The organism is Vagococcus elongatus (genome assembly GCF_003987645.1).
Classification (GTDB): domain Bacteria; phylum Bacillota; class Bacilli; order Lactobacillales; family Vagococcaceae; genus Vagococcus_A; species Vagococcus_A elongatus.
Map to the genome: position 1 here is coordinate 115,344 of NZ_NGKA01000003.1, position 57,671 is coordinate 173,014.

The 57,671-nt window shown below is 39.1% G+C and carries 48 protein-coding genes, 1 tRNA gene and 2 pseudogenes (2 of these 51 cut by a window edge); 40 read left to right on the top strand and 11 right to left on the bottom strand.

The genetic code is table 11. From position 1 onward, the window contains the following. The 10 genes and pseudogenes from nagB to rpoC all read left to right on the top strand — a co-directional run. A protein-coding gene (gene nagB, locus CBF29_RS03300) for a glucosamine-6-phosphate deaminase (RefSeq protein WP_126807299.1) crosses the window boundary here: on the top strand, positions 1-106 show its final stretch. The gene continues 605 nt to the left of window position 1, outside the view; the window shows 106 of its 711 coding nt (coding positions 606-711); the start codon falls outside the window, past its left edge; the stop codon is at positions 104-106. Between the two features lie 248 nt (positions 107-354). Then, entirely contained in the window at positions 355-1,110 is a 756-nt protein-coding gene (locus CBF29_RS03305; protein ID WP_170169975.1) for a MurR/RpiR family transcriptional regulator, read from the top strand. Positions 1,111-1,262: 152 nt separating this feature from the next. Beyond that, positions 1,263-1,514: pseudogene (locus CBF29_RS03310) on the top strand (PTS sugar transporter subunit IIC); the annotation flags it as partial. Positions 1,515-1,527: 13 nt separating this feature from the next. Next, complete coding sequence (locus CBF29_RS03315; protein WP_126807304.1) at positions 1,528-2,976, top strand: 6-phospho-beta-glucosidase; 1,449 nt, start codon at positions 1,528-1,530, stop codon at positions 2,974-2,976. 249 nt (positions 2,977-3,225) lie between these two features. Further along, positions 3,226-3,948, top strand: a complete 723-nt coding sequence (gene tsaB, locus CBF29_RS03320; RefSeq protein ID WP_126807307.1) for a tRNA (adenosine(37)-N6)-threonylcarbamoyltransferase complex dimerization subunit type 1 TsaB — start codon at positions 3,226-3,228, stop codon at positions 3,946-3,948. Then, positions 3,932-4,489, top strand: a complete 558-nt coding sequence (gene rimI, locus CBF29_RS03325; protein WP_126807309.1) for a ribosomal protein S18-alanine N-acetyltransferase — start codon at positions 3,932-3,934, stop codon at positions 4,487-4,489. The genes tsaB and rimI (CBF29_RS03325) overlap by 17 nt, the downstream gene beginning before the upstream one ends. Then, on the top strand, positions 4,479-4,934 hold the full coding sequence (gene rimI, locus CBF29_RS03330; protein WP_170169976.1) for a ribosomal protein S18-alanine N-acetyltransferase: 456 nt from the start codon (positions 4,479-4,481) through the stop codon (positions 4,932-4,934). Before rimI (CBF29_RS03325) ends, rimI (CBF29_RS03330) begins: the two co-directional genes overlap by 11 nt. 10 nt (positions 4,935-4,944) lie before the next feature. Then, positions 4,945-5,982, top strand: a complete 1,038-nt coding sequence (tsaD, locus tag CBF29_RS03335; protein WP_126807314.1) for a tRNA (adenosine(37)-N6)-threonylcarbamoyltransferase complex transferase subunit TsaD — start codon at positions 4,945-4,947, stop codon at positions 5,980-5,982. Between the two features lie 391 nt (positions 5,983-6,373). Then, positions 6,374-9,913: pseudogene (gene rpoB, locus CBF29_RS03340) on the top strand (DNA-directed RNA polymerase subunit beta); the annotation flags it as partial. Positions 9,914-9,976: 63 nt separating this feature from the next. Further along, positions 9,977-13,627: a DNA-directed RNA polymerase subunit beta' gene (gene rpoC, locus CBF29_RS03345; RefSeq protein WP_126807319.1), complete on the top strand. Its 3,651-nt coding sequence runs from the start codon at positions 9,977-9,979 to the stop codon at positions 13,625-13,627. A 128-nt stretch (positions 13,628-13,755) separates the two neighbouring features. Here the strand turns inward: rpoC and CBF29_RS03350 are convergent, their stop codons facing one another. Beyond that, entirely contained in the window at positions 13,756-15,852 is a 2,097-nt protein-coding gene (locus CBF29_RS03350; protein ID WP_126807321.1) for a heavy metal translocating P-type ATPase, read from the bottom strand. Between the two features lie 79 nt (positions 15,853-15,931). Further along, complete coding sequence (locus CBF29_RS03355) at positions 15,932-16,360, bottom strand: universal stress protein (protein WP_126807323.1); 429 nt, start codon at positions 16,358-16,360, stop codon at positions 15,932-15,934. Positions 16,361-16,566: 206 nt separating this feature from the next. On the opposite strand from CBF29_RS03355, the gene CBF29_RS03360 reads away from it, so the two are divergent. Continuing rightward, positions 16,567-16,639 (top strand) — tRNA-Thr (locus CBF29_RS03360). A gap of 128 nt (positions 16,640-16,767) precedes the next feature. Beyond that, positions 16,768-17,382, top strand: a complete 615-nt coding sequence (locus CBF29_RS03365) for a hypothetical protein (RefSeq protein ID WP_126807325.1) — start codon at positions 16,768-16,770, stop codon at positions 17,380-17,382. Positions 17,383-17,883: 501 nt separating this feature from the next. On the opposite strand, the gene CBF29_RS03370 is transcribed toward CBF29_RS03365, so the two are convergent. From CBF29_RS03370 to CBF29_RS03380, 3 genes are all read right to left on the bottom strand, one after another. Beyond that, positions 17,884-18,282: a VOC family protein gene (locus CBF29_RS03370; protein WP_126807328.1), complete on the bottom strand. Its 399-nt coding sequence runs from the start codon at positions 18,280-18,282 to the stop codon at positions 17,884-17,886. 187 nt (positions 18,283-18,469) lie between these two features. After that, positions 18,470-19,135 carry a response regulator transcription factor gene (locus CBF29_RS03375; protein ID WP_126807331.1) on the bottom strand — a complete coding sequence of 222 codons (666 nt, stop codon included), beginning with the start codon at positions 19,133-19,135 and terminating at the stop codon, positions 18,470-18,472. A 64-nt stretch (positions 19,136-19,199) separates the two neighbouring features. Further along, entirely contained in the window at positions 19,200-20,144 is a 945-nt protein-coding gene (locus CBF29_RS03380) for a DUF975 family protein (protein WP_126807334.1), read from the bottom strand. A 358-nt stretch (positions 20,145-20,502) separates the two neighbouring features. Here CBF29_RS03380 and CBF29_RS03385 point away from each other — a divergent pair, with 358 nt between their 5' ends. The 8 genes from CBF29_RS03385 (at position 20,503) to CBF29_RS03420 (ending at position 29,233) form a co-directional block, all read left to right on the top strand. Then, positions 20,503-21,444, top strand: coding sequence for a serine hydrolase (locus tag CBF29_RS03385; RefSeq protein WP_245987237.1), 942 nt, complete (start codon positions 20,503-20,505; stop codon positions 21,442-21,444). 34 nt (positions 21,445-21,478) lie between these two features. Beyond that, positions 21,479-22,441 (top strand): zinc-ribbon domain-containing protein, encoded by a 963-nt coding sequence (locus tag CBF29_RS03390; RefSeq protein ID WP_126807337.1) that lies wholly within the window; start codon positions 21,479-21,481, stop codon positions 22,439-22,441. A 196-nt stretch (positions 22,442-22,637) separates the two neighbouring features. Further along, entirely contained in the window at positions 22,638-23,102 is a 465-nt protein-coding gene (locus tag CBF29_RS03395) for a GNAT family N-acetyltransferase (protein ID WP_245987238.1), read from the top strand. Positions 23,103-23,306: 204 nt separating this feature from the next. After that, on the top strand, positions 23,307-24,320 hold the full coding sequence (locus CBF29_RS03400) for a D-alanine--D-alanine ligase family protein (RefSeq protein ID WP_126807340.1): 1,014 nt from the start codon (positions 23,307-23,309) through the stop codon (positions 24,318-24,320). Positions 24,321-24,445: 125 nt separating this feature from the next. Then, positions 24,446-25,141 carry a response regulator transcription factor gene (locus CBF29_RS03405; RefSeq protein ID WP_126807342.1) on the top strand — a complete coding sequence of 232 codons (696 nt, stop codon included), beginning with the start codon at positions 24,446-24,448 and terminating at the stop codon, positions 25,139-25,141. Continuing rightward, complete coding sequence (locus tag CBF29_RS03410) at positions 25,134-26,126, top strand: sensor histidine kinase (protein ID WP_126807344.1); 993 nt, start codon at positions 25,134-25,136, stop codon at positions 26,124-26,126. The genes CBF29_RS03405 and CBF29_RS03410 overlap by 8 nt, the downstream gene beginning before the upstream one ends. Positions 26,127-26,218: 92 nt before the next feature. Next, positions 26,219-26,995 carry an ABC transporter ATP-binding protein gene (locus CBF29_RS03415; protein ID WP_126807346.1) on the top strand — a complete coding sequence of 259 codons (777 nt, stop codon included), beginning with the start codon at positions 26,219-26,221 and terminating at the stop codon, positions 26,993-26,995. A 111-nt stretch (positions 26,996-27,106) separates the two neighbouring features. Continuing rightward, positions 27,107-29,233: an ABC transporter permease gene (locus CBF29_RS03420; RefSeq protein WP_170169978.1), complete on the top strand. Its 2,127-nt coding sequence runs from the start codon at positions 27,107-27,109 to the stop codon at positions 29,231-29,233. 62 nt (positions 29,234-29,295) lie between these two features. Here CBF29_RS03420 and CBF29_RS03425 read toward each other — a convergent pair whose 3' ends face one another. Both CBF29_RS03425 and CBF29_RS03430 read right to left on the bottom strand, forming a co-directional pair. Further along, positions 29,296-30,705: a PH domain-containing protein gene (locus CBF29_RS03425; RefSeq protein ID WP_126807351.1), complete on the bottom strand. Its 1,410-nt coding sequence runs from the start codon at positions 30,703-30,705 to the stop codon at positions 29,296-29,298. Beyond that, on the bottom strand, positions 30,705-31,094 hold the full coding sequence (locus tag CBF29_RS03430) for a GntR family transcriptional regulator (RefSeq protein WP_126807353.1): 390 nt from the start codon (positions 31,092-31,094) through the stop codon (positions 30,705-30,707). The genes CBF29_RS03425 and CBF29_RS03430 overlap by 1 nt, the downstream gene beginning before the upstream one ends. 504 nt (positions 31,095-31,598) lie before the next feature. Between CBF29_RS03430 and mltG the strand changes: the two genes are divergently transcribed. From mltG to CBF29_RS03465, 7 genes are all read left to right on the top strand, one after another. Continuing rightward, on the top strand, positions 31,599-33,206 hold the full coding sequence (gene mltG / locus CBF29_RS03435) for an endolytic transglycosylase MltG (protein ID WP_245987239.1): 1,608 nt from the start codon (positions 31,599-31,601) through the stop codon (positions 33,204-33,206). Positions 33,207-33,347: 141 nt separating this feature from the next. Then, a complete protein-coding gene (gene greA, locus CBF29_RS03440) occupies positions 33,348-33,824 on the top strand; it encodes a transcription elongation factor GreA (RefSeq protein WP_126807355.1) in 477 nt (158 codons plus the stop codon). A 143-nt stretch (positions 33,825-33,967) separates the two neighbouring features. Next, on the top strand, positions 33,968-34,711 hold the full coding sequence (liaF, locus tag CBF29_RS03445) for a cell wall-active antibiotics response protein LiaF (protein ID WP_126807357.1): 744 nt from the start codon (positions 33,968-33,970) through the stop codon (positions 34,709-34,711). After that, on the top strand, positions 34,708-35,784 hold the full coding sequence (locus CBF29_RS03450; protein ID WP_126807359.1) for a sensor histidine kinase: 1,077 nt from the start codon (positions 34,708-34,710) through the stop codon (positions 35,782-35,784). Before liaF ends, CBF29_RS03450 begins: the two co-directional genes overlap by 4 nt. After that, on the top strand, positions 35,781-36,413 hold the full coding sequence (locus CBF29_RS03455; protein WP_126807362.1) for a response regulator: 633 nt from the start codon (positions 35,781-35,783) through the stop codon (positions 36,411-36,413). The genes CBF29_RS03450 and CBF29_RS03455 overlap by 4 nt, the downstream gene beginning before the upstream one ends. Before the next feature lie 48 nt (positions 36,414-36,461). Beyond that, the gene (locus CBF29_RS03460) at positions 36,462-37,124 is read left to right on the top strand and encodes a potassium channel family protein (RefSeq protein ID WP_126807364.1); all 663 of its coding nucleotides are present in this window, start codon (positions 36,462-36,464) and stop codon (positions 37,122-37,124) included. A gap of 162 nt (positions 37,125-37,286) precedes the next feature. Continuing rightward, positions 37,287-37,583 (top strand): HesB/YadR/YfhF family protein, encoded by a 297-nt coding sequence (locus CBF29_RS03465; RefSeq protein WP_126807366.1) that lies wholly within the window; start codon positions 37,287-37,289, stop codon positions 37,581-37,583. Positions 37,584-37,634: 51 nt separating this feature from the next. On the opposite strand, the gene CBF29_RS03470 is transcribed toward CBF29_RS03465, so the two are convergent. After that, positions 37,635-38,594: an NAD(P)-dependent oxidoreductase gene (locus CBF29_RS03470; protein WP_126807368.1), complete on the bottom strand. Its 960-nt coding sequence runs from the start codon at positions 38,592-38,594 to the stop codon at positions 37,635-37,637. A 23-nt stretch (positions 38,595-38,617) separates the two neighbouring features. Then, complete coding sequence (locus CBF29_RS03475) at positions 38,618-39,418, bottom strand: DUF1189 family protein (protein ID WP_126807370.1); 801 nt, start codon at positions 39,416-39,418, stop codon at positions 38,618-38,620. 160 nt (positions 39,419-39,578) lie between these two features. Between CBF29_RS03475 and CBF29_RS03480 the strand changes: the two genes are divergently transcribed. From CBF29_RS03480 to recD2, 11 genes are all read left to right on the top strand, one after another. Further along, positions 39,579-40,187, top strand: a complete 609-nt coding sequence (locus CBF29_RS03480; protein WP_126807371.1) for a superoxide dismutase — start codon at positions 39,579-39,581, stop codon at positions 40,185-40,187. Positions 40,188-40,524: 337 nt separating this feature from the next. Further along, a complete protein-coding gene (locus tag CBF29_RS03485; protein ID WP_126807372.1) occupies positions 40,525-40,815 on the top strand; it encodes an Fpa/YlaN family protein in 291 nt (96 codons plus the stop codon). Positions 40,816-40,829: 14 nt separating this feature from the next. Further along, positions 40,830-42,044: an FtsW/RodA/SpoVE family cell cycle protein gene (locus CBF29_RS03490; protein ID WP_126807374.1), complete on the top strand. Its 1,215-nt coding sequence runs from the start codon at positions 40,830-40,832 to the stop codon at positions 42,042-42,044. Between the two features lie 17 nt (positions 42,045-42,061). Next, positions 42,062-45,487, top strand: a complete 3,426-nt coding sequence (locus CBF29_RS03495; protein WP_126807376.1) for a pyruvate carboxylase — start codon at positions 42,062-42,064, stop codon at positions 45,485-45,487. 31 nt (positions 45,488-45,518) lie between these two features. Continuing rightward, complete coding sequence (locus CBF29_RS03500; RefSeq protein ID WP_170169979.1) at positions 45,519-46,655, top strand: CAP-associated domain-containing protein; 1,137 nt, start codon at positions 45,519-45,521, stop codon at positions 46,653-46,655. Positions 46,656-46,665: 10 nt separating this feature from the next. Beyond that, positions 46,666-47,094: a YlbF/YmcA family competence regulator gene (locus CBF29_RS03505; RefSeq protein WP_126807380.1), complete on the top strand. Its 429-nt coding sequence runs from the start codon at positions 46,666-46,668 to the stop codon at positions 47,092-47,094. Continuing rightward, positions 47,084-47,419, top strand: a complete 336-nt coding sequence (locus CBF29_RS03510; RefSeq protein WP_126807382.1) for a YlbG family protein — start codon at positions 47,084-47,086, stop codon at positions 47,417-47,419. Before CBF29_RS03505 ends, CBF29_RS03510 begins: the two co-directional genes overlap by 11 nt. 74 nt (positions 47,420-47,493) lie before the next feature. Continuing rightward, positions 47,494-48,054, top strand: coding sequence for a 16S rRNA (guanine(966)-N(2))-methyltransferase RsmD (gene rsmD / locus CBF29_RS03515; RefSeq protein WP_126807384.1), 561 nt, complete (start codon positions 47,494-47,496; stop codon positions 48,052-48,054). Next, positions 48,055-48,543 carry a pantetheine-phosphate adenylyltransferase gene (gene coaD / locus CBF29_RS03520; protein ID WP_126807386.1) on the top strand — a complete coding sequence of 163 codons (489 nt, stop codon included), beginning with the start codon at positions 48,055-48,057 and terminating at the stop codon, positions 48,541-48,543. 23 nt (positions 48,544-48,566) lie between these two features. Then, the gene (locus tag CBF29_RS03525; RefSeq protein WP_245987240.1) at positions 48,567-49,646 is read left to right on the top strand and encodes a SepM family pheromone-processing serine protease; all 1,080 of its coding nucleotides are present in this window, start codon (positions 48,567-48,569) and stop codon (positions 49,644-49,646) included. Positions 49,647-49,730: 84 nt separating this feature from the next. Next, positions 49,731-52,208, top strand: coding sequence for an SF1B family DNA helicase RecD2 (recD2, locus tag CBF29_RS03530; RefSeq protein ID WP_126807388.1), 2,478 nt, complete (start codon positions 49,731-49,733; stop codon positions 52,206-52,208). 34 nt (positions 52,209-52,242) lie between these two features. Here the strand turns inward: recD2 and CBF29_RS03535 are convergent, their stop codons facing one another. Together CBF29_RS03535 and CBF29_RS13705 are read right to left on the bottom strand one after the other, a co-directional pair. Further along, positions 52,243-53,199, bottom strand: a complete 957-nt coding sequence (locus CBF29_RS03535) for a diacylglycerol/lipid kinase family protein (RefSeq protein WP_170169980.1) — start codon at positions 53,197-53,199, stop codon at positions 52,243-52,245. A gap of 120 nt (positions 53,200-53,319) precedes the next feature. Further along, positions 53,320-53,469 carry a hypothetical protein gene (locus CBF29_RS13705; RefSeq protein WP_170169981.1) on the bottom strand — a complete coding sequence of 50 codons (150 nt, stop codon included), beginning with the start codon at positions 53,467-53,469 and terminating at the stop codon, positions 53,320-53,322. A gap of 241 nt (positions 53,470-53,710) precedes the next feature. On the opposite strand from CBF29_RS13705, the gene CBF29_RS03540 reads away from it, so the two are divergent. Further along, complete coding sequence (locus CBF29_RS03540; protein ID WP_126807393.1) at positions 53,711-54,199, top strand: QueT transporter family protein; 489 nt, start codon at positions 53,711-53,713, stop codon at positions 54,197-54,199. 668 nt (positions 54,200-54,867) lie between these two features. Beyond that, a protein-coding gene (locus CBF29_RS03545) for a Cna B-type domain-containing protein (RefSeq protein ID WP_126807395.1) crosses the window boundary here: on the top strand, positions 54,868-57,671 show its 5' portion. The gene runs 19 nt beyond the window's last position; the window shows 2,804 of its 2,823 coding nt (coding positions 1-2,804); its start codon is at positions 54,868-54,870; its stop codon lies off the right edge, out of view.

Below are 57,671 nucleotides of genomic sequence, written 5' to 3' on the forward strand. Positions count from 1 at the left end.
TGTTGAAGGCAAAGTGTCAGAAGATGTCCCAGCAAGTGTTTTACAAAATCATCCTAATGTGACACTCATCTTAGATGAGGCAGCAGCAGCGAAATTGTCTAAGTAAGCTAAAAATAAAACAAAGTAAAGTCTGAAACAGCTATTGAACGCAAAGTATGAGCGTTCAGTGGCTGTTTTTTATGATAGTTTAAAATGATTTCAAGTAAGAATTTCGTGAGAATATGGTATGATTAATAGGGTAATAAGTTTATGGGGAATTTTTTTGGGGGTTGAAAAAATGTTTTTCACAGATGTATCTGCTTCTCGCAGCGGATCTAGGGAGAGTGTATTTTATTGTGAAAGTGGAGGATAATGATGAGTTTTTTTGATAATTTCAATAAAGCTGAGTTGACGGACGTGGAGCGGACTGTGTATCAATATATCGTAGAAAATGCTGAGTTGATTCCCTACCAGAGAGTTAGAGAAATAGCTGGCAATGCCCATGTCTCTACGAGTTCGGTGCTGCGTTTTTTGAAAAAGATGGGTTTTGATTCTTTTTCAGAATTCAAGTTTGACTTTAAGCAAAAACTAAATAAGCAGGCAGTTGAAGACTCTTTCAGCGACCAGCATTTTGACATTTTGAACCGCCGCAATTTTTCTCAAGATCTTGAACATCAAATTAAAAAAGTCAGTAAACAAATTTATGCCGCTGATAGTGTGATTTTTTTTGGTATGGGGGCTTCAGGCACTATGGCTGACTATGTTGCAAGAAGGTTGGCAAATGTAGGAATAAATGCCTTGAGCATCACGGACCCCACGTATCCAATCAAGAGCCATATGGCAGGTGAAGGAACAAAAAAAGTATTGATTGTTCTAAGTACGTCAGGCAATACAAGGGAAATTATCGAAACCATGCTTTTACTGCAAAATACACCTGATTTATTTAAAGTGGCAATCACTGGGAATTTGAGTGGAAAATTAGTAGGACTGTGTGATTACGTGATTGATTACCATTTAAAACAAGATAGAATGCAAATTTATTATGATTTGACCAGTCAAATACCGGCGATATTTATTTTGGAATTACTGGTACAAAAAACTAGAGAATTGCAAAAAAGAAACACAGTGTAACATGAGTGTTTCTTTTTTTATTTCTAAAGTACTTGTACCTAAAGGTAAGTAACCCCTTTCTCTTGGAGAAGAAATAATTTATGATGAAAGCACGAAAGGGGTTTTTATTATGGATAAATTTAATGCAATCATTGAGTCAAAAATAGTACCAGTTGCCATTTATCTTGACACCAATGGTCAATATTTTGATTGGTTATGTTGCCACAGTTGTGTTGAATATCATTCCGTCACCCGCAATCGGTGTGCCGTGGACGACCCCGGGGCCGCTTATTCCATTTTTGGCAACCGGCGGCAATTGGCTAGCGCTCATCGTAGGATTAGTTTGTTTGGCCGTTTCAGTATTGATTTACTTGCCGTTTGTCATTGCAAGTAACCGAGTGTTAGAGAAAGAGAACGACAAATAATAGGGGGATATACATGACTAACAGTGGTTTACCAGAAAATTTCTTATGGGGGGGAGCAGTTGCTGCCCACCAGATTGAAGGTGGCTGGCAAGAAGGTGGAAAAGGTGTAAGTATTGCCGATGTGATGACCGCAGGCCGCCATCAAGTCAGTCGAAAAATAACCCAAGGTGTTCAAAAAGATGAATACTATCCGAATCATGAAGCCATAGATTTTTATCATCGTTACAAAGAAGATATTCAATTGTTCAAAGAACTTGGCCTTAAAGCTTTCAGAACATCTATTGCTTGGTCGAGGATTTTTCCAAAGGGCGATGAAGAAGAACCAAATGAAGAAGGTTTGCGCTTCTATGATGACTTGTTTGATGAATTGTTAGAAAATGGGATCGAGCCTGTTATTACACTGTCTCATTTTGAAATACCTTATCATTTATATGAAACATATGGCGGTTTTAGGAACAAAAAGCTGATTGATTTTTTTGTCCGTTATTCAGAAGTAGTGATGAAACGCTATAAAAATAAAGTGAAATACTGGATGACATTTAACGAAATCAACAATCAAGCAGATGGACAACACGACTTGCATGCGTGGACCAATTCAGCCATCATATTTGAAGAAGGTGATAACAAAGAAGAGGTCATCTATCAGGCGGGGCTAAACGAGTTGATTGCCAGTGCCAAGGTTGTCCAGCTGGCTCGAGAAATCAATCCTGAATTTCAGGTCGGTTGTATGATGGCTTACGTGCCAGTTTACCCTTATTCCTGTAAACCAGAAGATATGATGGCATCGGTTAAAGTGATGAACCGCCGCTTCTTTTACAGTGACGTTCACGCCAGGGGAGAAATTCCTTCTTACATTTTAAATGAATGGGAGCAAAAAGGTTACGCAATCGATTTCAACTGTGAAGATTTAGCAGCGTTAAAAGCTGGAACCGTGGACTTTATCGGCTTTAGTTATTATATGTCGACTGCTGTTACCACACTTGAAGAGAAAAAGGGATTTGATATCCCTGATTTCCCTGAAGCAAAAATTGTGTCTAATCCATATGTTTCCGCAAGCGATTGGGATTGGCAAATCGATCCAGTCGGTTTGCGTTACATGATGAATGTTCTTTATCAGCGATATAATTTGCCGCTTTTCATCGTAGAAAATGGCTTTGGAGCTTATGATAAACTGGAAAGCGGAGATAAGATTCATGACCCGTACCGAGTAGATTATCTATCCAAACACATCCATGAAATGATAAATGCAGTGGCAGAAGATGGAGTGGAACTTCTTGGGTATACTCCTTGGGGCGTCATCGATATCGTCAGTTTTGGCACTGGGGAAATGGAAAAAAGATACGGCATGATTTATGTAGACAAAGATAATCAGGGAGAGGGCACGTTGAGACGTATCAAAAAGGACTCCTTTGACTGGTATCAGCAAGTGATTGCTACTAATGGCGGAAATATCACTGGCTAAACTAAAAGTTAAAAACAATCTTTGACGGAGATTCGCTGGGAATTTTGAATTTTCTTACAAATACCTTGTGTAAAATACTAACAGGAGCTGATTAGCGAATTGAGTTTGATTCGTCATAGGTTCCTGTTTTTTTTAGGTGTTCAGATGATGGGAACAAGTGATATATCGACCACTTAATCTGAAACCTTTTTTGTTTTTATGATTTTATGCTACAATAATCAAGATTACAAAATAAAGGACGAGATATTAATGAAAATACTCGCATTAGATACTTCTAACCAGACGATGAGTATCGCCCTTTTAGAAGACGAAAAAATGCTTGCCAGCTATACAACTTCCGTTCATAGAAATCACAGTGTCACACTCATGCCCGCGATTGAGTATTTGATGGTAAAAAACAATGTGAAGCCAAAAGAATTAGACCGGATAGTTGTTGCTAAGGGACCGGGCTCTTATACTGGTCTGCGCATAGGGGTCACCACAGCAAAAACCTTGGCTTGGACGTTGGGGATTGAACTGACAGCCGTTTCCAGTTTGGCACATTTAGCCAGTTCAGTGAGCGAAAAAGAGACAATGATTGTACCGGTTTTTGATGCTCGAAGAGGTAATGTCTATACAGGAGTTTACCGCTGGGAAGAAAATAAATTATGTTCAGTTGTGGAAGATCAGCATACCCACTTTGGTCGCTGGTTGGAGCAGCTCGCTCAATTATTTGATGGGGAAGCTATTGTATTTGTCGGGGAGTTGTCTGCTTCATTGAAAGAACAAATTTATTCTCAGCCAACAGAAAAGTATACAATTGATGAGAACTTCCTTTTAAACAGTGTCAACTTAGGCAGATTGGGACTGGAGGAATTACCTGTTGCACATTTGGAAAGTTTTGTTCCAACCTATTTAAAACTGGCAGAAGCGGAAGAAAAATGGTTATCGACCAATCCAAAACAGAGGAACCATTATGTTGAAAAAATTTAGTTTCATTGAGCGGATGTGGGAAATACTTGGAGCGCAGCCTCAGGATGAAGGTAACGCTGAAGTTGCTACTTTGTCTGATTTCCTTTTGCGAGACGCACGCTACACTGATATCAAACAATTGATTCATATTCAAAAAGAAGTGTATCACGGTGTGGTGTCTTGGGGGAAAACAATCTTTTTAAATGAATTTAATGGTCCCCATCCTGTGAAGTATCTAGTCGCAGAATATAAGAAAGAACTAATCGGATTTGCCGGTATCAGAATTGAGGGTTCAGTAGGGCATATTACCAATGTGGCGGTGACTAAGAAGTTTCAACGAAAAGGCTTAGGTACTTGTTTTATCCATCGCTTACTTGATTTTGCCAGATATCACCAATGCGAAACAGTGATACTGGAAGTGAAAGAAAGTAATGTTGATGCACAGAAATTGTATGAACAGCTAGGATTTCTCTCAATGAAAGTAAAAAAATCTTATTACAATAACAATGAAGATGGGATTGTAATGGAATTATCTTTAAAGGATGAAATTGATGAAAGATAAAAGGGAATACTTACCCCAAGAGTTGTCTGAATTATTGTGGCAGTTTAGCGAAAAGGCATACGAAGGGGGTTCGCCTTGGACGCAAGACCAGTTTTTAGAATCCATTTTACATCCTTATCATGAATTTCTTCTTTTTGAACAAGAAAATCACAAAAGTCTTTTAGGTTATCTCCAGTACCAAAAAATTTTTGATGAAGCCGAGTTATTAAACATAGCGGTCTCAAAAGACTATCGGCGCAAACAAATAGCTGAAAAAATGTTGAAAGCATTTATTGACATCTGCTTGGAAGAACAAGTAACTTCGATTTATCTTGAAGTAAGAAAAAGTAATCAGGCAGCGGTCAACTTATATGAAAAAATGAATTTTAAACTGATAAATGTGCGGAAAAATTACTACCGTCAGCCTCAAGAAGATGGGCTGATCATGCAAAAGTTTTTAAAGTAAGGTGGGAACCATGACTATTTTTACAAAAAAAAGGCGCCTGATTTTGGCGGTCGAGAGCAGCTGCGATGAAACCAGTGTGGCGGTTGTCGAAGATGGAAATATAATATTATCTAACGTTATAGCATCACAAATACTTTCACATCAGAGATTTGGCGGGGTTGTTCCAGAGATTGCCAGCAGACATCATGTGGAACAAGTACTGGTCTGTCTGGAAGAAGCGATGACGGAAGCGGAAATTGAAGCAGAAGATTTAAGCGCCGTAGCCGTGACTGAAGGGCCCGGGCTAGTTGGGGCACTGCTGATCGGTATCAGTGCGGCAAAAGCTTTTGCCTTTGCTAACGGTTTGCCTTTGATTCCAGTTAATCACATGGCAGGGCATATTTACGCTGCTCAGTTTGTGACTGAAATGAAGTTTCCTCTGATGGCCTTATTAGTAAGTGGAGGACATACTGAACTGGTTTATATGAGTGAGGACGGTTCTTATGAGGTGATCGGCGAAACTCGCGATGATGCAGTGGGAGAAGCATATGATAAAGTCGGAAGAGTGTTGGGATTAGCCTATCCCAGCGGAAAAGAAATTGATGAGCTGGCACATCTTGGAGAAGATACCTATCATTTTCCTCGTGCCATGTTGAAAGAGGATAGTTATGATTTCAGTTTTAGCGGTTTAAAAAGTGCTTTTATCAATAAGGTGCATAATGCTGAACAACGTGGAGAAATTCTTTCTGTTGAAAATTTGGCTAGTAGTTTTCAAGCAAGTGCTATTGAAGTGCTGGTGGAAAAAACAGTTCGTGCCTGTCAGAGTTATCCTGTTACTCAATTAATTGTGGCAGGTGGTGTTGCTGCAAATAAAGGGTTAAGAACAGCCATGGAATATCGGATCAAACAAGAGCTTCCTGAAGTAGAGGTAGTTTTCCCTCCTTTGAAGCTATGCGGAGATAATGCCGCTATGATTGCAGCAGCTGCTTTCTCAGAGGCGGCTAAAGGAAATGTGGCAGATATGAGTCTGAATGCAGACCCAAGTCTGTTGTTAGGTGAAAAAAATTAGAGATAAAAGGATTTAGAAACAAAGGAGTTTTTAAATCCTTTTTTACGTTCCAAAGTGGTCTTAAAGAATGATGGGTAATGTCAACGGATGCTATTTACAGGCTATCCGTCAGAGGAAAGGATTTGTGCTTGACAAATAGCGAGTAATAGCCTAGAATAGATGGGCATTAGTGATAGCTTTTAAATAAAGGAAATGTTGGGTGAAATATTGTCCATTCAATCTTTCTGAATAAACAAAGCAAAAATAGATACTTCAAAAGAAGAATTTGGTCTATTTTTGGTTTTTTTTTGTCTAAAAATAAGCTGTCAGTTGTTAATTAACAAGAACTTAATATTTGAAATGATTCTGTAACATTTCGAGTGTTCTGGAATAATCAGAAGGGGTGAAGAGCTTGGCTGGACACGTAGTAAAATACGGAAAACACCGCGAAAGAAGAAGTTTCGCACGTATCAGTGAAGTATTAGAATTACCAAATTTAATTGAGATTCAAACAAACTCTTACGAATGGTTTTTAAAAGAGGGTTTGCGGGAAATGTTCGAGGATATTTTACCGATTAAAGACTTCAGCGATAAGCTATCGTTGGAATTTGTCGGTTACGAACTAAAAGAGCCCAAATATACTGTTGAAGAAGCGCGCGCCCACGATGCAAACTATTCTGCACCTATTCATGTCACTTTAAGACTAGACAATAAAACAACTGGTGAAATCAAGTCCCAAGATGTGTTTTTTGGAGATTTTCCGTTAATGACGGAAATGGGGACATTTATTATCAACGGAGCAGAGCGTGTCATCGTATCCCAGCTTGTCCGTTCCCCCGGTGTTTATTACAATAGTAAAATAGATAAAAATGGTCGTGAAAGTTTTGGAACGACGGTCATTCCAAACCGTGGCGCATGGTTGGAATTAGAAACAGATGCTAAGGATATTTCTTACGTACGGATCGACCGTACCCGTAAAATTCCTTTGACTGTTTTGATTCGTGCCTTAGGTTTTGGGTCTGACGATACGATTTTGGAGATGATGGGAGAAAATGAAAGTCTGCGTCTAACGATTGAAAAAGATATTCATAAAAATGCATCTGACTCTAGAACAGAAGAAGGACTAAAAGATATTTACGAGCGTCTGCGTCCAGGAGAGCCTAAAACTGCAGACAGCTCCCGAAGTTTACTATACACTCGCTTCTTTGATCCGAAACGCTATGATTTAGCAGCAGTAGGACGTTATAAAGTAAATAAAAAATTAAGTCTGAAGACACGTCTATTGAATCAAGTGTTGGCAGAAACGTTGATAGATCCTGAGACTGGAGAAATTTTAGTCGAAAAAGGAACAGAAATCACTCATGATGTTATGAAGACGTTAGAGCCTCACTTGGATAATGGCTTGAACAATGTGACTTATCAGCCAACTGAAGACGGTGCTATGACGGATCCAGTTCCTTTACAAATCATCAAGGTCGTTTCACCGAAAGACCCAGATCGCGTAATCAATGTTATCGGCAATGGACAAATTGACAGCAGCGTTAAAGTCATCACACCTGCAGATATCATAGCCTCTCTCAACTATTTCCTTAATTTGCAGGATGGCGTGGGACACACAGATGATATTGACCATCTAGGAAACAGACGGATTCGTTCAGTTGGAGAGTTGTTGCAAAATCAATTCCGAATCGGCTTAGCCCGTATGGAGCGTGTGGTTCGTGAGAGAATGTCTATCCAAGATACTGAAACATTGACACCGCAGCAATTAATCAATATCCGTCCAGTGGTTGCTTCTATTAAAGAATTTTTTGGTTCCTCGCAATTATCGCAATTTATGGATCAGACCAACCCGTTAGGTGAATTGACACACAAACGTCGTCTGTCTGCATTAGGACCTGGTGGATTGACTCGTGACCGTGCTGGCTATGAAGTTCGTGACGTGCATTATTCACACTATGGTCGTATGTGTCCGATTGAAACGCCTGAAGGACCAAACATTGGTTTAATTAACAGTTTGTCTAGTTATGCTAAGATTAATAGATATGGTTTTATTGAGACTCCTTACCGTCGTGTAGATCGAAAAACAGGAAAGGTAACAAATCAAATCGATTATCTAACAGCAGATGAAGAAGACCATTACATGGTTGCTCAAGCCAACTCGTTGTTAAATGACGACGGCTCGTTTGTTGATGAGTATGTTATGGCGCGTATTCAAAGTGATAACTTAGAAGTTTCTATTGATAAAGTCGACTATATGGACGTATCTCCGAAACAGGTAGTAGCAGTAGCAACAGCTTGTATACCGTTTCTGGAAAATGACGACTCAAACCGTGCATTGATGGGGGCAAACATGCAGCGTCAAGCAGTGCCTCTAGTTCAACCGTCTTCTCCTTTTGTAGGAACAGGTATGGAGTACAAAGCAGCTCACGACTCAGGTTCAGCACTGATTGCAAAGCATGATGGGGTTGTGGAGTATGTTGACGCTGACGGTATACGTGTACGCCGGAGTAACGGAACTTTAGATAAATATACAGTCAGTAAATTCCAACGCTCAAATGCGGGAATGTGCTATAACCAGCGCCCACTGGTTGAATTGGGTGAAAAAATCGAATCAGGAGATGTCTTGGCAGATGGCCCTTCCATGGAAAATGGGGAGCTGGCTTTAGGTCAAAATGTCTTGGTTGCCTTTATGACTTGGGAAGGTTATAACTACGAGGATGCGATTATCATGAGCCGACGTCTAGTGAAAGATGATGTCTATACGTCCATTCATATTGAAGAATACGAATCAGAAGCTCGTGATACTAAGTTAGGACCGGAAGAAATCACTCGGGAAATTCCAAACGTCGGGGAAGATGCATTGAAAAATCTTGACGAAATGGGAATCATCCGTATCGGGGCAGAAGTAATCGATGGAGATATCTTAGTCGGAAAGGTCACCCCTAAAGGAGTTACTGAGTTATCGGCTGAAGAGCGCTTATTACATGCGATTTTTGGTGAGAAAGCTCGTGAAGTCCGAGATACATCTCTGCGTGTGCCTCATGGCGGCGGCGGAATCGTTCATGATGTGAAAATATTTACTCGTGAAGCAGGCGATGAACTGTCACCAGGAGTCAACATGCTGGTACGAGTGTATATCGTTCAAAAACGTAAAATTAACGAGGGTGATAAGATGGCCGGCCGACATGGTAACAAAGGGGTCGTGTCTCGAATCATGCCGGAAGAAGATATGCCATTCTTACCAGATGGCACACCAGTGGATATTATGTTAAATCCGCTAGGGGTACCTTCACGGATGAACATCGGTCAGGTGCTTGAACTTCATTTGGGAATGGCGGCTCGAAAGCTGGGCATTCATGTGGCTACGCCGGTATTTGACGGTGCCACTGAGGAAGATGTTTGGGAAACAGTCAAAGAGTCAGGTATGGCTTCAGATGCTAAAACCATCCTTTATGATGGAAGAACTGGTGAAGCTTTTGACAATCGTGTGTCTGTCGGTGTGATGTACATGCTGAAACTGGCTCACATGGTAGATGACAAACTACATGCTCGTTCAACTGGTCCTTATTCATTGGTAACGCAACAACCTCTTGGAGGAAAAGCTCAATTTGGCGGTCAGCGTTTTGGTGAAATGGAAGTTTGGGCACTGGAAGCCTATGGTGCAGCTTATACTCTTCAAGAAATCCTAACTTATAAGTCTGATGATGTGGTTGGACGTGTTAGAACCTATGAAGCGATCGTTAAGGGAGAGCCTATTCCAAAACCAGGTGTTCCTGAATCATTCCGAGTATTAGTAAAAGAATTACAGTCATTAGGATTAGACATGCGTGTACTTGATGAGAAGAGTGAAGAAATCGAGCTGCGTGACATGGATGATGATGAGGACGATATGATTACAGTGGATGCGTTGACTAAATATGCTCAAGAGCAAGCTGAGAAAAGTGCGGCAAAAAATGACTAGTTCAGATGAATTGTTGTTGTGCTGTTTTAAAGAAGGAAATGGAGGGAACACCTTTTGATCGATGTAAATAAATTCGAAAGTATGCAAATCGGTTTGGCTTCTCCAGAAAAAATTAGAAGCTGGTCTTACGGTGAGGTAAAGAAACCAGAAACAATCAACTACCGTACATTAAAACCTGAGCGTGACGGCTTGTTCTGTGAACGGATTTTTGGCCCCAGTAAAGACTGGGAGTGTGCTTGCGGCAAGTATAAACGTATTCGCTATAAGGGGATTGTCTGCGACCGCTGCGGCGTAGAAGTCACACGCTCAAAAGTACGTCGTGAGAGAATGGCTCATATTGAATTGGCGGCACCTGTGTCTCATATTTGGTATTTCAAAGGCATTCCAAGCCGAATGGGTCTGATTTTAGATATGAGTCCTCGAGCACTTGAGGAAATCATTTATTTTGCTTCTTATGTCGTTACTGAGCCTGGCGATACTGCGTTAGAGAAAAAACAACTTCTAACTGAACGTGAGTATCGTGAAAAACGGGAACAATATGGACAATCTTTCCAAGCCGGCATGGGAGCAGAAGCAGTACAAAGGCTTTTAGAAGATGTTAATTTGGAAAAAGAAGTGGCAGAATTAAAAGAAGAATTAAAAGTTGCTTCAGGGCAAAAACGTACTCGTGCTATTCGTCGTCTGGATATTTTGGAAGCTTTCCGTCAATCCGGCAACAAGCCAAGTTGGATGGTCATGGATGTGATTCCAGTGATCCCACCGGATTTGCGTCCGATGGTTCAGCTTGAAGGGGGACGTTTTGCTGCTAGTGATTTGAATGACTTGTACCGTCGTGTAATCAACCGTAACAATCGTCTGAAACGATTGCTGGATTTGATGGCACCTAACATAATCGTACAAAATGAAAAACGTATGCTTCAAGAAGCAGTAGATGCATTGATTGATAACGGACGTCGAGGCCGTCCGGTCACTGGACCTGGAAACCGTCCATTGAAGTCCTTATCCCATATGTTGAAAGGGAAACAAGGACGTTTCCGTCAAAACTTGCTTGGAAAACGTGTAGACTATTCAGGACGTTCAGTTATCGTCGTTGGTCCAAACCTGAAAATGTATCAATGTGGTTTGCCGAAAGAAATGGCGATCGAGTTGTTTAAACCATTTGTTATGCGTGAACTCGTTCAGCGAGAATTAGCAAGCAATATAAAAAATGCTAAGCGTAAAATCGAACGGCAGGAAGATGATGTCTGGGATGTTTTAGAAGACATCATCCGAGAACACCCGGTCTTGCTTAACCGAGCACCTACACTGCATAGATTAGGGATTCAAGCATTTGAACCAGTATTGGTAGAGGGACGGGCGATCCGTCTTCACCCATTAGTTTGTGAGGCGTATAATGCCGACTTTGACGGGGACCAGATGGCAGTCCATGTGCCTTTAAATGAAGAAGCACAAGCCGAGGCACGTCTGTTGATGCTGGCAGCTCAAAATATTTTGAACCCTAAAGATGGTAAGCCGGTTGTCACACCTTCTCAGGACATGGTTTTGGGGAACTATTATTTAACGATGGAAGAAGACGGCCGTGAAGGAGAAGGTATGGTCTTCCGCGACATGAACGAAGCAGTTCTGGCGTTGCGCAATGGCTATGTCCACTTGCACACCCGTGTTGGTCTGCAGACGTCTAGTCTTTCTCACAAACCATTTACAGACTGGCAAAAAGATCGGATTTTGATGACGACTGTTGGAAAAATCATCTTTAATGAAATCATGCCAGATGAGTTCCCGTATCTAAATGAGCCGACAGATTATAACTTGGTTGTTGAAACACCAAATAAATATTTTGTTGAGCCGGGTGCTGACATAAAAGCAAGTATTCAAGCGCAAGAGCTGATTTTGCCATTCAAGAAAAAACACTTAGGTAATATCATTGCAGAGGTCTTTAAGCGATTCAAGATTACTGAAACATCAAGGATGCTTGACCGTATGAAAGACTTGGGTTATCATCATTCAACTTCAGCAGGTATTACAGTAGGTGCTGCTGACATTGTTGTCTTGTATGAAAAAGCTGAAATGATTGAACTGGCCCACAAACAAGTGGACAATGTCACCAAACAATTTCGTCGTGGTTTAATTACAGATGATGAGCGTTATGAGCGGGTCATCGGTATTTGGAACAAAGTAAAAGATGAAATCCAAATAAAACTGATGGAAACGTTAGATGTTAAAAACCCTATCTTTATGATGAGTGATTCAGGTGCCCGTGGTAATATTTCCAACTTTACTCAATTAGCTGGTATGCGTGGTTTGATGGCAGCTCCAAGTGGACGGATTATGGAATTGCCGATTATTTCTAACTTCCGTGAAGGGTTGACTGTTTTGGAAATGTTTATTTCTACTCACGGTGCCCGTAAAGGAATGACGGATACGGCACTGAAAACTGCTGACTCAGGTTATCTGACTCGTCGGTTGGTGGATGTGGCCCAAGATGTTATCATCAGAGAAACTGACTGCGGCACTGATCGCGGCTTGGTAATATCAGCTATCCGTGAAGGAAATGAAGTTATTGAACCCTTAGAGGAACGTTTGTTAGGACGGTACGTCCATAAGGCAGTGACTCATCCAGAAACTGGAGAGGTGCTGGCAAACAAAGGTGACTTGTTGAACGAAGATATGACTAAAGCAATTGTGGATGCTGGTGTGGAAGAAGTGACGATTCGTTCCGTCTTTACTTGTAACACTAAGCATGGTGTTTGTAAGACTTGTTACGGTCGTAACATGGCCACAGGTTCAGAAGTCGAAGTGGGAGAAGCAGTTGGAACTATCGCTGCCCAATCAATTGGTGAACCGGGAACACAGTTGACTATGAGAACCTTCCATACGGGAGGAGTTGCTGGAGATGATATCACTCAAGGTCTGCCGCGGGTTCAAGAGATTTTTGAAGCACGTAATCCGAAAGGGCAGGCGATTATCTCTGAAGTAACAGGGGTAGTCTCAGAAATCAACGAGGATGCTGCGACCCGTATGCGTGAAATCACAGTGACTGGAAAAACAGACACAAGAACTTATACTGTTCCATACACTGCTAGATTAAAAGTTGCTGAGGGAGATGAAATCCATCGTGGAGATCCATTGATGGAAGGATCTATCGAACCGAAACAACTACTACAAGTTAGAGATGTTATTTCTGTCGGTACCTATCTGCTTCGTGAGGTCCAAAAAGTCTACCGTATGCAAGGGGTGGAAATCAGCGACAAGCACGTTGAAGTGATGGTGCGTCAAATGTTGCGTAAGGTTCGTGTGATGGACCCAGGTGATACAGATGTTTTGCCGGGAACATTGTTGGATATTTCTGATTTTAAAGATCAAAACTATCAAACATTGATACATGGAGGTACTCCGGCAACTGCTCGTCCAGTATTGTTGGGAATCACAAAAGCTTCCTTGGAAACTAATAGTTTCCTATCTGCAGCATCATTCCAGGAAACAACACGTGTTCTGACCGATGCCGCTATTCGTGGTAAGAGTGATCCGCTACTTGGCCTGAAGGAAAATGTTATCATAGGTAAGATTATTCCAGCAGGAACAGGTATGGCTAAATACCGCAATATGGAACCGAAAGAAGTCGGTGTAGCTAGTGAAAATGTTTATAGTATCAGTGATATAGAAGCGCAAATGGCCGCTGAAGATGCCTTGTTAGGCAAAGAATAAAAAATATCCTCTGACTTTTTTAGTCAGAGGATATTTTTGCTTTTGTGATAGCTGATAAACGTTGAACATCAGTCTAGTTGGAAAACTATAGTTGCATAAAATTTCATGAAACCCATAAATCGACTTTTTTAGTCTAATTTTAAAAGTAAAGCATTGAATGCAACAATGACAGTACTGGCTGACATTAGAACAGCTCCGACGGCTGGACTTAACATAATGCCGATTGGTGCTAGTATGCCCGCAGCCACTGGCAGAGCGACCAAATTATAGCCAGCTCCCCACCATAAATTTTGTTTCATTTTCCGGTTAGTGTTGGCTGCTAGGGATAGTAAATGAAGAATGTCACTTGGGTCGCTCCTGACAAGAATGATATCCGCTGAGTCGATTGCAACGTCAGTTCCTGCACCGATGGCCACCCCGACGTCGGCTCTTGCCAAACTTGGAGCATCATTGATACCATCGCCAATCATCATTGTGCGTTGATGGTTATTTTTGTAAGATTGGATGATTTGATCCTTTTCCTCTGGATGGAGTTCACTGTGTACCTCTTCAATACCAAGCTGTTCAGCTACTAGCTCCGCTACTTGTTGATTATCACCCGTTAACATAACGGGAGTAATCCCTCTTTGTTTGATGCTGTCAATCATATTTTTGGCATCGGGTTTGATTTGATCCCCTTGGGCAATCATGCCGACCACAGAGTCATTTTCTAATAAATAGCTTATGGAGTTGCCTAGTTGTGAATAGGCCATAAAAGATTCTTTGTCATAAGTTAAATTTTGTTGATCCAGATATTTTGCATTGACAATCTTCCAGTTTTTCTGCTGGTATGTTCCAATAATACCCGTTCCAGCTATGGTATTGATTTGTTCGAATTGTGGTAGAGTCAAAGCTTCTTTCTTAGCTGCATCCACTATCCCAACGGCAAGAGGATGGCTCGAAAAACTTTCCAGACCAGCGAACAAACGTAGAATTTCTTTTTCAGGATGGGCTTGTTCAAATGAAGCGATCTTATTAACTGTGAAATTCCCTTCAGTTAATGTTCCTGTCTTATCCATTAAAATCACATCGACAGCAGGGACTATTTCCAAAGCCTGTCTATTTTTGATTAACAAACCATTTTGTGCGCCCAAAGAAGTGGTTCTGGCGACAACTAGAGGGACTGCAAGACCGAGTGCGTGAGGGCAGGCGATAATTAAGACTGTGACTAGTCGTTCTAAAGCAATATTGACATCTTTAGTCAAGGATAACCAGACAACAAAGGCCAAAAGTCCAATGATTAGAGCGATATAAAACAGCCAGCCAGCAATTCTATCAGACAGGTTCTCTGCCATGGATTTTTCTTTTTGAGCATCAGAAACTAACGTCATAACTTGAGACAGATAACCACTTTCCCCAGTCGCCGAGACTTCGATTGTTAGTGAGCCGCTTCCATTAGTCGAGCCTCCGATGACTTGTTCGCCGATACTTTTTTTAACGGCTTTGGCTTCTCCAGTGAGTAGGGATTCATTGACGGTGCTTTCCCCATTCACAACGATGCCGTCCACTGGGATGTTTTCCCCGGCATGTACGATGACTTTATCGGTCAACTGTACTTCATTCAGGGGTACCATCTTGGTTTTACCATCATCCAGTTGTAAAAGTGCCTCGTTAGGCAAGAGTTCGGCCATCTTTTGTAAAGCATTTCCTGCGTTTCCTATAGCATTCATCTCAATCCAGTGGCCTAACAGCATAATGATGATAAGACTGGCAAGCTCCCAGAAGAAATCCATAAAGTGTTGATGATGAAAGATCAGCCTAGCGGCAAAAGCGTAGAGACTGTAAAAGTATGCGACAGAAATCCCTAATGAAATCAGAGTCATCATTGCCGGCTTTTTTTGGGACAACTCATCTTTTGCACCTGAGATAAAGGGAGCACCACCATAGAAATATAAGATTGTGGCTAGTATCAGAACAATCCAGTCCGACCCGGGAAAAGTTATTTGAAACGGTAATGAGATGCCCATCATCGGGGACATGATCAGAATCGGAATTCCTAAAAATAAAGAATGGAAAAACTTTTTTTTGAATAACTCAGCATGTCCGGTGTGATGATTTCCATGATGGCCGTCATTGTGATTATGATGTTCCGTAGGTTGTTCATGAGTGTGTTTCATGCCATGTTCGTGATTAGTTTGATGAGCATGGGACGCGTGTTCTTCATGGTGTTGGTGCTCTTGTTTCATATTAGTGGTGCTCCTTTCTCAATTTTTTATCTAAAAGTAAGACTGTTCTCAACGCTTTCCACTTTTTATCCCGTGATGATTATCTAACAATTAAAACATTACATTTTGCATGGGTAGTTGCATAATGGGCAATGGAACCCAATAATGATTCGCTGATAAAATGTCTTCCGGTAGCTCCAAGAACGATGAGATCAGCATCTACGCTTTCAGGTAGAGTGACGGCTAACAGTTTTTTTGGCGAGCCTTCTTTGATGATTGATGCGAGATTTGTAAAATCCATATTATCAGCTTGTTCTTCCAGAGTTGAATACCGATCTTCACACTCATTTTTTAACTCCTCTAGAGCGGAGGAAGGAAGATAGTTGGCAACGTTATTGATGACTTGTGCGACATAAAGCTTAGCATTATTTTGTTTTGCAGTGGCAACTGCTTGTGCAAATGCAATCTCAGATGCTTCTGATCCATCGACACCTACAATTATATTTTCATAATTCTCTTTTACTGACATAGAAAACCCTCCTAATCTTTTTTTGAAGCAAAATACTTACCTATATTATAACATGGAGGATATTATAATACGTGGGATATGAATTCTCTAATCTGTTATTGGGAGAGAACAGATGTTGGTTTTAGTTTTAATTGTAAAGATGACTTGAAATAGTTGGGCGAATAGTATATCATAGATAATTGTTGATGGAAAAATTATCATATTGTGCCGCCTTAGCTCAGCTGGTAGAGCACCACCATGGTAAGGTGGGGGTCGTCAGTTCAAATCTGACAGGTGGCTCTAGGTCAAACCTATGTATATCAAGGGTTTGGCTCTTTTTTATTTTTCGAAAAATTTCTATATTTTAAATTGATGATGCTTCGTTTGTTATTAAGGTTTTGTTATACTAGAAAGAGGAGGGTGTAAATATGAAATTCATAATAATATTTTTAGGGGTATTGCTGCTAGGTGGGTGTTCAAAAAAAGAGGTGGAAGAAGTACAAACAAAAAACACTTCAGATGCTAAGACCACAGTTTCAACTAGTAAAACGGCTTCAGAGAGTACTGGAAAATCATCAGAACAAGGGGCAACTACTTTTTCAACAGTTTCGGAAGAAGAACGACAGAAAAAGATATACGAAGAGAAAATCACTCAATATAATAACCTGTCAGAAGAAATAAAAGTTTATCTCGCAGCCACGACTGTTGACAGTCGTGCAGAGTCTCCAAACTTAATGGGATTTTCAATTTACTATACTTTTGAGGGGGATAAGCTCTATGTGCAAGTGCACTCAGGAGCAGGTGTGGGGCATCCGATTTATGTTTTACAATATGATAATGACTACATTTATCCTGTAGAAGGCGTAGTAAATGTTTCCATTGATGAAACTCAAGTTGCCGAGATAAATCCTGCGCCAGTATCAAAGGTGGACCTTTTAGAAAAATATCTTAATTCAAAAAATAGTTACGATAATGGCGTAGCAAATCTTGAAAACATTCCAGACATACCTAATTGGTTTAATAACATGAAGTCTCGTTTATAAATAAGGGTTTAAAAGTAAGCATCTATCGCTTGAGCTAGGTGCTTTTTCGTTTCATTAAAAAGAAGCCACATGACTATTAGTCGTCTAATTTTGTTTGTAAAGAGTTGGATAGTGTTTGGAATAACGAAATCTTCCAGATTTCTCCCAAGTTGTTAAATCATTATGGCGCAAGATAAATTTAAAGGTTTTTAGAGGGGGCTTTTTACGGTTGACCGCTGAAATGACATCTATCAATATAAGTATTTTATTTAGTGCTTGTTTCCAAAATATCCGAAAATCTGACAAAAGAAAAGTTGCTGTTATTTTATAAGAATTACTATTGAGTGGGTGAGAGGCTCGTTTTTTCTGAGTTGTATTTAGAAAGCATGGAAATTAAGCTATTTATATGAAAAAGGAATCGAATTTTTCGATTCCTTTCTTACGGATGCTTTGATAATTTAACGTTTAATTGATAGAGGGTCTCTTTATCGTATGGGCTTGTTTTTTGTGTCTGATGAGTTGCTACATCTTCATCCACATGGGTTCCAATGTATTACCATCTAAATCTTGAACTTCTAATCCATACCCATCTTCTTCTGGCATACCGCTTTCTACCTGATAAACATGTCCGCCGTTTTCTTTCGCTAATTCGCCAAAATTTTTTACCGCTTCTGCACTTTCCAGTGAAAAGGCAATCAGGGCACCACTCGTTTTTTGTGTGTCAGAAACTTTTCGCTCTTCAATAAACGATTGATAAAAATCATGGACCAAAAGCATAATGTTAAAGTTCTCATCCCAGACCATACAACTAGCATTGTGATCAGAAAAGTTTTCGTTCTTTTTAAAACCTAGCTTTTCATAAAAGGTTGTTGAAGCCGCCAAATCATTTACTGGAAAATTCACAAAAACCATTGTTGCCATATGCTCATCCCTTTCAATATTAAATAACGTGTTAAAGACGATTCGATGTCTCTGATATGTTATTATATTAACACGGATTAAACGGAAAAAATACTGATAAGACTTGGATGAGTTGCGCAGTTCATTCAAAATTAAATGTTTTATATCAAAAAACAAATAGACATGACCAAAATGATATTCATAAGCGTCACATCCAAGAATAACCCAAACCATAGACCGTTCGGATATACTTTGGCTGGTTTGGATTATCATCTATTTTTTTTCTCAATCGTTTGACTGTTACGGTCAAGGCGTGGTCATCCACAAAGTCAGTATTGCCAGACCAGATATTGTCGATGAGAAATTCCCGCTTTAGTGTTGCACCTCTGTTGTTTACGAGTAAATAAAGCAGTTTTTGCTCAGTTTTACTTAATTCAACTGACACGCCATTTACCACGAAAATCATCTGCTGAAAATCAAAGGTCATGTTTTCTATTTGAATTTTAGTGACAGGAACTGTCTGTCGTAATTGTACGGCGACTCTTGCCCGGAGTATCATCAGGCTGAATGGTTTCGTAATGTAATCATTCGCACCAGATTCTAATCCGATAATAATATCTGACTCCATATTGTTTGCGGTGATTATGATAATCGGCACAGTGCTTGATGAACGGACCTCCTTTAGAAAAACAAGGCCGTGACCGTCAGGCAAATTCAAATCAAGCAGTATCAAGTCGATAGCTTCGTCAGTAATGATTTTTTTAGCTTCAGTTATTTTTCTGCATTGAAAAAATTGATACTCCTCATTACTCAAAGCAAGTTTTATACCGTCATTTAGTTCTTGATCATCTTCCAAAATCAGAATTTTTTTCATTGTAATCTCCAATACGCTCAGTAATGCATTTAGTTTATCATAAAACATTACTTTTTTGAGTTTTTTAGAGACTTTCTTGTTCCTTATTATTTTGCTGTACGTAGTGGTTATAGAGTGTCTCTAAAAATTGAATTTCAGTCACATTTTGATAAGGCAAAACATAAAATTTAGCAAACTGAAAGATCGAAAAAATATTCCAAAAAAAGAATGAAAATCGCAGAATCAAAAGTTCAAGTTTATAACCGTGCATGATTTGCCGACTAAGCTGAATAGCTTCTGAAGCACTTAGGTCAGGATTTTTTTCAAGTAAATAATTAGTCATAGCATACGCTGCCCCTTTTACAATACCGGGAATAACGAAAAGTAAGGACCATAAGAAAGTGTAAATGGCAATCAACACATTTGCTTTTAATACTCGATTTTTTTGAGCTTTGATAAAATAAGAGAAAATTTTAAGACCATCTACTCGTTGCCCTCTAAGTGTGTGTATTGCGGACCACTGGAGCACAGCCTTAAAGAGGGAGGAAATCAAAAACAGTGCAGCTAAAGCCAAAATCATCACTAAAAACCAAAAAAATCGTGGCACTACCGAATAAGGGTCGCCGTAGCCATAGTAGCCGTAATTACCTAAATAGCCGTAAATAATATTTCTGAAACTGTATAATAGTCCGTTGATAAAAAAATTGGAGATAGCTTTTCGGAAAACAAAATGCACTACTAACGACGCAACAGTGAACCAAATAATTGTTTTTAACCATTCGCCGTATCTGCCAGATAATTTTTCTTGTGCCTGAGTTTTTAACTCTGCCCGCGTAATATTGAGGCCTTCCGACTCCTCGAGTATAAGTTCAAAATCATCATCTGCCTTCATTTGATTGATTTTGATAGCGAATCGCTCGTTGAAAGACTCACCATTATCAGAAATGTTTTGTTCTACGTTGTATCCGCATTTAGAGCAAAACTTTGCTTCTGCTCGTAATTCTGTACCGCAATTTGGACAATATTTCATTTTTTTCACCCTATCTATCTTTTTTTCAAATACTAGAAATGTAAAGCCATAGTTTGTGCCCGTGGTGCCATTTAGAATTATACAAACCAGCTTCAGTACCATGCCGGCTTACTGAGAAGATTTAATTCCACTAGATGCGAATGCTTCACTCAGTTACTTGGTTTGATTTAAGAAAATTGATACCCTTGAAAACTCCGTAATCAATGTGTACTCTCCTTTTTTGAACACATCCTTTTTTGAGTAAATCGACAAAAATGTAATTTTAACCTTCTGTAAATTATATTTTATAGACGATTTGTATATAACAAGTATTATTGATATAATTTCATTAGTCAATAACTTTTTAAAGGAAGATAATTTGAGAAGAGAAAATAGAAAACAAAGGCAGAAGAAAAGACAAAAAAGTGCATTTTTTCTTGCGGTCACTTTTGTGTTAGTTGCCTGTCTTACTTTTTTTGCCATGAGTTTTTTTAATCAAGAAAAAAAGAACGAGACTGCAGTTCTTGAATCATCCGACATAAAGATTTCAAGTCAAACTATTGAAACAAAGGATGAGACAGTGGCAACGACGAATACTACCGAACAATTAGTGATAGAAACTTCCGACGACACAGAGAAAGAAGTTTTAGATGATTCTGGTTTGCTGGCAAATGCTGCTCAAGTCAGCTATGGTGTGTATTATTTTAATAATGACACTTACATATCTAATAACAATAATGCCCCCATGGTTTCAGCCAGTGTCATCAAAGTGTTTATCATGAGCTATATTTATGAAAAAGGTATCGGTTTGCAAGTTACTTCTGCAGGAGAATCTTTAAGCAGTTTAACACAGCGGATGATTCAAAGCAGTGATAACCATGCGACTAACACAATCATTGATTATCTTGGGATGGATGTGCTGAATCAGTATTTTGAAGAATCAGGTTATTTTGATACGCAAATACAGAGAAAAATGTTAGATGAACAGGCAAGGAGCTTAGGGAAAGAAAATTATACGTCCTTGAATGATACGATGTCCTTTCTCAAGAAAATATATCAAAACAAAGATAGCGCTCCTTATTCACTAATGTTGGAAGTCATGGCAGGACAACAAATACGAACGAAAATCCCGCGCAAACTGCCAGCAAACATTGTAGTAGCTAATAAAACCGGGGAACTTCCTGCAGTAGAAAATGATATTGGTCTCGTTTTATCCGTACCAGATCCTTTTGCGATTGTTGTTCTGTCAAACAACGTGTCCAGCAGTGAAGGGATGCGGGACGCTATTGGAAATTTTGCTTTGAATGCTTTAAGGGAATAAAATAAAGGAACCAGAGAGAAATGAGGAGAGTTAAATGAAATATTGTCCAAACTGTGGAGCTTCTAATCAAGGAGATGCGATGTTCTGCGAACAATGCGGGCATCATTTTATTTCAGAAGATGAGGGTATTGATAAAGTAGAGTTGGAACAAGAACTTCGATCAGTGGGCAGTGATCCGGTTCCAGTCTATAAGGGGGACCAAAAACCAACTGGTCGAAATAAAATTATAATCATATTTGCAGCAGTTCTTGCCTTAGGAATAATTGTCGGAACAGGAATTTATTTTGCTACTTCACGAAAAGAAAAGCCTGAACCTGTTGTTCAAACAACGCCTACTTCAACAACTTCGGAAAAAGAGGAAGAAGCGGAAGAAGCGGAAGAAGCGAATAAATATGATGCTATTATTCAGGAAGCAAAGGTTTTGACAATCAACGGTAATTACAAAGAATCTTCGCTAAAACTTGCTTCGATTCCAGTCAGCGAACTATCGAAAGAGGAATTTAGCTCGATTCGTGAGGCAGTGGAAGAATTGACTAAGCAAAACAATGATGGGATACAGGAAGAAAAAGGCAAGCAGTCGGAAGAGGCGAAGAAGCAAGCTGCTCAAAGTGCCACTGCGAGTGGATTTACGGGAGATTTTGCTAAATGGGCGAACACATTTTTATTTTATTATTCTCAGGGCGGTCAAAAACAAAGTTCACTAACTATCTCAGCCAATGGCGGCGTCACTCAAAATAATTATGATGGGACGCAATATTTTGGCAAGGCTACAATCGCAAGTTCGGGCGGGAGTATTTTGAGTTATGAGACCAACGAATCTTATCCGATGGACATGCCGGCAACCAAGATGATTCGACCAGATGTGGCAATCACTGTCCAATGGGATGTTGGGGGCAGTCAAGTATTTTACGGCTATCTTTCCTATTCTTCACGTCTGGCATTGACAGATGGTTTGTCTAAAAATGCCGGTGTCAATGAAGTCTGGATATCATATTAATTATTAAACTATTGAATGATGAAAATGACAAGTTCTCTAAAGAGAGAATTTGTCATTTTTTTTACAACACAATTCTGACGTTCAATATAAATAACTTGTTTGAAGGTGCTGCTGCATCTGTTAAAATCGACTGTAATTTTAGGACGAATACTGATAAAATGAATAAAAATCATCTTTTTTATCACGGAGGTGCAAAGTGGATTATATAGTCGAAGAGATACGTTACAAAGACATCAATGACGAACACTATCGGTTGTTGCTAGAAGCAGACCCTTCAAGGGAAAAAGTTGAAAGTTATTTAAAACAAGGAAATATCTATGCTGCCAAAATAAAGCAAAAACTTGCGGGGATAATGGTATTAATACCTAAAGGAGCAAAAATAATAGAAATAGTTAACCTGAGCGTATCTCAAGAATTTCGTCAGAAGGGGATTGGAACAAATTTACTTCAAAAGGCATTGACACTAGCAAAAGAAAAAGGTTATAAAACAATTGAAATTGGGACAGGAAGCACCAGCTTTCAACAATTATATATGTATCAAAAGAACGGTTTTAGAATGGAGTCTATCGACAGGAATTTTTTTGTAAAGCAATATGATCAAGAGATTATCGAAAATGGTTTGGTGTTGAAGGATATGGTTCGATTGAGTCAAAACCTCTGATGTGCCATGTTCTGACAAAAATAAAAATCATTATATTTGTTTTCTAACAGGTTAGCTAGGCAGTGGGGAATTTTAATGGGCAAAGGTAGTATGCTTGTTTTCTAAATTTGTTTAAAATAGCTTTTCTTTTAAAATAGAGAGCAGAAAATTTGCTATACTGAAGCATGATATCTATGATGAAAAAATTGTTAAGGGAGTTTTTTGATGAATATTGTAGTTTTGGCTGGCGGGTACAGCGATGAACGTGACGTCTCTCTTTCTTCAGGAAGCATGATTGCCAACGCTTTGATCAAAAAAAATCATCGTGTGTTGCTGGTTGATCCATATGTAGGATTAAAGAATATCGCCAATTTTGAAGAAGGTTTTAAACGGTACGAACAAAAGGCTTATTCTTATCAAGTACCGATTCAAGCACCAGATCTTGAGAAAATAAAAGCCGAACAAAATAATCAGGAAGAATTAATCGGTCCCAATGTTTTAGCTCTCTGTCAGACGGCGGATGTGGTCTTTCCAGCGCTCCATGGCGGAATGGGTGAAAATGGTCAGCTTCAAGCCTTACTGGACATTTTTAATATCTCATATACAGGGACTGGATTTTTAGGCAGTGCTTTGGCAATGGATAAAAAACTTTCCAAGGAACTTTTTTTACAACATCAAATTCCTACACCTGCAAGTTTTTCGACCGATGGAAAGGAACAAATATCTTTTCCTTGCGTCATTAAACCGAATAACAGCGGGTCAAGTATTGGTGTTAAAATCGTTCAGACGGAACAGGAGTTTTTCTCAGCATTGGCGGAGGCAAAAAACTACGATAGTGAGCCACTGATTGAAGAAACGATCACAGGGCGAGAATTTTCAGTGGGGATTTTAGATGGAGAGGTATTGCCTATTATTGAAATACAGCCTAAAACGGGCTTTTATGATTATGCAAATAAATATCAAGAAGGGGCAGTAGAAGAAAGTTGTCCGGCAGACTTGTCAAAAGAAAAAACATTGGAGATGCAGAGACTGGCATTAAAAGTACATCAAGTGTTGAGACTAGGCACTTATGCTCGAATTGACTTTATGATGGATCAAGCAGGTGCTATATTTTGTATAGAAGCCAATACGCTGCCGGGAATGACGCCAACTAGCTTATTACCCCAGGAAGCTTTAGCAGCGGGTATATCCTATGAAGATTTGTGTGAAAAAATCGTTCACTTAGCTTTAAAAAAATAGGGTTAAAATGGCTGAAAAAAAAAGAAGTAAAGACTATCATGTAAACTGTGGATTGGCCGTAGTTTTACAAAAAAATTGGCATAGTTATAGTTTGTGACAGCAATCATTTATCTGGAGGGATTAAAATGAAAATCATGCTAGTTGAGGATGACAAAAAAATAGCATGGCTAGTGAGTGAACATCTAAAAAAATATGGCTATACTCTGGTGTTGCCCCCTGATCTAAAGGAAGTAATGACATTTTTTGAAAAGGAAATTCCAGACTTAGTCTTGATGGATGTTAATCTTCCTTTTTACGATGGGTTTTATTGGACCAAGAAGATTCGGCAAATTTCCAAATGTCCGATTATTTTTCTGTCTGCAAGAGAAAGCAGTATGGACCAAGTCGTTGCCTTAGATTATGGTGCAGATGACTATATCACCAAACCTTTTTCCTACGATTTGCTCCTTGCAAAAGTCAAGAGTCATATACGACGGGTGTATGGGGAGTATGCTATCGGTAATGAAGAGCGAGTCTATGAAAAAAATGGACTGCGCTATTATCCTGAACGTTTGGAAATTCATTATGGCGAGTCTGTAGAATTTGTGACCAAAAAAGAAGGGGAATTAGTCGAATTATTATTAGTGACTTATCCGGAAGTTGTTAGTCGGGAGGCAATTTTAGAAAAATTGTGGGATACGCAAGATTTTGTTGATGACAATACGTTGTCCGTTAATATTACGCGCCTGAGAAAAAAATTTCAGGACGTTGGATTGCCGGACAGTATTTTGACGATTCGCGGCAAGGGTTACAAATTAGTTTTAGGTGACCTTCATGATTAAAGTTTTTCTTCGTCATCAGCTGCCCTATATTTGTTTATATATCCTTTCGGTCAGTTTATTAGGCGGTATTTTCTGGCTGGATGGTTACCGCAATTGGCAAGTCCTTTTATATGGCGCACTTTTATCGGTAACCTTACTTTTGATTTATCTGATTGTTTATTTTTTTTCCCATCACCAGCTTTACAAGATGCTTGGTGATAAGGATCAAAAGCTTTTGTTTGATACGTCAAGAAAAGACATTAGTTTCTTTTCTAAACAAGTCAATGAACTGTTGTTGACCCAACAAAAAATGTCTTACGATGAGATGGTCAAGATTCGCGATTCCAGAGAAGAGCATTTGAAGTTTATCCATTTGTGGGTACATCAAATGAAAACGCCCTTAGCAGTGATTGATTTGATGATACAGTCAGGCGAACTTGACAAGCAAAATCTGCTGGAGGAGACAGAAAAAATCAACGACGGCTTGCGTATGGCATTAAACATGGCAAGAATCGAGTCCTTTGAGACAGATTTTGTCATAGAAAAGTCATCTTTGAATCACATCGTTCATGAGGTAATTCAAGAACAAAAGCGTAATTTTATTCGTCACCGGGTCTATCCTAAAGTGTTGTTCCATCAGGAGTATTTTGTAGAGACTGATAAGAAGTGGCTGCAGTTTAGTCTTTACCAGATTGTCAGCAATAGTATCAAATATTCTTCTGGGAAGGGTACCAGTATTGAATTTGATGTCATCAAAAAAGGGGATAATCTGCAGCTGGTTATTCGTGATTATGGTGCCGGTATTGCCCCGGAAGATTTACCTCGGGTTTTTGATCCCTTCTTTACTGGCAGTCAAGGCAGAATTCATCAAGAAGCTACTGGTATGGGATTATACCTTGTGAGAGAAATATTTGAGCAGTTAGATCATCAAATTGAAATTGAGTCTGATGTTGGTAAAGGAACAACAGTAAGACTGATGTTTAGCAACTTTATGACAGAAATGTAAGGCAACTGTCACTCTATTCAATGGCTAAAGGCATCATCGTTAGCTAGAATAAAAAGAACAAGTGAAGGCTGTGGCTTAAAGGAGGAAAGAGCATGGTTTATTTAGAATTGAAAAATGTAACCAAAACTTATTCTGGCGTGGTCCCTTATGAAGCCATCCGCCGGGTGAATTTAAAAGTTCCCAAGGGTGAATTTGTCAGTATCATGGGACCGTCTGGAAGCGGAAAAACCACTTTACTAAATCTGATTGCCACACTGGACCGACCGACCAACGGTTCTATCTTTTTAAATCAGAAAGAACCTCATCAGTTAAAAAAAGATGAGATGGCTAAATTCCGCAGAAGGGAATTAGGTTTTGTTTTTCAAGAGGCTAATTTATTAAAAACATTGTCTGTCAGAGAAAATATCATGTTGCCTTTGACCTTAGACAAGGTGCCGGTGGCGGAGATGAAAGAAAAGGCGGAGGCACTTATGGAAGCCGTTGCTATCACGCCTCTTGCTGATAAGCGGATTTATGAAATATCTGGGGGAGAAGCCCAGCGTGTAGCCATTGCCAGAGCTTTAATCCATGAACCCAGTTTGATTCTTGCAGATGAACCTACAGGCAATTTGGACTCTCAAGCAGCGGGCAATGTCATGAAATTGCTGGCACAGATGAATCGTGAAAAAGAGGTCACAACTTTAATGGTGACTCATGATGCTGTTTCTGCAAGTTATTCTCACCGGGTGATTTTTATCAAAGATGGTCAATTATATAACGAGATATATTGCGGGGAAAGCCGCAAGATTTTTTTCCAGAGTATTATGGATGTATTAGCTCACTTGGGGGGCGTCAACCACGAGTTTCAAGCACCACCCGTATTTCAGTAAAAGCAACTGGCAACTGGCTTTTTGTTTTTAGCTGACGTAGCCGGTGACGTGCCAGCTTTTTGATTGAATTATTTTTTTATGAGTAAATAGTCAGGTAGAGGAGGGATGATGATGAGCTTTAAACAATTGATTTTCAAAAATATTACGAAAAACGGCAGAGCCTATCGTTCCTACTTTTTTAGCAGTACGTTTTCGGTGACTCTTTTTTTTATTTTTTCCATGATTGCTCATCATCCTGCATTAAAAGATGGATTCAAAGGAACTTATACGAATATCTCTAGTCTGTCTACGATTGGTTTCGATATTTCTCAAGCAATGGTCGTCTTGATGTCTTCGATATTTCTGTTGTACAGCTTTAGTGTTTTTTTAAAAGGACGGAAAAAGGAGCTGTCGATTTTTTTGTCTTTAGGAATGTCTGGGAGACAAGTTCGATTAATGGTTTTTTTTGAAAATATGCTTCTTGGCTTATCATCGATTGTGACAGGTTCTCTCCTGGGCTTATTATTTTCCAAATTTTGCCTATTGATTGCCCAAAATCTATTTATGATTGAAAAAGGTTTGCCTTTTTATTTTCCCAAAGAAGCACTTCTTTTGACGTTTGCTTCTTATGGTATGATTTTTCTACTTATTTCTTTGTTTACTGTTTTTTCTTTACGGATCCGAATCATCACGGAGTTGTTAAGAGAAGGAATCAAGGGGGATGACACTCCTAGGGTGAAGTGGTGGTTGTCTGCTTTAGGTGTTTTAAGTTTGCTGGCAGCTTATTTTTTAATCTGGAGTTTTGTCAAAGATTTCAGGTGGGACTGGGAAGCCAACAATTACTTGCTATACGCTGGGGTCGTATGTTGTTTTTGGGGGACGTTTTTGTTTTTCACGCAATCTGCTCCTCAGGTGATTTTGCGATTAAAACGAAGTAAGATTTTCCTGAGAGGGCCTCGCATGCTGCTGCTCAGTAATTTGACTTATCGGATGAAAAAAAACTCAGTCATGTTTTTTATTATCGCAATCGTTGCTTCAGCGGCATTTATCGGCATGGGTTATACCATGTCAATCGGCGGCTCAAACTATGTTGCCAGTCAAGACAGTTCTTTTGCCTATTCTTACAACTCCATTGCGTATGATGATTTAGACAAGATGGAAAAAGAAGACAGAAAAAACATCCAATTTATTACCACATCTATTGAAGCATTTGGTTATGATTATTTGGTACAAGATTTATCAAATCCTGTGTTTGCTATCATCATCCAAAAAAAGTCTATGTCCAAATGGGCGGACAACTACTTGGTCTTTCCGTTATCAAAATACAATGAAATGGCTGAGTTTAAAGGAGAGCGAAAACTTAAACTCAAGAATGACCAACAAGCACTGTACGTGTCTAACACTAATTCTCAAAAACAAGTGGTCAGCGGACGAGATAAAAAGAAAAATATCCATTATCAGGAATTGGAGTTTTTCGGTCATGGGGGAGACAGTTTCAAGAGAAAAATGGAAGTTGTTTCTGTTCCTCAAGGGTATAATATTCGATTTTACGTCAATCCATTACTGCTGGTCAGTGATGAGTTATATAACCAACTCACGACAAAAGAACCAGAAGACGCAGACTATCGCGAGCATAGTGTAGTCATTCATTTCAATGAATGGAACAAAGATAAAAAATTAAACCATAAAATCTCCCAGTATTTTAACCGCATAGACAAAGAGCAGTTCAGTGAGTATGAAAAAAAGCTGGAGGAACTGGGAGGAGATTATGACGGGTTAAGCGAGGAAGAAAAGGCAACAGTGGACTTATTATATCCAGAAGACTTCATCTTCTTTTACTCCTTGTTTGACAGTTGGGTGGAGAATAATCAGTCCAACGGTTTGATAATTTTGGTGAGCTTCCTGTTGGGTTCAGTGTTTTTCTCATTTGCTTCATGTATTGTTTATTTCAGACTCTTTGGAGAATTGGACAGAGACGGGGAGTTGCATAGGGCGCTGCATATTTCAGGCACTACCCTCAAAGAGCGTCATAGAATTGTGACGGAAGAAATGCTAATCATGTTTTTTTTGCCGTTGCTGATAGCTTTATTAAATTTTTGGGTGGCAATGTACTGTTTGAGCATTTATCTAGATACGTCTACGATGGTGTATTTCTTTAGAATTGCAAAAATATATCTTGTTTTCCAATCGGTTTTCTTCATCATTCTCCGCGGAAATTACTTGAAGCATTTAGATCACTATGCAGAATATATAAGCTGACCTTTCATTTTCAACTTTGATAAAAACAGGAACCGGAGTAAATTACCCCGATTCCTGTTTTTTTACGGCTGGAAGTTTTCTTGAATTTGTCGATATGTTTCTGTAGTTTCTGCTGCCGTTTTATTGGAAGCAAAATACAAACCCTCTGCGGTTTTTATCCGCACAGATTTATCAGATGACAAGAACAGATAGAAATTAGCATCTTCTCCTGTGTCGGTAAGTCTGAAAACCCCCGTAGCATAGTTGGCAGTCCCCGCACCTTTGATTCTCATTGCTCTAGGCGTTTCTTCAAGTAAGGTAACTTCTTCAACATCTGAAAAAGGAATGTTCTTATCTTTTGCAAAAGGAGCACGTAAAACAATGTGGTCCTTGCTGACTTGAAATTCAAAAGCATTATTGGAAAAATCTGCCTTGAAAAGAGGGATGGTCACACCAATCAACAGTGCAAAGACGGCTATACCGGTGATTATACCAATAAGTTTTGTACTGCGATGACCTAAATTCATGTCAATGTTAGTTCCGATTCTATTAGGGACCCAAAATTTTGGATCATCTGGATTACAGTAAAATCCATACCGCCAATAATAATCTGCCCCATCATAGAGATATTTTTCTCCTTGATGGAGTGCCAGTTCCTCACGTTTATTAGAACGAAGCATAAGTATGATGACAGAAGCAGGAAAAGCAAACATCAATACTATCATTAGGATTATGAATAATCCGCTAGAAAAGGCAAAGCTGCTGCCAAACCCCAACCCCATATAAATTCCGATAAATGCGATGGCAAGAATGGCGATAAACCACTGAATCAAAATGATCAATAACGACCACGTTCTTTTTTTGTTTCGATTAATAAACTGATTGATTTTTTCTTCTTTGCTGTAAACGGTGACTGGCAGTTTATAAACTGTAAAATATAAAAAACTTGTCAGCACAGAAACGGCCAATAATAAAAAGTTGATGAAGACAAGACTTGACTCAGGATTTAAAAACAAAAGTCCCAAGGTGCCTCCCAGCTGCAATCCAAGGGGAAGAAGCAGCCAATAGAATGAAAGAATCCCTTTTTGTCGCTCAATAGAAAGTTTCGTGTCTACTCGCAGAATAGTGTCATTATTTTCTTGTGTGTACCACTGATTTTTTTGCTTTAATTCCTGCATTTTTTTTATATGCAGAATAAGCGTACCGTGAATCAGAACAAACGCAAGCACCATCAGACTAAAGAAAATTATCAGCTGAATGGAGTCATAATCAGAAATAAGAATGGTCAGACCAAGCAGGGATAATATAATGATGCTGTACAAGAGATTTTTTCGATAAGAATGTACGATGTTTTTAACGTTTTTGTTTTCAAGATATTCATCTTTTAAGGTAGTTTCAAGCAACACATTTTTTTTGGGTTTACTATACAACGTATAGGAAAAACCGATGATAATCAGTACAGCGATTAAGATGAGATAAAATAGCCAGTTCATTAGTTGTCTGCTCCTTGTTCTTTAAAATCAGCTATGATTTTTTGTGTCATCGCTGTAAATTGTTCTTTAGTTAACCCATTGACAACCCCGGTTGCCAGTAATAATTCTAATTCTTTTTGATATATTTCTTGAAAATTTGGTCTGCTGATAACTTTGTCAACCACACGAGAACCCAAACGCCGGTCCGTTTCGATATATCCGTCATTTTTTAAAAGATTGTAGGCTTTGGAAACGGTCATCACATTGATGCCAATATCTTCTGCCAGTTGGCGGACTGTTGGCAGAGGTTCTCCCATTTGCAATTGCCCTTTAGCGATGCCAATGACAATCTGTTCGTAAATTTGCTGGTAGATGGGGATGTCGCTAGTCATTTTCAGTTCTAATAGCATGAGCTTCTCCTTAATGTATCGTTTGTATTAGTTAGTGTATTACAAAGTGAGTGAAAAATCAATTGAAACGTTTAGAGATGATTTTTCCCAATGAAGTAATTTAGAAGCAGAGTTTTAAAATTTTCAAAGAGTTTGATTAAAAGAATGCTGTTATAGCCTCAGATTGCCATGCTATAATATGTTCCAATGATTTGAATTGGCAGTATTTTTTTTGACTAAATTAAGCCTTAGCATAAGCGTCGTTAACGTATCTTGAAACAGATTATCAAGGTCATTTGTTAAGAAATTTATAAAAAATATTTATCTGTTGATGCAGTTTTTTTGTATATGTTCAGCTGTCAAAAGAGAAAACGTTACAACAAGGGCTGTAATAGGAGGACAGCAATTATTTTATTGTATTTAAAAACGATGAATTATTAATGAAATTATTTTCGTTTTTCTTGTTTTCGTGTATAATGATGGGAGTTATTGAATTGTAAGGTTGTTGAATAAGGAGGTTGTGTTTTGTCTGATCTAGATAAATCATCTCGTGACCCGCAGAATCAAGAGGAAGTTCAAGCAAACAATCAACATTCGGAGACTAAGCCTGGCACAAGTTTACGTGAGAAGGTGTTTGCTTCTTTGAAGTATCAAGACCAGCCGGCTAGTTCTGCTGAAGCTGATAATACGAGCACGAATGGTCACTCTACCGAATCTTCTGAAGTTCAACAACGACGAATTTCGGAGCCAACACAGAAAAATGACTCAGCAGTCAAGTCCCATAAATCAGATAAAAGTCGCGTGACGAATTCTAGAGATGAAGAAAAATCTAATCAAGTTGCTCCTTCTTTAAAACCATCTCAAAAAACAGACGGGGAAAAGCATGAGTCGAGCGACAACAGAGAAACGCGAGCGGCATTTGTTGGTGAGGAAGTAACTGAGAGCCGCATTAATCATCAGCATGAAGATAAAAATTACTCAAAAATCAATGGAAAAGTTAGTGAGAAAGAGTTGGAAAAAATGAGACGACGCAGTGAGCGCAAAAAAGAAAATAAATTAGTAGGGAAAATAGTTTTAGCGGTTATCACCGCTTTAGTAGTGACTGTGGCGATAGTGGGCATATCATTTTATCGTTACTGGCAGGCGGGCTTAAAACCGCTGAATCCCAAAGATGATCAACTAGTTCAGGTAAACATACCGATCGGTTCCAGTAATAAAAGTATCGGCAGTATTCTGGAAGAAGAAAAAGTCATCAAAAGCGGTATGGTATTTACCTACTATATGAAAACAGAAAACATCACCGATTTTAAAGCAGGTTATTATCAAATGTCTCCTAATATGACGTTAGATGAGATAGCAGTGCTGCTGCAACAGGGAGGAACAAAGGAACCTGAGGCGTTAGCAGACGCACGAGTCAGTATCCCAGAAGGCTACAGTGCAGATCAGATTGCGGAGTTGTTCGCAGACAAGACAAAAATCAAGAAAGAAGAATTTTTGGATGTTCTGAAGGATGAATCATTTTTTGAAGAATTGTATCAAGACTACGGAAAATTATTAGAAAGTGCCAAGAAAGCACAAGATGTCCGCTATCGCTTGGAGGGATACCTATTTCCTGCGACTTATAATTATTATAAAGAAAAGTCTATCAAAGATATGATCAGAGAAATGGTGGACAAAACTAATTCGGAGTTAGCAGCTCGTCAAGAATCCCTAGATCAGTCTGGAATGACTACACAGCAAGTATTGACATTGGCTTCATTAGTGGAAAAAGAAGGTGTGGAAAAAGAAGACCGGCGCAATATCGCTCAAGTCTTTTTAAATCGTATCAAAGCCGACATGCCTTTGCAGTCTGATATTTCAGTGTTATATGCGATGGAAAAACATAAAGTTCACTTATCGAACAAGGATACAGAAATCGATTCCCCCTATAACTTGTATATCAACAAAGGGTTTGGTCCTGGACCGTTCAATAATCCCGGAATCGAAGCGATAGACGCAGTGCTGAATCCGGAACCTAATACTTATTATTATTTCTTGGCAAACATCGAAACACATAAAGTTTATTTTGCAGAGACATATGAGGAACACTTGATATTAAAAGAGGAACATATTGATAATCAAATAGAAGAATGATGTGTTTAATGCAGTTTTCTATTTACAAATTGTTGAACACGTGGTAATCTTTAGGGCGTAAATAGGAGTGCTTTTCTGATTTTAGTCGGGAAAGCCCTTCTTTTCATTTAATTAAAGTAAACTACTAAAGGAGCTTTATTCATGGCAGAGAAAGTTTATCCAATGACTCTTGAAGGTAAAAAAAAGTTGGAATTAGAATTAGAAGAATTAAAAACGGTAAAGCGTAAAGAAATTGTTGAGCGTATCAAAATTGCTCGAAGTTTTGGTGATTTATCTGAAAACTCGGAGTACGAATCAGCAAAAGATGAACAAGCTTTTGTTGAGGGGCGTATCACGACTTTGGAAAATATGATTCGCTTTGCTCAAATCATCGACAATGACGGAAAAGCAGCTGACGAAGTATCTCTTGGGCGCACGGTGACTTTTATTGAATTGCCTGATGGCGATGAAGAAGAGTATACGATTGTCGGCAGTGCAGAAGCAGACCCTCTGGCTGGTAAAATCTCTAACGATTCACCTATTGCCAAAGCGCTGATTGGCAGAAAAGTCAACGATGAGGTCAGTGTGGCAACACCTGGCGGCGATATGGCAGTGAGAATTATAGGAGTGTCACAATAAGCTGTGCGAAATGACGCACAGCTTTTTTTCAAATGTAGTTTTCTACGACTTTAGTCCTAGTAATATTTCATACTAAAAGGACTCCCCAAATTCAGGCGGTCTTAGTATAATGAATGAAGAACAATGGAATAGGAGCGAGAAAGATGAAAAGCTCATGGAGAATTTTTCTAACAATCGAGTGTTTATTGTTAGTTTTAGCTGTGTATCAAATCATTCATAATACACCGGCGTTAATTTTTTTAATATTTGGCGGACTGAATTTAATTTATGCATTAAAAAAGAGTCCGAGAACTTCTTTTAACCAATTTCAATTGGTTTTAGGAATCGTCGTGGCGATTTTAAGTTTGCTGACGAGCGGTGCCACTGTTTGGATCATGGTGATCATCGGCGTGCTTTACTTCGGATTAAAAGGAGTTGAAGCAACAGGCGTCAATATGATGGATCAATTTGAAAATGCCCCTTGGCGTAAAAAGCAAATGATGATGATTCAGACGACAGAAACGGAGTCTAAAAATGGTCGCCGTTTTAAACGTCCTTGGATCGGCAATCAGCGGATCGGAACCAATGTCTATGAGTGGGACGATATTAATTTTACGATTTTTTCCGGAGACACCATCATTGATTTGGGAAATACATTGTTGCCTAAAGAAAACAATGTCATCATCATCCGTAAGGGATTCGGCAGGACTCGTATCTTAGTACCCTTAGGTGTTGGTTTGATGCTCGAACATTCGACCTTAAACGGGAACGTTATTTTTGAGGATGATTTTTTCAAATTGAAAAATGAATCTCTCAAAGTTTTTAGCGAAGATTATGACCACAATGCAAGAAAATTAAAAATCGTGACGAACACACTTTTCGGTGACCTAGAGGTGATTCGTATATGATGTCTAAGCAGAACAGACCTTTGATTTTTTTATACACGTTTATCTTTAGTTTTATTGTTTTAGTGTTAACATTGTATACTTATTTTTATTCTCAAGGGAAACGGGAATGGCTGAAAGAATTATTTCGCACAAAGATTACTTACATCCCTTTGATTGTTTACCTTATTTTGATTGCGCTTGTAGTTAGTACTATGGTTTATATCGTCGTGTATTTTTTTCATCGTTCGCAATATGGACGACTGGAAGAAAAAATCAGCTTGTTAGCCAGAAATCACTACGACAGTCCCCTATTCATGAAAACTGTTAGAAACGGCGAAGGGGATCCGTACGTAAGCAACATTGATGAAGGCATAGAAAAAATAAGAGAACAAATGCTGAGTATGTCTAAGGACTTGCAAGTTTTGTCCAGTCGGCCTCAAATGGTTGACGGGGAATCAAAAGAGCAGATTTTGCAAGAAGAACGGCACCGATTAGCTAGAGAACTGCACGATTCAGTCAGTCAGCAACTCTTCGCTGCGTCCATGATGATGTCTGCATTGATGGAAGACGCAAAGAAAAATGGACAGTCTGAAATTATTCAAAAACAGATGAATATGATAGGGGATATCATCAATGCCTCACAGTCAGAGATGCGAGCGTTGCTTCTGCATTTAAGACCAATCTCCTTAGAAGGAAAAAGTTTGAAAAAAGGCATCGAGCAGCTTTTGGTAGAGCTGCAGTCTAAAATTAAAATCGCATTGCACTGGGAAGTGGAAGACGTGTCTTTGCAAAGTGGGATGGAGGACCACTTGTTTCGTGTTGTCCAAGAGCTGCTTTCAAACACGTTACGCCATGCTAAAGCGAAATCTCTAGAAGTTTTTCTTAAAAAGACTGATAAAGTCGTTTTGCTGCGGATGATTGATGATGGGGTGGGATTTGACACTTCAAATAAAAAAGTCGGCAGTTACGGTTTGAACAATATTAATGAACGTATCACAGGCATGGGGGGAACATGTAAAATCATTAGTTTTGTAGGCAAAGGAACGAGTGTTGAAATCCGGGTACCAGTGATTGAGGAGGATGAGGAAGAGTGATAAAAGTACTATTGGTAGATGACCATGAAATGGTGAGATTAGGGGTGTCTTCTTACTTATCGATTCAAGAGGACATAGAGGTTATTGGAGAGGCCGAAAACGGAAAAATCGGTTATGAAAAAGCCTTGGAATTAAGACCGGATATTATTTTGATGGACTTGGTGATGGATGAGATGGATGGCATCGAATCAACCAAACTTATTTTAAAAGAATGGCCTGAAGCAAGAATTATTATTGTCACTAGTTTTATTGATGATGAAAAAGTTTATCCGGCAATCGAAGCTGGCGCTGCCGGTTATTTATTGAAAACCTCCACAGCAAGTGAGATTGCTAATGCGATTCGGGCGACTTTCCGGGGCGAAACAGTTTTGGAGCCTGAAGTGACCGGAAAAATGATGGAACGATTGACTAGGAAGAATGAACCTGTGCTTCACGATGATTTAACCAATCGTGAGCTAGAGATTTTGTTGCTTATTTCAGAAGGAAAAAGCAATCAGGAAATAGCAGATGAGTTGTTTATCACGTTAAAAACAGTTAAAACACACGTCTCTAATATTCTTTCTAAACTAGATGTAGAAGATCGAACTCAGGCAACGATTTATGCTTTTAAACATGGTATCGTAGATTAATCATAGTGTAGACTAAATGTTCAGATACTTTAAGGAGATAAACAAGAAATGAAACAAAGTTTTGCAATCATTGGACTGGGACGTTTTGGTGCCAGTGTATGTACCGCATTGATTGAAGCGGGCCAAGAAGTTTTAGCGATCGATCGGGATGAAGATCGGGTGAATGAATATATGGATATCGCCACCCATGCTATTGTGGCAAATGCACAGGATGAGATGGCACTGCGCTCTCTTGGTTTAAGGAATTTTGATCATGTCATTATTGCTATTGGCGAAGATATTCAGGCAAGTATTTTGGTAACCTTAATGGCAAAAGAAATGGGTGTCACACGTATCACTGCCAAAGCCCAAAATACTTATCATGCAAAAGTTTTGGAAAAAGTCGGTGCAGATCGGGTAGTTCATCCTGAGCGTGACATGGGGGAACGGGTAGCGCATCAGCTGATTTCAAAAAATATTTTAGATTATCTGGAGCTGTCGGATGAATATTCGATCGCTGAAATCCAAATCAGTAATGATAAGTTTGCTGATAAGAGTCTGCTGCAGTTGAATTTACGTCAGAAGTTTGGACTAAACGTGATCGCGATTAGAAGAAAAAATCAACGTTTGATTGTTTCACCACCCGCAGACGAAGTAGTACTTTTAAATGACGTGTTGTTCGTCATAGGGGAAACAAAAGATGTGGAGCATATGGATGATGTGATGAATTAATTTTTAGAAATGGGCAGTGCATCATTGTGATGTTCCTATCTTTTTTTATTTTAAAGTTATTTGTACTAACCAAAGCCTAAGCATTGAAAGAAGAGATTTGGGCGTAATGTGCTATGATAAGTGAGATATAAGAGAACAACAAGAGAAAGTGTGGTTAAATAGATGAAAATCAATGTTCTGGATAATGCACACAAGTGGTTTCAGACTGAACTAGAACTTGAATCAGGAAGTTATGTTCATTTTTTTGGAAAATATGGCGGTAAGACTAATGTCCATGAGGGTTTTTCGACAGGGATGAGAGTCGAGAGTCCTGAAGCGCCTCTTGCGGTATTCGAAAAAGAAGGTATCACTTACTTTACTGAGCATGCTGATGACTGGTTCTTTGCTGGTTACGACCTGACAGTCGGTTATGATGAACAGCGGCAGGAACCTATTTATTTCTTTCAAGAAGAAAAATAAAAAAAGCAAAAAGTTGTTTAAAACAGCAACTTTTTGCTTTTTTATTAAAATCTAATAACCTAACGTATAATCCACAACATTTTTAGGCAGAGGCAACTGCTCTTTGTAAGCATTGAGATTTTCTAAAAGAATTTTCATAAATTTCTCCTGATAGTTTATAGAAATCCCTGAGATGTGGGGTGTAATCAATACATTATCCAACGTCCAGAGAGGACTGCTGTTCGGTAATGGTTCCTCTTCAAAAACATCCAGTGCGGCAAAGTCGATACGGTCTGACTGGCAAGCAGTAATTAAAGCAGAAGTATCCACTGATTCGCCCCGTCCTACATTAACAAAGACAGCCCCTTTTTTGAATTTTTCAAAACGCTGGCTATTAAACAAATGATAGGTTTCATCGGTCAAGGGTAAAATACTGATGACAATGTCCATAGTTGGCAACACGTCATCAATTTCTTTTTGCGGGTAAATTTTATTGAATTCAGGCAGCTGGCGGCCAGAACGGTTAACGCCATAAACATCCACTGCCATAGCGCTGGCAACTTTTGCCAATTGTCGTCCGATATTGCCGGTTCCCACAATCAGCATTTTTTTCAAAGCCAAATCGTTCAGCCTGATTCTTTCCCATGTTTTGTTTTCTTGTGCTTTATGTGCAGTTAAAATCCCTCGGTAGTGGGACAAGAGCATAGCAATCACTGATTCGCTGATCTGGGAAGCGTGGACACCGCTGGCATTGGTTAAAATAATATTGTTTTCTTTCAAGCGTTTGAGGTCTAAATCATCCACTCCGGCAGAGTAGGTTTGAATCCAATTCAGGATGCCCTGCCCTTCTTCTTTTAACTGGAGAAGTTGTTCGCCAACGTTGTTTTCCCATCCAACAGTGATTTCAACATTTTTCAGTTCATCAAGAGATAGCCCGTCAGTACTTGTCAGTATGTTGAAGTTTGGCGCACAACGTTTGATTGCTTGCACCGAATTATCTTTTAACGGACGTAAAATCAATAGATTGGTCATAGCATGTCACTCATTTCTGTAAGTTATTTTGTTCTCAACTCTCCCCGAATGATTTGGAAATAGTAAAAGATGCTTACAAGCATAATGATCGAGCTGGTAGGGAGTTGGAAAAAAATTCCTGCGATCGCACAGAAAAAAACAGGGAGCGTCGAGGCAAATAAGAGAATTTTTACACTTTGGCCTAACTTCAGTCCTAAAAAGCGAGCACCACTCAGCAAGTGGGCGATAAAGGCGCCAAAGAAGAGAGAAAAAGCGAAATCAATCAGCACTGGTCCCATCAAACTAAGGACGACCAATAGGATAACCGTCAAACGATTGCCTGTGGAAGTTCCTAGTTCTTTGAAAAAGTTTCGAGAAATCAACTTGCTGTCCGATAGATTCTTGTACGGAATTACCAGCTTGTTTGTCTCGAGCAATGAGGAAAGCAAACTGCCCTCAGTTGTCGCAAGGACTAGTTCATTTTCTAACAGGCCGACAGCAATTTTGTTTCCAGTGATATCTTTCTGCAAGCCTTCAGCTGTTTGTATGCCATCTGGATCGAAAGTGAAAAACATATAGTTAGTTTTGTAAAGAAAACTTGAGTCTTTCTCATCAGTTGTCAGCTGGTTGTCTTGAATAGAAAATTCAGGCATTTCTGCCGCAATTTTACTCATATCATTTTGAAAAGTTCCTAACATCTCTATTGTTTGTGCCAGTACAGGAATTAGTAATACCAATCCTAGAAATAAAAAATAGAGAAAAGATTTCACAAACGGCAAATCTTTGGCACTGTACAAATCGGTTGGTTTTTTTAAAGAATTTTTAAATAACTGAAATGTGTTCATTCAGTTGCTCCTTTGAGTTTTATTTTATTGTATCTCTTTTTCATCAAGATTTCAAAAATCTGCCACTTCTATAAGGCATTTATTTTGAATTAGTTTCTGAACAGTGATACATTAGACTTGTGTTAATAAAATATAATAAATAATTATGGAGGTTTTGTTGATGAGCTATACATTACCAGATTTACCTTACGCATACGAGGCATTAGAGCCACACATTGATGTTGAAACGATGCATTTGCATCATGATAAACATCACAACACTTATGTAACCAATTTGAATGCAGCGATTGAAAAACATCCTGAATTAGGCGAAAAAAATATTGATGACTTGGTAGCAGATTTAGCAAATGTTCCCGAAGATATCCGTACAGCAGTTCGTAACAATGGTGGAGGACACGCTAACCATGCGTTCTTCTGGGAAATTATGGCACCTAATGCTGGTGGCGAACCAACAGGTGCAATCAAAGAAGCGATTGATGCAAAATTTGGCAGTTTTGATAACTTTAAAGCAGAATTCGCCGCTGCAGCTACTGGCCGTTTTGGTTCTGGTTGGGCATGGCTAGTTGTCAATAATGGGGAATTAGAAGTTATGTCTACACCTAATCAAGATTCTCCTTTAACAGAAGGCAAGACACCAGTTCTTGGTATTGACGTTTGGGAACATGCTTATTATAAGAAGTACAGCAACGTTCGTCCAGATTATATCAAAGCATTCTGGAATGTTGTCAACTGGGATGAAGTAAATAAACGCTACGAAGCAGCAAAATAATATAAAAGTCAGACTTTCAGACAAATTCGTCTGGAAGTCTTTTTTTGTCTAAACAAGCAAAAATTTTTATAACTCATCATTAAGTACAAGACTCATTCAAAAGATTATCTCAAACAAATAAGCCTCTTTAAATAAAAAGGGGTTGACTATTTTGAGAAGATTAGGTTAAACTGAGATAATCGAAAATGAGAAAATTTTAATGAAACTTTTTTTGGTTCCTTTTATTCTAAGGTTTTATAGTAAAATAGAAGTAGCCAAAGATGGCATATTTAGAAAATGATCCAAAGTATTTCAATGAAAATATGCTATAATAAATGGAACTAAAGGAGGGCTTGAAATGAAAACTGAAAAGGAATATCAACAAGCGATGAAAATATTAATCGAAGAAGCAGATAAAATTAAAACATTGATCAGCAATCAGCGTAATCATTTGTGTATTGCTCAATGTAAAGCTTTTGAAGAAGTTGTTGATACCCAGATGTATGGGTTTAGCCGCCAAGTAGATTTTGCTGAAAAAATGGGTGTCATTTCGATAAAAGAAGGACAACAGATTTTAGCCGATTTAGAAAAAAAATTGAATCAGGTGTATTCTGAAATATACGAAGGTCAAAAAGAAACTCAGGAATAGAAGAGGTGTAAGGTTTGGCGAAAAAAACAAAAAAGAGGTTCTTTCTAGATTATGGAATCTTGATACCCTATCTCATTCTTTCTGTTTTAGGTGTGGTGATGGTTTACAGTGCCACGGCTTACCGGCTGATTACCAGTGATCCGCCTCAACCCGATACCGCTGCTGCGGCAAAGCAGGCACTTTATCTGGCTCTAGGGCTGATACTGATGGTTATTATTTATCAAATGAAAACAAAATTTTTACAGAGCAAAGGACTTCTTGTTCTAGGCATTGCAGTCATCAGTACGATGCTTCTTTTGACCAGATTTACTAAAACCTTCAGTTTACAGGCCGGCGGGGCGCAAGGATGGTTTCAATTAGGACCGATCACTCTGCAACCGGTGGAATTTTTAAAAATCATGGTCATCTGGTACCTGGCATATATTTTATCGCGAAGACAGGACACTATAGTTCACGGATTTAAACAGGCAGTCTTAAAGCCAGTATTGCTTGTTTCAAGTTTGATTTTTCTCGTGCTGATCCAGCCTGATACCGGTGGAGCAGCTATTTTAGTCTTACTGGTCATTATTATGCTGTTAGCCAGCGGCGTCAGCTATTGGTACGGCATTGTGATTGGTGTAGGTGGGGTCAGCTTGAGCTTTATTGCGATTGAACTGGTTAGTTTATTAGGACCTGCACTTTTACCAGAGAATAAGCAGTATATCGTGGAGCGGTTTTTAGTCATGAGAAATCCTTTTATAGATGCTTATGGCAGTGGACTGCAGATGGTGCATTCCTACTATGCGATGTTTAATGGCGGATTGTTTGGCAGAGGTTTAGGAAACAGTATTCAAAAGAAAGGCTTTCTCCCAGTAGCAGAATCTGATTTTATGTTTTCTATTGTTATTGAAGAGTTAGGTCTGATCGTTGCTATGCTGATTTTATTATTATTGTTCTTTTTGATTTTAAGAATCATCATGGTCGGGATAAGAGCGACACATCCCTTTAATTCTTTGATGTGTATTGGAATCGGCGGCATGCTATTAGTTCAAACATTTGTAAATATTGGCGGCATCACTGGCATCATCCCGTTAACTGGGGTTACCTTCCCGTTTTTAAGTCAAGGGGGATCGAGCTTGCTAGCTCTTTCGATAGGTGTTGGTTTTGTGTTAAACATACGAGCCGATGAATTAAGAAAAAAATATCAAAGACAGGCTGAGGTTGTCATTCCAATGAAACAAACTCAGTAGAGAGGGGATATGGGTGAATGAAAAAAGTGTTGGTTGCAAATCGAGGAGAGATTGCTGTCCGAGTGTTCCGTGCATGTACTGAATTAGACATGCCGACAGTCGGAATTTTTGCGGCAGAGGATGAAGATGCCATTCATCGATATAAAGCAGATGAAGCTTATCTGGTAGGAGAAGGGAAAAAACCGATTGAAGCCTACTTAGATATTGAAGATATCATCAGAATCGCTAAAAATTCTGGTGCTGATGGTATTCACCCAGGCTATGGCTTTTTATCTGAAAATGTTACTTTTGCCAGAAGATGTGCAGAGGAAGGAATCAAATTTATTGGTCCATCTATTGAAAATTTAGATATTTTTGGAGATAAAATCAAAGCGAAGGCTGCAGCTGATGAAGCGGGGATCCAATCTATTCCTGGAACAGACGGTCCTGTGAATCATCTGGACGGTGTGCTGGCCTTTGGTGAAAGTCATGGCTATCCGCTGATAATCAAAGCGGCACTTGGCGGCGGCGGACGAGGTATGCGTATCGTGCGCAATGCTGAGGAAGCAAAAGATGGTTTTTCTAGAGCATCAAGCGAAGCCAAGGCAGCTTTTGGAAGCAGTGAAGTTTATGTGGAAAAATATATTAAAGATCCAAAACATATTGAAGTACAAATTTTAGGGGACGAACATGGGAATATTGTCCATCTTTACGAGCGGGATTGTTCTGTTCAACGTCGCCATCAGAAAGTGGTGGAGGTGGCACCATGCGTTTCTATTTCAGAAGAGTTGCGAGAAGAAATCTGTGATGCTGCTGTCCGTCTAATGAAGCATGTGGGATATTCCAATGCAGGGACAGTGGAATTTTTAGTGGAAGATGACCAGTTTTATTTTATTGAAGTCAATCCACGGGTTCAAGTAGAACATACGATTACAGAAATGATTACCGATACAGATATCGTGGTGGCACAGCTGCAGATTGCACAAGGATTGCGACTCCACGAAGAAATTGATATTCCGGAACAAAAAGAGATCAAAATAAAAGGAGCAGCGATTCAGTGCCGGATAACGACTGAAGATCCTGCCAATAACTTTTTACCTGATACCGGCACAATCGATACATATCGTTCGCCGGGTGGTTTAGGTGTCCGTTTAGATGTTGGTAATGCTTATACAGGGGCAGAAGTGACACCATATTTTGATTCTTTATTAGTTAAAGTATGTACTTACGGGTCCGATTTTTCCAAAGCTGTAACAAAAATGAAACGGGCATTGAAAGAATTTAGGATTCGCGGTGTAAAAACTAATATTATTTTTCTATCTAATGTTATCAATCATGAACAATTCCAAACAGGAGAGGCCAAAACAACCTTTATTGATGGAGCTCCTGAACTGTTTGTTTTCCCCCGAATCCGTGATCGCGGAAATCGGATGTTAAAGTACCTTGGGGAAGTGACAGTCAATGGTTTTCCTGGCATTGAAAAAGTCAACAAACCGGTCTTTACAAAACCGGGTAAAATTGCTTTAAATCCTGGTGAAGCAGGTCCGACAGGTAAAAATATTTTGGATAGCCAAGGGCCAGAGGGAGTCAGAGATTGGATCAAGGAACAGGAAGCAGTGTTGCTGACAGATACAACGTTTAGAGATGCTCACCAAAGTTTATTAGCTACTCGAGTAAGGACGCAGGATATTGTTAAGATCGCCAGTTGTACTGAAGAAGCACTGCCTCAGTTGTTTTCATGTGAAGTGTGGGGCGGCGCCACCTTTGATGTTGCGTACCGCTTTTTAAATGAGGATCCTTGGGTCCGATTAAGAAAAATCCGTGAAGCAATGCCTAACACGCTGCTTCAAATGTTGTTCCGCGGTTCTAACGCAGTTGGCTATCAAAATTATCCTGACAATGTCATCGAAGAATTTATTAAAGAGTCTGCCCGTCAAGGAATTGATGTTTTTAGAATTTTTGACAGCTTGAATTGGCTGCCTCAGATGGAAAAAAGTATTCAGGTCGTTCGTGACACCGGAAAAATTGCGGAAGCTGCGATTTGCTATACAGGAGATGCTTTATCTCCGACGAGAAAAAAATATAATATTGACTATTATGTTAATCTTGCTTTGGAGCTGGAAAAAATGGGCGCCCATATTATTGCTATTAAGGATATGGCCGGGTTGATGAAACCTCAAGCGGCTTACCATTTGATAAGTGCCCTCAAGGACAAGGTCTCGCTGCCGATTCATTTGCACATGCATGATACTAGCGGTAATGGTATCATCACTTACTCTTCTGCCGTCCGTGCGGGAGTAGATATTGTCGATGTAGCGACAAGTGCCATGAGCAGTTCTACCAGCCAGCCAAGTATGAGTAGTTTTTATTACGCCTTGGGTGAAGATGAAAAAACACCAAAGATTGATATCGGTAATGCACAGCGAATCAATCATTACTGGGAAAATGTTCGAACTTATTACTCCCAATTCGAAAATGGCATCAATGCGCCACAAACAGAAGTTTATGCCCATGAAATGCCGGGAGGACAATACTCTAATTTGCAGCAACAGGCTAAAGCCGTTGGTTTGGAAGACCAATGGGAGAAAATCAAGCTAGTATATGCTGAAGTCAACCAAATGTTCGGCGATATCGTCAAAGTAACACCTTCCTCGAAAGTTGTGGGAGACATGGCATTGTTTATGGTACAAAACGATTTGACAGAAGAAGATGTTTACGCTAAAGGAGATACTCTAAGCTTCCCTGAATCAGTTGTCAGTTTCTTCCGAGGAGACTTAGGCCAGCCGACAGGCGGTTTCCCTGAAAAACTAAAAGAAATTATTTTACAGGGACGTCCATCAATTGAAGTCAGACCGGGGTCATTAGCTGAGCCTGTGGACTTTGCTAAAGTTGCGGCAGAACTGGAAAAGCTGATTGACTATCAGCCAAGTCACGAAGAAGTGCTGAGTTACATCATGTACCCACAAGTATTTTTGGATTATCGAAAATCAAATGATACTTATGGTGATTTAACAGTTTTGGATACACCTAGTTTCTTTTATGGTATGCGGCCGAATGAAACCATTCGAGTGAAAATTGAAAAAGGCAAGCACTTTAATATTCGTTTAGACGAGGTTGGCGAACCTAATATCGAAGGGAATCGGATACTGTACTTTATCTTTAACGGACAGCGTCGTGAGATTGTTATCAAAGATAATAGTGTCAAGTCTCAGGTCATTTTGAAACCTAAAGCTGAGCCGACGAAAAAGGAACATATCGGAGCAACAATGCCCGGGTCTGTTTTAGATGTGCTTGTGACGACTGGGGAAACGGTGAAAAAAGGTCAAACACTCATGGTCACAGAGGCTATGAAGATGGAAACAATGATTCAAGCGCCATTTGATGGTATAATCAGCGTAGTCCATGCCGTAGCAGGAGATCCGATTCAGTCGGGGGACTTGCTGGTCGAGATAACACCAAGGTAGACATAGACCACAGATGAAAGAGGGGAGAGGCGTGAAAAGAATTGCTCATTTTTTTCTGGTATCAGTTATTTTTCTGATAATAGCCTACATGCAGCCAATTATTTTTCCCGATGATAGAGCTCCTAAACCTCTTGACATAGGCTCAGAAGTTCCTGATGAAAAAGGTCAGAAGTTTATGCAAGGAAAAGTTTCTTCTACTGGTTTGTCTCAGTATATTGGACAAAAAGCCGAGGCCTTTGTTCAAAACTTTGGAGAACCTATCGAGATACAGGAAGTAGATAACACTAGTTCTTGGTGGATTTTTGGAGAGGACGGGTCTGATTATCTCCAATTGTTAATAGAAGATAAGGTGATTCAGTCTATCTTTGTTCTAGGGACTGGGATTGAATGTGATTATTTTAATATCGGCATGACCTTGCATGAAATGTCATCTGTCACAACTCTTTATTCTAATTTTAGTTTCCAGCAAAGCGGGAAAGACTACGTTGTGGAACTTACTGAAAAGGACATGAGTACACAACCCCTTGTTGCGTTTGATAATGAAAGTTTTGCTATCCTGCATATTGACGGGGAAAGTGAAAAGGTCACTGGGATCAGATACTTGAATACCGCCTCCTTGCTTTCCTTAATGCCTTATAATTTGCAGGAAGGCGAACTTCCTGAGAGTAAAAACAATGAATCAGATGTTTCAGAAGTTTCTCAGAGACATTTGGAAAGACAGTTTTTTTCCCTTGTCAATCTCATTCGTGAACGTGAGGGAAAAGAAATCTTTGTTGCAAATGGGCAGCTGTTTCTTGACAGCAGTGAGTTGCTTACCAGCTTTCTGGATGAAAAAGAAACTTACTTGGAAAAAGAGGCATTGGAAGAGTTGGCACTACAAAGGAATATTCAAACCTATCGACAGCCCTTTTATTTGACGCAAAAGGAAATCGAAAAAATTGCGAAAGAAAATAAAATTTCGCTGGATAACACTTATGGGTTAGCCTATACTCCTACACGGGACATTCCGTATATGCTGATGCAATGGTATGGCAAACTTCTGCCCCATCTGCCCTTGAATCAAATAGAACAGGGAGAAATCGGCGTATCATTCAAGGATGATTTTATTCTGCTGATGCTCAGAGAATCACCATCTGAAGAAACAGCAACAAGTGATGAAGGAAAGTAGGAATAGAGTAATGATTTACACTGAAGAAGTTTTTGCCATAGAGGATCAGCTGAATGAATTGATTGAAAAAATCACTGAAAGCTATACAATGGAGAAACTCATTTCTAGTAAAATTGCTATGGAAGCATCGGAAGACGTTCAAAGTAAAATCAACAGCTTTTCAGCAGCGAAACGTTCGTTTGAACCTGTGGAGGCTTATGGCAAACATGCACCGGATTATCAGGAAAAACGCCGGGCGGTTCGTCAAGAAAAACGTCGCATCGATACTGATCCATTGATTATGAATTTCCGGAGAAATGAAAGTGATCTGCAAGAAATTTTAGATACTATTTCTTATCGCTTGGCACAGACTGTCTCGCCGGATATTAAAATAGACGCAGGGAACCCGTTTTTTGAATTTGCCCAAAGAGGATGTGGAGGTAGCTGTCATGTTGGATAATGAAAAACAAGAGCAGATATTGCCGTGGAAAAAACGCCGGGCATTGATTGTTTGGATGCACACCTTACGCCCCCTTCGCCAGCTGAGGAAATTTGGCATTATCAGTTATGTGTCGAGACAGATGAAGTATGTTTTGATTTACATGGATGAGGTAGCCATTGAAAAAAATATGTCGGTGATTGAAAAATTGAACTTTGTGCGGAGTGTTGAGCGGTCCTATCGTCCAGATGTTTCTATCGAGTATAGTAAAATCGATTTGGAGGATGATGACGGTTTTGATGTCGAGGAACTTGGCACGACAATCAAACTGTCAGATAAAGTTTAATGAACTGAAAAATTCATCAAGTGCCCGATAAGCCGCCTTGATGAATTTTTTTATGAAATGGAAGTGAAACTCTGATGAGAATCGTGGCAGGAAAATTTAAAGGTCGACGGTTAAAATCTTTGGAAGGCAGCAACACCCGTCCGACCTCAGATAAGATTAAAGGAGCCGTTTTTAACATGATTGGTCCTTACTTTGACGGTGAAACAGTTTTAGATTTGTATTGCGGCAGCGGCAACTTGGCTCTAGAAGCATTATCTAGAGGATGCAGTCAAGCTTACTGTGTCGATCATCACCATCAAGCGATCAAAGTGATCAAAGATAATGTCAGCCTGCTGAAAGCCGAGCAGCAAGTGGTAATCATGAAAAAAAAAGCCGCCATTGCTTTGCAAGAATTTGCTCAAGCGGGTAATGGATTCGACTTGATTTTTCTAGACCCGCCCTATATGATGCAAAAAATTGAAGAAGAACTTGATTTTATGCTGGCGAACGGTTTGATCGCCGAGAGAGGGACGGTTGTTTGTGAAACAGATAAGTCCGTCGAATTGGGCGAGAATATTACAGGTTTGATTTGTAAAAAAAATCAATTGTATGGCAACACTAGAATCACAATTTATCAAAAGAAAGCAGGTGCTTAGATGAAAAAGATTGGTTTGTTTCCCGGGAGTTTTGATCCTTTGACTCTTGGTCATTTAAATACGATCGAGCGTTCAGCCGGCTTGTTTGACGAGGTCATCATTGCAATCATGACAAATACTCGCAAGCAGTCTTTGTTCAGTCCTGATGAAAAAACACAACTGGTCAAGGAGTGTACAAAACACTTGAGCAATGTTTCTGTAGCGACCCATCAATCAGGATTAACTGTTGAGCTGGCTAAAGAGCTGGGCGCATCATTTTTGATCAGAGGTATCCGCAATATTCAGGATTATGAGTATGAAAAAAACATTGCCCAGATGAATCAAGAGTTGTTTTCTGATATTGAGACAGTATTCTTGCTAGCCACGCCGGAACATAGTAAATTAAGCTCAAGTATTATTAAAGAAATCGCAAGTTTTGGGGGAGATGTTTCCAAATTTCTTCCCGAAGCTGTTAACCAAGCCTTGCTTAAAAAATATCAAGAAAAATAATTTTAAAGAAAAGGATTTTTAAGATGAAATTTCCTCAAAATAGACGTCACAAAAAACGCTTTGCCATTTTTGCCAGTATTTTTATCCTGTCATTTATGTTGGTAGCCAGTATTTTTATTCCCATCCCTTATTTTATTGAGATGCCGGGAAGTGCTGAAGATGTCCAGCAGTTCGTTCGAGTGGACGGAAAAAGCAATGACCAGACAGGAGCTTATTTATTAACAACGGTAGGCATCAGACAAGCCACACCAGCTACCTTTTTGCTGGCAAAAAAGGACACCTTCCAAGAGGTCATTCCCGAAAGAGATTTCCTAGGTGATAATACCAGTGAAGAACATGAACTGCTTGGAGAGTTGCAAATGTCTTCATCAGAAAATATGGCAAAAAAAGTAGCTTTGGATCTGGCAGGAGAAACCTATCATTTCTCTTACAAAGGCATCTACGTGATGGATGTTATGGCTACGTCTGATTTTAGGGGAAAGTTGGCTGTGGGGGATCTGGTCTATCAAGTGGACGACTTATCATTTGAAACAACAGAAGAGTTTATGGATTATGTCGCGTCTAAAGAGTTGGGAGAAACAATCACTCTAAAAATCGAACGTGATGGTGAAAAGAAAACCATTTCCGGTAAACTTACCAAATTAAGTGAAGAAAATCCAGTGGGTGTGGGCATCACTTTGACAGAGCACACAGAACTGGTATCTGATCGGGAAATTACGTTTGAGGTTGAAGGGATTGGCGGTCCCTCGGCGGGGTTAATGTTCACGCTGGAAATTTATGAGTCTCTCACTGGACAATCCTTGAGGAAAGGCCACGTGATAGCTGGGACTGGAGAAATAAGAAGTGACGGGAAAGTCGGAATGATCGGCGGGATCGATAAAAAAGTGGTTGCAGCTGATCGGGCGGGAGCTGAAATCTTTTTTGCCCCTGATGAGTCTTATTCAAAAGAAGTACTGGATAAGTATCCCGATCTTAAAAACAATTATCAGCAAGCTTTGGCAGCTGCAAAAAAAATAAATACCAAGATGGAGATTGTTCCAGTCAAAACAGTACAAGATGCATTGGAGTATATGGAAAGTTTGAATTACAAAGACAGTGAGTAAGACTTGCTGTTTTTTTCTTGTAATCAGTGAGTGGAAAGTTTAAGATTGATTATGAATGATTGGATAAGGAGAGGAAATTAGGCTATGGAAGAACAAATGATAGATAAGCCATATATAAACGGCAGTGTTCAGGCTGTTTTTTTCCAAAATCCGGCCAATTTTTATAAAGTGATGTTGATTGCGGTTGAAGAAACCAATAGCCGCTATGAAGAACCTGAAATTGTAGTGACTGGAAGTTTTGGAGATATTTTAGAAGGGGAAACTTATCAATTTTTTGGAGATATTGTGGATCATCCCAGATATGGCAGACAGTTCCAAGCTACTACTTATAAAAAAGTGAAACCGACAACAGAAAATGGTCTGGTCGAGTATCTTTCAGGGGAAGCTTTTCCAGGTATCGGGAAAAAAACTGCGGAAAAAATTGTTGATATGTTAGGTTCTGATGCGATTGAAGTAATAATGAATGATCCTAGTCGCTTATCAGAGATTCCTGGTTTGACAAAAAAACGCCAGCAGACTCTGCAAGAAGGTATTCGCGAAAATTATGGCATGGAACAGATGATTGTCTCGCTGCATGAGTATGGGTTTGGAAGTCAGTTAGCAATGACCATTTATCAGTTGTACAAGGGAGAGACTCTTGAACTGATTGAAGAAGACCCTTATCGCTTGATTGAAGATATAGAAGGAGTAGGATTTAAAAGGGCAGACGCCTTGGCAGAAAGACTGGGAATCGCAGCGGATGCTCCTGTGAGATTGCGGGCAGCTATTCAGTTTGAGTTGTTGCAAAACTCCATGAGTGAGGGCAACACCTACATGGAAGCAGAAGATTTGCTTAGGGAAGTTATTGAAACGCTGGAAAGCAGCCGTTCTGTTGAAATATCCCCTCAGATGGTAGCGGACCAAATTATTCAGCTGACAGAAGAAAATAAAATTCAACAAGAAGAAACTAAAATTTTTGACAATTCTCTGTGTTTTGCTGAAATGGGGATTGGGACTTCTATTAAGCGTTTATTATCCCGTAAAAAACGTATACACTACGATGATGAGAAAATAACCGAATTAATCAATTTGTTAGAAGAGAGTAATGGCATGTCCTATGGTCCTTCTCAAGTGGAAGCAATGAAGGAAGCCATCTGTTCACCATTATTTATTCTTACCGGTGGTCCCGGAACTGGAAAGACGACGGTGGTCAATGGGATTGTTTCATTATTTGCCGCACTCAATGACTTGTCTTTGGATATTAATGACTATCATGATGAAGTGTTCCCAATATTATTGGCAGCACCTACTGGTCGGGCGGCTAAACGGATGAATGAAACTACCGGATTGCCTGCCAGTACGATTCACCGCATGCTGGGTTTGACTGGCTTGGAGAAGAACAGCATGGAAGAAGTCCAAGAGCTGGAGGGAGGTATTTTGATTGTAGACGAGATGTCTATGGTGGATACTTGGCTGGCTAACACACTTTTAAAGTCGATTCCAACAAATATGCAAGTTATTTTTGTGGGAGATAAAGATCAGCTGCCTTCTGTCGGTCCGGGGCAGGTCCTTCATGATTTACTGCAAGTGAATGAAATTCCCAGCCGTGAACTGACTGAAATTTATCGTCAAGGAAATGATTCTTCAATCATTCCTTTGGCACATAGTATAAAGAACGGGCTATTGCCAAGAGACTTCCATGAAAATCAAAGTGACCGTTCATTTTTCTCTTGTAATGCTTATCAAGTGGAAGGTTTAATTGAGCAGATTGTAAAAAAGGCTCAGATTAAAGGATTTACAGCACAAGATATTCAAATTTTGGCTCCCATGTATCGGGGAGTTGCAGGTATTGATAATTTAAATAAAATGATGCAGGAAGTTTTTAATCCTAATGAGACGGGTACTCGAAAAGAGGTCAAGTGGAACGATAAAGTTTATCGGATTGGGGATAAAGTCCTGCAGCTAGTGAATGAACCTGAACTTAATGTTTTCAACGGGGATATGGGAGCAATCACTGGGATAATCTATGCGAAAGATAATGAGGACAAAGTTGATAAGCTGGTGATTTCTTTTGATCAGACAGAAGTGACTTACCAGCGAAGCGAGTGGAATAAAATTACTCTATCTTATTGCTGTTCTATCCATAAATCCCAAGGCAGTGAGTTCAAAATGGTGATCATGCCGATGGTACAACAATATTTTCGGATGCTGCAGCGAAATTTATTGTATACAGGGATCACTAGAAGTCAGGAAAAACTGATTTTACTGGGAGAATTAGGAGCGTTTAAACGTGCAGTAGAAAATGAAGGAACTAACCGTAAAACTTATTTGCTGAAGAGAATTTCAGAAGCCATTGGAGTGGTGGAAGGCAGTCTTCTTTCCGTGACGTATGATAATGAGCCGCTTCAGAAGGCAGAGGCAGCTAAACCAGAATTTCTGATAGGGGAAGAAGATGTTTTGGCAGATTCAGAGGAAAAGGTATCTGAAAGTTGGATACTGACACTGGATAAAATCGAGCAACGGATGATTTCACCGATGGTCGGGATGGATGAGACCCTGACACCCTATGATTTTCAAACATAAAAAGACACAATCTAAAATATAGGTTGTGTCTTTTTTAAAACCAAAAAAATCTTTTAACAGTGGATAGCGTCACATCAAAGCCCTGCTTGGGAATAATCTCACCACTCATCTGACCATATTCTTTGGAAGAAGTTGCAAGACTTATTTTTTTTGCGTTAAAATGATAAACATTTTTGGATTCAAGATGTTTTCCCCGAAATAAAAGGAAGACCAAATATAAAATCTTGTAGAGTGGGATTCTTTCAACCACAATCAACTCAAGGTTTTGCTCAAAGGATGAAGCGTTTGGGGCGATTTTTACCCCGCCGCCAAAGTAAGGGTGTTTGGTACAGGTAACAAGGAATGCCCGCTCAAACGTCACTGCTTCCCCATTTATTTTTACGGACAAAGGAAATCCTTCTTGTTGAAACAGCACCTTGATAGCTGAAAATAAATAAATGAATGCGCCCATTTGCAGACGATTGAAGGATTGCTTCTTTTCAGACTGATTGGCGGCCGCAACAATGGATGCGTCTAAACCAATGCCCAAGTTGTTGGTAATCAATGTGTTTTGTCCGGTCGTTTTGTCCAGACTGCTTAAAATGAACAGTTCTTGTGGCTTAGAAGTGGCTAAAATTAGTTTTAGGGCTTCTAAAGATTCGCGGGGAATGCCAGTACTTCGTGCAAAGTCGTTTCCCGAACCGCTAGGAATATAGCCCATGGGAATATCGAAGTGATCCCCTAAAGCGTTCGTTACCTCATGGAGAGTGCCATCTCCGCCTAAGACCACTAGTAAAGGATAAGGGGCTTGGAGGTCTTTTGACCAAGGTTTGAGAGTAGTTTGCAATAGGTTTCCGGCAAGTTCAATCGCATGCCCAGCATACTCTGAACGGTAAAATTGATAAGGCACTTTCTTTTCATCTAAATAGTTCTTAACTTCTGCTGCGGCTAGTTTTCCCTTACCGCCTCCAGAATGTTCGTTTGCGATAATATGCAAAAACAAATAATTCATAGTGAATCCTTTCGTTTGTTTAGATTGTCGGTAAATAAAAAAAGTCATTAGGCCACATGATATTGTGCTAATGACTTCTTCATCTTGAGTCAGTACAAGAATCGTTCATCAGAAAACTCCTTAGATAAGATTTTTCAATGCTTCTACTGCCTTTTCAATTGTAATACCGTAACCAACTTTTGAATCGTCTTTTGCATCATAAGCGATAAAAGTTTGTGTCTGCGTGTTTAAAGCCACACGGTACTTAAATTGAGCGTTATCGTAAATCATAACATTCTCTCCCTTCATAGTTTTGATAGAAGGCGTTTAACGTTTATTTGATAACGAAATTCCAACATTCATATATTACACTATAGATGAAAAAAAAGCAAACAAAACCTTTTGAAAAGCTGAAGGTACTTCAGAATAGCAATTGACTTTGTGAATAAAAAGAGCTAGAGTAGTAGAGAATTAAAAAATATCGCGGTTCATTCATACCATCCCGCGTCATCAAAACTAGGAGGAAATTTTTATGCAAAATAAGAAAACGAAAGGGCTGCTCATTAATGGTATTGTTGCAGCCATGTACCTTGTCCTGACCATTTTAGTGAGCCCTGTGGCTTCTGGTCCTATTCAATTCAGAATATCTGAAAGTCTCAATCATTTGGTTGTTTTCAATAAAAAATTGATTTGGGGCGTATTTTTTGGCGTTGTCTTATATAATTTAATGTTTTCGGAATTCGGGATGCTGGATGTGATATTTGGCGGAGGTCAAACATTGGCAGCACTGCTGATTACCAGCTTTTTAAAAAAATACATTAAAGATGTCAGATGGCTCTTGGCAGCCAATGTTCTGGTTTTCAGCATTAGCATGGGATTGATTGCTTGGATGCTGTATGTGACCATACAGGCACCGTTTTGGCTGACTTACGGTTGGACGGCACTAAGCGAATTTATCGTTATGGGAATCGCTGCCCCTGTAATGTACTATATTAGTTCCAGAATAAATTTAGATTTTTAGTCTATTGGATTAAAAAAAGTCTTTGTATTGACCGGCAAAAGTTGGAGAAAAGTCTGACTAATGCAGGTCTTTTTTTATTGCCTTAAATGTCAAATATTAATTGGGTTATTGTGAAAATACCTAAATCAAGAAACAAAGGTGCAAGTATCATAGTTTGAGTTAGAACTAGCAAAACAAGGACAACATACTTAAAAGAAACTACTCTCTTTATCTTTCCCATTGTGTAAAAATAAAAGGACTATCAATTTTTAAAGTTTTAGATTAACACTTATAAATGAATCAGATGCTAAGACGCAGAGCTGATAACAACGAGAGTAGTCTCTCAAATGTTATTGGCTTTTTTGTTTTATTCTAGCAAAGGAGTTATAGGTTAATTTCACCCTTGCTTAGTACTGTTTTTAACATTTTAGAATTAAATGATTATATATAATATGATTTTATAATAACAAGAAACCAGCCATATTAAGAAAAAGTGTTGTTATAAAATAAAAGATCCTTTTAAAAAAAGACTAATAATGTGATAAAATCAAGCAAAAATGATGTAATTTAAAAAATAAAATAATATAATGTATTTGTGAAATGAATATAGTAAGATGTTTGTATATAGGGTTAAATGCTATGTTAATTGAACAACTTAAAATTAGAAAAGAAAGAAGGGATCAATCGAGATGAAAAAAAATATCTTAAAGTGCTTAAGTTTGTTTGTTATATTTAACGCGATTATGACAACGCCTTTAAATGTACTGGCGGATACAATTGGAACAGTTGACAGTACAGAACAAACGCAAACTGAAATAACAAATATGGTTGCCGATGCAGAATCAATGAAAACTGAAACAACAGAAACAGTGGCGTTCATCGGGCATGAAAAAAGTACTGAATCAACTTCCCAAATGACACCTGCTGAGAATGAAGGTAAACAAGTTGCCACAGATAATTCCGCTACTCTAAAAAGAACACAAACTGATCAAATACAGCAATCGGAATCTATTCAATCGGCTGAACAACAAACACGGGCACCATCAGTTTCTGCTTCTTCACAAGATTATGGCTTAGATTTTATCGTAGATGCTAACCTATATGATTCAAATGGAAAGGTTGTAAAAGAAACTACGGGAAATTCAAACAATAGTGCCAAATGGGATTTTAACATACCTAGTGGATCAAATGTTAAAACCGGAGACACCATGACAGTAGATGTCCCTGAAATTTTTATTATACAAAAATCAACCACTTTTGATTTATTTGACAGCGGCAATCATGTGATTGGTAAAGCATCAGTTGATAAAGATACTAAAAAAATAATAATCACATTTACTAATTATGTGGAAGAGAATAATAGGACTAACATCACGGGTAGCTTCAGTGTTTTTGTGCTTTGGGACACGTCTAAAATAAAGAATGGTGCTAACAATACGATTGACTGGGGATTTAAAGAAACGAGTGTTTATTTTAAAGAAGTCGGTCCCGATACGCGATTGCTAACAAAAAGCGGACGTTTAAGTCCAGATGACGACACCTTAGTTAAGTGGACTGTTACTCTGAACAATGGCGGATTAGATATAACGAATGCCATTTTAGAAGATTTTATCGGTAACTCTCAAACTTTTATGCCGGAAACATTGTCCATTATATTCTTTAAATCAGATGGAACCGTAGACCGTTATGAATCAGTAAATAAAACCACTGCTGATATCACTTATGATAATTCAAGTTTTAAAATAAATTTTGGTAATATTAATAATAAAATTTTTATATATTATTCAACTCGAGCGACAGATGGTGGAGCATCCAACTTCTACTCAAATAGCATCCAATTTACTGGTGACAATATTCAACAGCAAGCGTTAGAAGCTTTTACACCAGAGACGGGTGCGGCTGGAACTGGTTATACGTTAACTGATTTAGTCGTAAAAAAAGTATGGAATGATAGTGATGACCAAGATGGAAAGCGTCCTGAAAATGTGGAAATTCAATTGTATAAAGATGGCGAAGAAGAAGGGAGTCCTGTTGCTCTCGAAAGTAACAATTCATGGACGACATCATTTAATAACTTAGATATTAACGCTAAATACATGGCTAAAGAAATTAATGTGCCAGATGGGTATACGGAGAACTATAACATTACCATTGATTCTGCTGGAGTGGGAGTCACTACGATAACCAATAGCCATACACCCGAGGTCACCACTATCAAAGGGACGAAGGTTTGGGATGATAAAAACAATCAAGATGATAAACGCCCCGAGTCGATTACAGTGAATCTGCTAGGCAACGGGCAAGTCGTTGAGAGTAAAGAAGTCACCGCAATCAACAGCTGGACATATGAATTTACAGATATCCCGCAATACAAAGACGGCGAAGAAATCCGCTACACGGTAACCGAAGATGAAGTTTCAGGCTATACGACTATTATTGATGGCACGACAATTATTAATAGTTACACTCCAGAGAAGACTAGTGTGACGGTCACCAAAGCTTGGGAAGACGGCAACAATCAAGACGGATTGCGTCCTGAAAGTATCCAAGTACAGTTGTATGCTGATAGGATAGTGGTAGGCGAACCAATGACCTTAACCGAAAGCACGGATTGGACGTATACTTGGACAGATTTAGACCAAAAAGCCAGCGGTGAAGACGTCATGTATACGGTAAAGGAAATGACTGAAGTTAAAGGATACACGTCAGTAGTTGATGATACGAATAAGGGAAATATTATTATCACTAATAGTCATTCACCTGAGGTCACCACTATCAAAGGGACGAAGGTCTGGGATGATAAAAACAATCAAGATGGTAAACGTCCTGAGTCGATCACAGTGAATTTGTTGGCCAATGGGCAAGTCGTTGAAAGTAAAGAAGTCACGGAAACTGACGGCTGGGCATATGAATTTACAGATGTCCCACAATACCAAGACGGAGAAGCAATTCGCTACACGGTAACCGAAGATGAAGTTTCAGATTATACAACTACCATTGATGGCACGACAATTACTAATAGTTACACACCAAAGAAAACAAGTGTGACGGTCACCAAAGCTTGGGATGACGGTAACAATCAAGACGGATTGCGTCCTGAAAGTATCCAAGTACAGCTGTATGCTGATGGGGAAGAGATCGGTGAGCCGATTTCATTAACAGAAAGCATGGATTGGACGTATACTTGGACAGACTTAGACCAAAAAGTTAGTGGTGAAGATATCATGTATACAGTAAAGGAAATTACCAAAGTTAAAGGATATACAACGGTAATTAATGATTCTAATAAAGGAAATATCATTATCACTAATAATCATACACCAAAACCAACAGATTCTGGATCAGATTCTAAAAATTCTAACAGTGAAAATCTAAAAATCAAACATTCAAATAAATCAAGTGTCCTACCGAAAACGGGAGAAAAAACATCGCTAATACCCGTGTTATTGGGGATTTTATTGTTAGGAATTGTTGTTTTTGCTATTGTGAAACG

Excerpts from the sequence above, each read along its gene's own strand:
- CBF29_RS03305 (WP_170169975.1), top strand. The coding sequence starts at position 355 with ATGAGTTTTTTTGATAATTTCAATAAAGCTGAGTTGACGGACGTGGAG.
- CBF29_RS03315 (WP_126807304.1), top strand. The coding sequence starts at position 1,528 with ATGACTAACAGTGGTTTACCAGAAAATTTCTTATGGGGGGGAGCAGTT.
- tsaB (WP_126807307.1), top strand. The coding sequence starts at position 3,226 with ATGAAAATACTCGCATTAGATACTTCTAACCAGACGATGAGTATCGCC.
- rimI (WP_126807309.1), top strand. The coding sequence starts at position 3,932 with ATGTTGAAAAAATTTAGTTTCATTGAGCGGATGTGGGAAATACTTGGA.
- rimI (WP_170169976.1), top strand. The coding sequence starts at position 4,479 with ATGAAAGATAAAAGGGAATACTTACCCCAAGAGTTGTCTGAATTATTG.
- tsaD (WP_126807314.1), top strand. The coding sequence starts at position 4,945 with ATGACTATTTTTACAAAAAAAAGGCGCCTGATTTTGGCGGTCGAGAGC.
- CBF29_RS03350 (WP_126807321.1), bottom strand. The coding sequence starts at position 15,852 with ATGAAACAAGAGCACCAACACCATGAAGAACACGCGTCCCATGCTCAT.
- CBF29_RS03355 (WP_126807323.1), bottom strand. The coding sequence starts at position 16,360 with ATGTCAGTAAAAGAGAATTATGAAAATATAATTGTAGGTGTCGATGGA.
- CBF29_RS03365 (WP_126807325.1), top strand. The coding sequence starts at position 16,768 with ATGAAATTCATAATAATATTTTTAGGGGTATTGCTGCTAGGTGGGTGT.
- CBF29_RS03370 (WP_126807328.1), bottom strand. The coding sequence starts at position 18,282 with ATGGCAACAATGGTTTTTGTGAATTTTCCAGTAAATGATTTGGCGGCT.
- CBF29_RS03375 (WP_126807331.1), bottom strand. The coding sequence starts at position 19,135 with ATGAAAAAAATTCTGATTTTGGAAGATGATCAAGAACTAAATGACGGT.
- CBF29_RS03380 (WP_126807334.1), bottom strand. The coding sequence starts at position 20,144 with ATGAAATATTGTCCAAATTGCGGTACAGAATTACGAGCAGAAGCAAAG.
- CBF29_RS03390 (WP_126807337.1), top strand. The coding sequence starts at position 21,479 with ATGAAATATTGTCCAAACTGTGGAGCTTCTAATCAAGGAGATGCGATG.
- CBF29_RS03400 (WP_126807340.1), top strand. The coding sequence starts at position 23,307 with ATGAATATTGTAGTTTTGGCTGGCGGGTACAGCGATGAACGTGACGTC.
- CBF29_RS03405 (WP_126807342.1), top strand. The coding sequence starts at position 24,446 with ATGAAAATCATGCTAGTTGAGGATGACAAAAAAATAGCATGGCTAGTG.
- CBF29_RS03410 (WP_126807344.1), top strand. The coding sequence starts at position 25,134 with ATGATTAAAGTTTTTCTTCGTCATCAGCTGCCCTATATTTGTTTATAT.
- CBF29_RS03415 (WP_126807346.1), top strand. The coding sequence starts at position 26,219 with ATGGTTTATTTAGAATTGAAAAATGTAACCAAAACTTATTCTGGCGTG.
- CBF29_RS03420 (WP_170169978.1), top strand. The coding sequence starts at position 27,107 with ATGAGCTTTAAACAATTGATTTTCAAAAATATTACGAAAAACGGCAGA.
- CBF29_RS03425 (WP_126807351.1), bottom strand. The coding sequence starts at position 30,705 with ATGAACTGGCTATTTTATCTCATCTTAATCGCTGTACTGATTATCATC.
- CBF29_RS03430 (WP_126807353.1), bottom strand. The coding sequence starts at position 31,094 with ATGCTATTAGAACTGAAAATGACTAGCGACATCCCCATCTACCAGCAA.
- greA (WP_126807355.1), top strand. The coding sequence starts at position 33,348 with ATGGCAGAGAAAGTTTATCCAATGACTCTTGAAGGTAAAAAAAAGTTG.
- liaF (WP_126807357.1), top strand. The coding sequence starts at position 33,968 with ATGAAAAGCTCATGGAGAATTTTTCTAACAATCGAGTGTTTATTGTTA.
- CBF29_RS03450 (WP_126807359.1), top strand. The coding sequence starts at position 34,708 with ATGATGTCTAAGCAGAACAGACCTTTGATTTTTTTATACACGTTTATC.
- CBF29_RS03460 (WP_126807364.1), top strand. The coding sequence starts at position 36,462 with ATGAAACAAAGTTTTGCAATCATTGGACTGGGACGTTTTGGTGCCAGT.
- CBF29_RS03465 (WP_126807366.1), top strand. The coding sequence starts at position 37,287 with ATGAAAATCAATGTTCTGGATAATGCACACAAGTGGTTTCAGACTGAA.
- CBF29_RS03470 (WP_126807368.1), bottom strand. The coding sequence starts at position 38,594 with ATGACCAATCTATTGATTTTACGTCCGTTAAAAGATAATTCGGTGCAA.
- CBF29_RS03475 (WP_126807370.1), bottom strand. The coding sequence starts at position 39,418 with ATGAACACATTTCAGTTATTTAAAAATTCTTTAAAAAAACCAACCGAT.
- CBF29_RS03480 (WP_126807371.1), top strand. The coding sequence starts at position 39,579 with ATGAGCTATACATTACCAGATTTACCTTACGCATACGAGGCATTAGAG.
- CBF29_RS03485 (WP_126807372.1), top strand. The coding sequence starts at position 40,525 with ATGAAAACTGAAAAGGAATATCAACAAGCGATGAAAATATTAATCGAA.
- CBF29_RS03495 (WP_126807376.1), top strand. The coding sequence starts at position 42,062 with ATGAAAAAAGTGTTGGTTGCAAATCGAGGAGAGATTGCTGTCCGAGTG.
- CBF29_RS03505 (WP_126807380.1), top strand. The coding sequence starts at position 46,666 with ATGATTTACACTGAAGAAGTTTTTGCCATAGAGGATCAGCTGAATGAA.
- CBF29_RS03510 (WP_126807382.1), top strand. The coding sequence starts at position 47,084 with ATGTTGGATAATGAAAAACAAGAGCAGATATTGCCGTGGAAAAAACGC.
- rsmD (WP_126807384.1), top strand. The coding sequence starts at position 47,494 with ATGAGAATCGTGGCAGGAAAATTTAAAGGTCGACGGTTAAAATCTTTG.
- coaD (WP_126807386.1), top strand. The coding sequence starts at position 48,055 with ATGAAAAAGATTGGTTTGTTTCCCGGGAGTTTTGATCCTTTGACTCTT.
- CBF29_RS03525 (WP_245987240.1), top strand. The coding sequence starts at position 48,567 with ATGAAATTTCCTCAAAATAGACGTCACAAAAAACGCTTTGCCATTTTT.
- recD2 (WP_126807388.1), top strand. The coding sequence starts at position 49,731 with ATGGAAGAACAAATGATAGATAAGCCATATATAAACGGCAGTGTTCAG.
- CBF29_RS03535 (WP_170169980.1), bottom strand. The coding sequence starts at position 53,199 with ATGAATTATTTGTTTTTGCATATTATCGCAAACGAACATTCTGGAGGC.
- CBF29_RS13705 (WP_170169981.1), bottom strand. The coding sequence starts at position 53,469 with ATGATTTACGATAACGCTCAATTTAAGTACCGTGTGGCTTTAAACACG.
- CBF29_RS03540 (WP_126807393.1), top strand. The coding sequence starts at position 53,711 with ATGCAAAATAAGAAAACGAAAGGGCTGCTCATTAATGGTATTGTTGCA.